The organism is Trinickia violacea, assembly GCF_005280735.1.
In the GTDB taxonomy this organism is placed as follows: Bacteria; Pseudomonadota; Gammaproteobacteria; order Burkholderiales; family Burkholderiaceae; genus Trinickia_A; species Trinickia_A violacea.
Window position 1 is genome coordinate 340,044 of record NZ_CP040078.1, and the last position, 55,266, is coordinate 395,309.

At 61.5% G+C, this 55,266-nt stretch carries 57 protein-coding genes and 2 pseudogenes (2 of these 59 running past the window's edge); 24 read left to right on the forward strand and 35 right to left on the reverse strand.

The genetic code is table 11. The features are described from left to right. The 4 genes in view from FAZ95_RS23530 to FAZ95_RS23545 are tightly spaced (at most 30 nt apart) and all read left to right on the forward strand, a layout consistent with a single transcriptional unit that may run on beyond the window. Positions 1 to 329, forward strand: partial view of an acyl-CoA dehydrogenase family protein gene (locus FAZ95_RS23530; protein ID WP_137334935.1) — the final stretch only. It extends 877 nt beyond the left edge of the window; the window shows 329 of its 1,206 coding nt (coding positions 878-1,206); its start codon lies off the left edge, out of view; its stop codon occupies positions 327 to 329. Then, positions 326 to 793, forward strand: coding sequence for an acyl-CoA thioesterase (locus tag FAZ95_RS23535; RefSeq protein ID WP_137334936.1), 468 nt, complete (start codon positions 326 to 328; stop codon positions 791 to 793). Before FAZ95_RS23530 ends, FAZ95_RS23535 begins: the two co-directional genes overlap by 4 nt. Next, the gene (locus FAZ95_RS23540) at positions 790 to 1,185 is read left to right on the forward strand and encodes a RidA family protein (RefSeq protein ID WP_137334937.1); all 396 of its coding nucleotides are present in this window, start codon (positions 790 to 792) and stop codon (positions 1,183 to 1,185) included. The genes FAZ95_RS23535 and FAZ95_RS23540 overlap by 4 nt, the downstream gene beginning before the upstream one ends. Before the next feature lie 30 nt (positions 1,186 to 1,215). Then, positions 1,216 to 2,853, forward strand: coding sequence for an AMP-binding protein (locus FAZ95_RS23545; protein WP_137334938.1), 1,638 nt, complete (start codon positions 1,216 to 1,218; stop codon positions 2,851 to 2,853). Between the two features lie 176 nt (positions 2,854 to 3,029). On the opposite strand, the gene FAZ95_RS23550 is transcribed toward FAZ95_RS23545, so the two are convergent. Further along, positions 3,030 to 3,758, reverse strand: coding sequence for a LytR/AlgR family response regulator transcription factor (locus tag FAZ95_RS23550; RefSeq protein ID WP_137334939.1), 729 nt, complete (start codon positions 3,756 to 3,758; stop codon positions 3,030 to 3,032). Between the two features lies 1 nt (position 3,759). After that, positions 3,760 to 4,950: a sensor histidine kinase gene (locus FAZ95_RS23555; RefSeq protein WP_137337567.1), complete on the reverse strand. Its 1,191-nt coding sequence runs from the start codon at positions 4,948 to 4,950 to the stop codon at positions 3,760 to 3,762. 489 nt (positions 4,951 to 5,439) lie between these two features. On the opposite strand from FAZ95_RS23555, the gene FAZ95_RS23560 reads away from it, so the two are divergent. Continuing rightward, a complete protein-coding gene (locus FAZ95_RS23560) occupies positions 5,440 to 5,952 on the forward strand; it encodes a hypothetical protein (RefSeq protein ID WP_137334940.1) in 513 nt (170 codons plus the stop codon). 65 nt (positions 5,953 to 6,017) lie between these two features. On the opposite strand, the gene FAZ95_RS23565 is transcribed toward FAZ95_RS23560, so the two are convergent. The 20 genes from FAZ95_RS23565 to FAZ95_RS23660 all read right to left on the reverse strand — a co-directional run bounded on the left by FAZ95_RS23565 (position 6,018) and on the right by FAZ95_RS23660 (position 28,461). Continuing rightward, the gene (locus FAZ95_RS23565; protein ID WP_137337568.1) at positions 6,018 to 6,638 is read right to left on the reverse strand and encodes a helix-turn-helix domain-containing protein; all 621 of its coding nucleotides are present in this window, start codon (positions 6,636 to 6,638) and stop codon (positions 6,018 to 6,020) included. A 5-nt stretch (positions 6,639 to 6,643) separates the two neighbouring features. Further along, the gene (locus FAZ95_RS23570; RefSeq protein ID WP_137334941.1) at positions 6,644 to 9,871 is read right to left on the reverse strand and encodes a multidrug efflux RND transporter permease subunit; all 3,228 of its coding nucleotides are present in this window, start codon (positions 9,869 to 9,871) and stop codon (positions 6,644 to 6,646) included. A 10-nt stretch (positions 9,872 to 9,881) separates the two neighbouring features. Further along, complete coding sequence (locus FAZ95_RS23575) at positions 9,882 to 10,454, reverse strand: GNAT family N-acetyltransferase (RefSeq protein ID WP_137334942.1); 573 nt, start codon at positions 10,452 to 10,454, stop codon at positions 9,882 to 9,884. Then, a complete protein-coding gene (locus FAZ95_RS23580) occupies positions 10,451 to 11,035 on the reverse strand; it encodes a GNAT family N-acetyltransferase (protein WP_254700270.1) in 585 nt (194 codons plus the stop codon). The genes FAZ95_RS23575 and FAZ95_RS23580 overlap by 4 nt, the downstream gene beginning before the upstream one ends. A gap of 62 nt (positions 11,036 to 11,097) precedes the next feature. Further along, on the reverse strand, positions 11,098 to 12,729 hold the full coding sequence (locus FAZ95_RS23585) for an ABC transporter ATP-binding protein (protein WP_137334943.1): 1,632 nt from the start codon (positions 12,727 to 12,729) through the stop codon (positions 11,098 to 11,100). Beyond that, positions 12,729 to 13,841 carry an ABC transporter permease gene (locus tag FAZ95_RS23590; protein ID WP_137334944.1) on the reverse strand — a complete coding sequence of 371 codons (1,113 nt, stop codon included), beginning with the start codon at positions 13,839 to 13,841 and terminating at the stop codon, positions 12,729 to 12,731. The genes FAZ95_RS23585 and FAZ95_RS23590 overlap by 1 nt, the downstream gene beginning before the upstream one ends. Further along, positions 13,795 to 14,853 (reverse strand): microcin C ABC transporter permease YejB, encoded by a 1,059-nt coding sequence (locus FAZ95_RS23595; RefSeq protein ID WP_137334945.1) that lies wholly within the window; start codon positions 14,851 to 14,853, stop codon positions 13,795 to 13,797. Before FAZ95_RS23595 ends, FAZ95_RS23590 begins: the two co-directional genes overlap by 47 nt. A gap of 8 nt (positions 14,854 to 14,861) precedes the next feature. Continuing rightward, on the reverse strand, positions 14,862 to 16,796 hold the full coding sequence (locus tag FAZ95_RS23600) for an extracellular solute-binding protein (RefSeq protein WP_137337570.1): 1,935 nt from the start codon (positions 16,794 to 16,796) through the stop codon (positions 14,862 to 14,864). Between the two features lie 97 nt (positions 16,797 to 16,893). Continuing rightward, on the reverse strand, positions 16,894 to 18,099 hold the full coding sequence (locus FAZ95_RS23605) for a tetratricopeptide repeat protein (RefSeq protein WP_137334946.1): 1,206 nt from the start codon (positions 18,097 to 18,099) through the stop codon (positions 16,894 to 16,896). Positions 18,100 to 18,109: 10 nt separating this feature from the next. Next, positions 18,110 to 18,541: an ExbD/TolR family protein gene (locus tag FAZ95_RS23610; RefSeq protein ID WP_137334947.1), complete on the reverse strand. Its 432-nt coding sequence runs from the start codon at positions 18,539 to 18,541 to the stop codon at positions 18,110 to 18,112. 2 nt (positions 18,542 to 18,543) lie between these two features. Continuing rightward, entirely contained in the window at positions 18,544 to 18,969 is a 426-nt protein-coding gene (locus FAZ95_RS23615; protein WP_137334948.1) for an ExbD/TolR family protein, read from the reverse strand. Between the two features lie 6 nt (positions 18,970 to 18,975). Beyond that, entirely contained in the window at positions 18,976 to 19,905 is a 930-nt protein-coding gene (locus FAZ95_RS23620; RefSeq protein WP_137334949.1) for a MotA/TolQ/ExbB proton channel family protein, read from the reverse strand. A gap of 68 nt (positions 19,906 to 19,973) precedes the next feature. Next, a complete protein-coding gene (locus tag FAZ95_RS23625; RefSeq protein WP_137334950.1) occupies positions 19,974 to 20,675 on the reverse strand; it encodes an energy transducer TonB in 702 nt (233 codons plus the stop codon). Positions 20,676 to 20,844: 169 nt separating this feature from the next. After that, complete coding sequence (locus FAZ95_RS23630; RefSeq protein ID WP_137334951.1) at positions 20,845 to 23,607, reverse strand: TonB-dependent receptor; 2,763 nt, start codon at positions 23,605 to 23,607, stop codon at positions 20,845 to 20,847. A gap of 383 nt (positions 23,608 to 23,990) precedes the next feature. Beyond that, on the reverse strand, positions 23,991 to 24,566 hold the full coding sequence (locus FAZ95_RS23635) for a helix-turn-helix domain-containing protein (RefSeq protein WP_137334952.1): 576 nt from the start codon (positions 24,564 to 24,566) through the stop codon (positions 23,991 to 23,993). 739 nt (positions 24,567 to 25,305) lie between these two features. Beyond that, positions 25,306 to 25,680 carry a VOC family protein gene (locus FAZ95_RS23640; protein WP_137334953.1) on the reverse strand — a complete coding sequence of 125 codons (375 nt, stop codon included), beginning with the start codon at positions 25,678 to 25,680 and terminating at the stop codon, positions 25,306 to 25,308. A 183-nt stretch (positions 25,681 to 25,863) separates the two neighbouring features. Beyond that, the gene (locus FAZ95_RS40895; RefSeq protein WP_137334954.1) at positions 25,864 to 26,163 is read right to left on the reverse strand and encodes a DUF7660 family protein; all 300 of its coding nucleotides are present in this window, start codon (positions 26,161 to 26,163) and stop codon (positions 25,864 to 25,866) included. 132 nt (positions 26,164 to 26,295) lie between these two features. Next, entirely contained in the window at positions 26,296 to 27,063 is a 768-nt protein-coding gene (locus tag FAZ95_RS23650; RefSeq protein WP_175425733.1) for an enhanced serine sensitivity protein SseB C-terminal domain-containing protein, read from the reverse strand. A 28-nt stretch (positions 27,064 to 27,091) separates the two neighbouring features. Continuing rightward, on the reverse strand, positions 27,092 to 27,631 hold the full coding sequence (locus tag FAZ95_RS23655; RefSeq protein ID WP_137334956.1) for a hypothetical protein: 540 nt from the start codon (positions 27,629 to 27,631) through the stop codon (positions 27,092 to 27,094). Next, positions 27,628 to 28,461: a hypothetical protein gene (locus tag FAZ95_RS23660; protein WP_137334957.1), complete on the reverse strand. Its 834-nt coding sequence runs from the start codon at positions 28,459 to 28,461 to the stop codon at positions 27,628 to 27,630. Before FAZ95_RS23660 ends, FAZ95_RS23655 begins: the two co-directional genes overlap by 4 nt. Before the next feature lie 497 nt (positions 28,462 to 28,958). Here FAZ95_RS23660 and FAZ95_RS23665 point away from each other — a divergent pair, with 497 nt between their 5' ends. Further along, positions 28,959 to 29,627: a hypothetical protein gene (locus FAZ95_RS23665; RefSeq protein ID WP_254700271.1), complete on the forward strand. Its 669-nt coding sequence runs from the start codon at positions 28,959 to 28,961 to the stop codon at positions 29,625 to 29,627. Positions 29,628 to 29,734: 107 nt separating this feature from the next. On the opposite strand, the gene FAZ95_RS23670 is transcribed toward FAZ95_RS23665, so the two are convergent. Then, positions 29,735 to 30,595 (reverse strand): MBL fold metallo-hydrolase, encoded by an 861-nt coding sequence (locus FAZ95_RS23670; protein ID WP_137334958.1) that lies wholly within the window; start codon positions 30,593 to 30,595, stop codon positions 29,735 to 29,737. Positions 30,596 to 30,701: 106 nt separating this feature from the next. Here FAZ95_RS23670 and FAZ95_RS23675 point away from each other — a divergent pair, with 106 nt between their 5' ends. The 3 genes and pseudogenes from FAZ95_RS23675 (at position 30,702) to FAZ95_RS40900 (ending at position 31,993) form a co-directional block, all read left to right on the forward strand. After that, positions 30,702 to 31,136 carry a YeeE/YedE family protein gene (locus FAZ95_RS23675; protein WP_137334959.1) on the forward strand — a complete coding sequence of 145 codons (435 nt, stop codon included), beginning with the start codon at positions 30,702 to 30,704 and terminating at the stop codon, positions 31,134 to 31,136. Between the two features lies 1 nt (position 31,137). After that, positions 31,138 to 31,569: a YeeE/YedE family protein gene (locus FAZ95_RS23680; RefSeq protein ID WP_137334960.1), complete on the forward strand. Its 432-nt coding sequence runs from the start codon at positions 31,138 to 31,140 to the stop codon at positions 31,567 to 31,569. A 209-nt stretch (positions 31,570 to 31,778) separates the two neighbouring features. Continuing rightward, positions 31,779 to 31,993, forward strand: a pseudogene (locus tag FAZ95_RS40900) (hypothetical protein). A 39-nt stretch (positions 31,994 to 32,032) separates the two neighbouring features. Here the strand turns inward: FAZ95_RS40900 and FAZ95_RS23690 are convergent. Next, a complete protein-coding gene (locus FAZ95_RS23690) occupies positions 32,033 to 32,878 on the reverse strand; it encodes an IclR family transcriptional regulator (protein ID WP_137334961.1) in 846 nt (281 codons plus the stop codon). Positions 32,879 to 33,477: 599 nt separating this feature from the next. Here FAZ95_RS23690 and FAZ95_RS40130 point away from each other — a divergent pair. From FAZ95_RS40130 to FAZ95_RS23720, 7 genes and pseudogenes are all read left to right on the forward strand, one after another. Continuing rightward, positions 33,478 to 33,666 (forward strand): annotated as a pseudogene (locus tag FAZ95_RS40130) (alcohol dehydrogenase catalytic domain-containing protein); the annotation flags it as partial. Further along, positions 33,652 to 33,939, forward strand: a complete 288-nt coding sequence (locus FAZ95_RS40135; protein ID WP_302674770.1) for an alpha/beta hydrolase-fold protein — start codon at positions 33,652 to 33,654, stop codon at positions 33,937 to 33,939. The pseudogene FAZ95_RS40130 and the gene FAZ95_RS40135, both read left to right, overlap by 15 nt. 74 nt (positions 33,940 to 34,013) lie before the next feature. Beyond that, complete coding sequence (locus FAZ95_RS23700; protein WP_137334963.1) at positions 34,014 to 35,189, forward strand: aminotransferase class V-fold PLP-dependent enzyme; 1,176 nt, start codon at positions 34,014 to 34,016, stop codon at positions 35,187 to 35,189. Positions 35,190 to 35,441: 252 nt separating this feature from the next. Continuing rightward, complete coding sequence (locus FAZ95_RS23705) at positions 35,442 to 36,332, forward strand: transporter substrate-binding domain-containing protein (protein ID WP_137334964.1); 891 nt, start codon at positions 35,442 to 35,444, stop codon at positions 36,330 to 36,332. Between the two features lie 49 nt (positions 36,333 to 36,381). Next, the gene (locus tag FAZ95_RS23710) at positions 36,382 to 37,116 is read left to right on the forward strand and encodes an amino acid ABC transporter permease (RefSeq protein ID WP_137334965.1); all 735 of its coding nucleotides are present in this window, start codon (positions 36,382 to 36,384) and stop codon (positions 37,114 to 37,116) included. Further along, positions 37,116 to 37,841, forward strand: a complete 726-nt coding sequence (locus FAZ95_RS23715) for an amino acid ABC transporter permease (RefSeq protein WP_137334966.1) — start codon at positions 37,116 to 37,118, stop codon at positions 37,839 to 37,841. Before FAZ95_RS23710 ends, FAZ95_RS23715 begins: the two co-directional genes overlap by 1 nt. A gap of 17 nt (positions 37,842 to 37,858) precedes the next feature. Next, on the forward strand, positions 37,859 to 38,611 hold the full coding sequence (locus FAZ95_RS23720; protein ID WP_302674755.1) for an amino acid ABC transporter ATP-binding protein: 753 nt from the start codon (positions 37,859 to 37,861) through the stop codon (positions 38,609 to 38,611). A gap of 122 nt (positions 38,612 to 38,733) precedes the next feature. On the opposite strand, the gene FAZ95_RS23725 is transcribed toward FAZ95_RS23720, so the two are convergent. After that, positions 38,734 to 39,639 (reverse strand): LysR family transcriptional regulator, encoded by a 906-nt coding sequence (locus FAZ95_RS23725; protein WP_137334967.1) that lies wholly within the window; start codon positions 39,637 to 39,639, stop codon positions 38,734 to 38,736. A 215-nt stretch (positions 39,640 to 39,854) separates the two neighbouring features. Here FAZ95_RS23725 and FAZ95_RS23730 point away from each other — a divergent pair, with 215 nt between their 5' ends. The 7 genes from FAZ95_RS23730 (at position 39,855) to FAZ95_RS23760 (ending at position 47,311) form a co-directional block, all read left to right on the forward strand. Then, complete coding sequence (locus tag FAZ95_RS23730) at positions 39,855 to 40,742, forward strand: NAD(P)-dependent oxidoreductase (protein ID WP_137334968.1); 888 nt, start codon at positions 39,855 to 39,857, stop codon at positions 40,740 to 40,742. A 26-nt stretch (positions 40,743 to 40,768) separates the two neighbouring features. Then, positions 40,769 to 42,268 (forward strand): aldehyde dehydrogenase family protein, encoded by a 1,500-nt coding sequence (locus FAZ95_RS23735; RefSeq protein ID WP_217497469.1) that lies wholly within the window; start codon positions 40,769 to 40,771, stop codon positions 42,266 to 42,268. A 71-nt stretch (positions 42,269 to 42,339) separates the two neighbouring features. Further along, positions 42,340 to 43,656 (forward strand): MFS transporter, encoded by a 1,317-nt coding sequence (locus FAZ95_RS23740; RefSeq protein ID WP_137334970.1) that lies wholly within the window; start codon positions 42,340 to 42,342, stop codon positions 43,654 to 43,656. A 15-nt stretch (positions 43,657 to 43,671) separates the two neighbouring features. Next, positions 43,672 to 44,676, forward strand: a complete 1,005-nt coding sequence (locus FAZ95_RS23745) for a glutamate cyclase domain-containing protein (RefSeq protein WP_137334971.1) — start codon at positions 43,672 to 43,674, stop codon at positions 44,674 to 44,676. 65 nt (positions 44,677 to 44,741) lie between these two features. Continuing rightward, positions 44,742 to 46,061, forward strand: coding sequence for an aminotransferase class I/II-fold pyridoxal phosphate-dependent enzyme (locus FAZ95_RS23750; RefSeq protein ID WP_137334972.1), 1,320 nt, complete (start codon positions 44,742 to 44,744; stop codon positions 46,059 to 46,061). 2 nt (positions 46,062 to 46,063) lie between these two features. Beyond that, positions 46,064 to 47,074 carry a glutamate cyclase domain-containing protein gene (locus FAZ95_RS23755; RefSeq protein WP_137334973.1) on the forward strand — a complete coding sequence of 337 codons (1,011 nt, stop codon included), beginning with the start codon at positions 46,064 to 46,066 and terminating at the stop codon, positions 47,072 to 47,074. A 39-nt stretch (positions 47,075 to 47,113) separates the two neighbouring features. Continuing rightward, positions 47,114 to 47,311, forward strand: a complete 198-nt coding sequence (locus FAZ95_RS23760; RefSeq protein WP_137334974.1) for a hypothetical protein — start codon at positions 47,114 to 47,116, stop codon at positions 47,309 to 47,311. Between the two features lie 121 nt (positions 47,312 to 47,432). On the opposite strand, the gene FAZ95_RS23765 is transcribed toward FAZ95_RS23760, so the two are convergent. The 8 genes from FAZ95_RS23765 to FAZ95_RS23800 form a co-directional block, all read right to left on the reverse strand. Next, positions 47,433 to 47,942, reverse strand: a complete 510-nt coding sequence (locus FAZ95_RS23765; protein WP_137334975.1) for a DUF1697 domain-containing protein — start codon at positions 47,940 to 47,942, stop codon at positions 47,433 to 47,435. Next, positions 47,939 to 48,091, reverse strand: coding sequence for a hypothetical protein (locus FAZ95_RS23770; protein WP_254700272.1), 153 nt, complete (start codon positions 48,089 to 48,091; stop codon positions 47,939 to 47,941). Before FAZ95_RS23770 ends, FAZ95_RS23765 begins: the two co-directional genes overlap by 4 nt. Before the next feature lie 77 nt (positions 48,092 to 48,168). Continuing rightward, entirely contained in the window at positions 48,169 to 49,611 is a 1,443-nt protein-coding gene (locus FAZ95_RS23775) for an efflux transporter outer membrane subunit (RefSeq protein ID WP_137334976.1), read from the reverse strand. A 9-nt stretch (positions 49,612 to 49,620) separates the two neighbouring features. Continuing rightward, positions 49,621 to 51,204, reverse strand: coding sequence for a DHA2 family efflux MFS transporter permease subunit (locus tag FAZ95_RS23780; protein WP_137337572.1), 1,584 nt, complete (start codon positions 51,202 to 51,204; stop codon positions 49,621 to 49,623). A 29-nt stretch (positions 51,205 to 51,233) separates the two neighbouring features. After that, a complete protein-coding gene (locus tag FAZ95_RS23785) occupies positions 51,234 to 52,337 on the reverse strand; it encodes an HlyD family secretion protein (protein ID WP_137334977.1) in 1,104 nt (367 codons plus the stop codon). Between the two features lie 87 nt (positions 52,338 to 52,424). Continuing rightward, a complete protein-coding gene (locus tag FAZ95_RS23790; protein ID WP_137334978.1) occupies positions 52,425 to 52,841 on the reverse strand; it encodes a MarR family winged helix-turn-helix transcriptional regulator in 417 nt (138 codons plus the stop codon). A 100-nt stretch (positions 52,842 to 52,941) separates the two neighbouring features. After that, positions 52,942 to 53,364 (reverse strand): MarR family winged helix-turn-helix transcriptional regulator, encoded by a 423-nt coding sequence (locus tag FAZ95_RS23795; RefSeq protein WP_137334979.1) that lies wholly within the window; start codon positions 53,362 to 53,364, stop codon positions 52,942 to 52,944. Positions 53,365 to 53,432: 68 nt separating this feature from the next. Continuing rightward, positions 53,433 to 54,170, reverse strand: coding sequence for a Crp/Fnr family transcriptional regulator (locus tag FAZ95_RS23800; RefSeq protein ID WP_137334980.1), 738 nt, complete (start codon positions 54,168 to 54,170; stop codon positions 53,433 to 53,435). 98 nt (positions 54,171 to 54,268) lie between these two features. On the opposite strand from FAZ95_RS23800, the gene FAZ95_RS23805 reads away from it, so the two are divergent. Further along, on the forward strand, positions 54,269 to 54,814 hold the full coding sequence (locus FAZ95_RS23805; protein WP_137334981.1) for an Mpo1 family 2-hydroxy fatty acid dioxygenase: 546 nt from the start codon (positions 54,269 to 54,271) through the stop codon (positions 54,812 to 54,814). A 36-nt stretch (positions 54,815 to 54,850) separates the two neighbouring features. On the opposite strand, the gene FAZ95_RS23810 is transcribed toward FAZ95_RS23805, so the two are convergent. Together FAZ95_RS23810 and feoB are read right to left on the reverse strand one after the other, a co-directional pair. Further along, positions 54,851 to 55,147 carry a DUF6587 family protein gene (locus FAZ95_RS23810; protein WP_137334982.1) on the reverse strand — a complete coding sequence of 99 codons (297 nt, stop codon included), beginning with the start codon at positions 55,145 to 55,147 and terminating at the stop codon, positions 54,851 to 54,853. Further along, positions 55,144 to 55,266: the 3' portion of a ferrous iron transporter B gene (feoB, locus tag FAZ95_RS23815; protein WP_137334983.1), read on the reverse strand. It continues 1,731 nt past the right edge of the window; only the last 123 of its 1,854 coding nucleotides appear in the window; its start codon lies beyond the right edge, outside the window; its stop codon occupies positions 55,144 to 55,146. The genes FAZ95_RS23810 and feoB overlap by 4 nt, the downstream gene beginning before the upstream one ends.

The following is a 55,266-nucleotide window of genomic DNA, read 5'->3' on the forward strand; positions in this document are numbered from 1 at the left end:
AGGCGAAGCTCGCGCAGATGGCGCTCACGATCGACAGCGCCGCACTCCTCGTCTACCGCGCCGCCTGGCTGCGCGATCAAGGCAAGAGCGTGACGCGCGAAGCCGCGATGGCGAAGTGGCACGCGAGCGAAGGCGCGCAGCAGGTGATCGATGCGGCCGTGCAGATCTGGGGCGGCAAGGGCGTGCAAAGCGGCGTGACAGTCGAGCAGTTGTATCGCGAGATTCGCGCATTGCGCATTTACGAAGGCGCGACGGAGGTGCAGCAGCTGATCGTCGGACGCGATCTGCTGAAGGCGTACCAAGCGTCCTTGCAGGAGACTTCGCAATGAGCGTCGATGGGCATCAAGCAGCCGGTTTCGAACGGCCCGTACGCATCCGCTTCGCACACTGCGATCCGGCGGGCATCGTGTTCTTTCCGCAGTACCTGACGCTGACCAACGGTCTCGTCGAAGACTGGTTCACCGACGAACTCGGCATCGACTACGCGCACATGATTAGCGAACGCCGCGTCGGCCTGCCGATCGTCAAGCTCGACTGCGAGTTTTCCAGGCCGAGCCGCATGGGCGAAACGATCACGCTCGCGCTCGCCGTGAAGACCATCGGACGGCGCTCGATCGGCATCGAAATCACCGGCAGGCTCGGCGATGAAATCCGTTTTCGCGCGACCCAGGCGCTCGTGACGACATCGCTCGAATCGGGCGTATCGATCGACATCCCCGGCGATATCCGCGCCGCGCTCACGCGCTTTGTTGCGCACGCAACGAATCTCCTGGCGGAGGAAAAGTCATCATGAAAAAACCGCTCTTACCGCAAGGCTGGATCAAGCCGCGCGGCTATGCCAACGGCGTCGCCGCGCGCGGCACGCAGGTGTTCATCGCCGGACAGATCGGCTGGGACGAAACCGAAACGTTCCAGTCGGACGAATTCGGCAGCCAAGCACGGCAGGCGCTCGCGAACATCGTCGCGGTGCTCGGCGCGGCGGGCGGCCGCCCCGAGCACATCGTCCGCATGACCTGGTACGTGACGGACAAGCGCGAATATCTCGCGGCGCTCAAAGACGTCGGCCAGGCGTTTCGCGAGCTGATCGGCGACTACGACATCGCGATGAGCGCGGTGCAAGTCGCGGCGCTCATCGAAGACAAAGCGAAAGTTGAAATCGAAGCCACTGCGGTGATCCCCGATTAGGTGATCTCGCCAACCCGGAGCCGATAAGCCATGGAACCGTCAGCCCACGTCGATACGTTTGCTCGCGACAGCCTGCCGCCGCAGGACCAATGGCCGGAATTGCTGCTCGACACGCCTGACGTCGCCTACCCTGCCCGCTTCAACTGCGCGAGCGAGCTGCTCGACCGCACGATCGAAGCAGGCCACGGCGAACGCGTTGCGATCTGGTCGGATGTAGACGAAAAACCGCATGCGACGACCTACGGTGAGCTGCTTGCGCTCGTCAACCGCACCGCACACGTGCTCATCGACGAGATGGGCCTGCAGCCGGGCAACCGCGTGCTGCTGCGCGGCCCGAACACGCTGCAGATGGCGGTGGCATTTCTCGCGAGCCTGAAAGCGGGGCTCGTCGTCGTGCCGACCATGCCGCTCTTGCGCGCGAAGGAACTCAAGCAGATCGTCGACAAAGCGAAGATCAGCGCCGCGCTGTGCGACGCGCGCTTGATCGATGAATTGGCGAAATGCCGCGAACCCGGCGGAGAATTCTTTTGCCCCGATCTCGCGCAGGTTCGCCTTTTCCACTGCAATACGCCCGATTCGCTCGACACGCTCGCCACCGGCAAATCCGACGTGTTCACGGCCTGCGACACCGCCGCCGACGATGTCTGCCTCATCGCCTTCACGAGCGGCACGACGGGTGCGCCCAAAGGCTGCATGCATTTCCATCGCGATGTGCTGGCGATGTGCGACCTGTTCCCGCGCCACGTGCTGAAGCCGACCGCCGAGGACGTGTTCTGCGGTACGCCGCCGCTCGCGTTCACGTTCGGGCTTGGCGGCCTCTTGTGCTTCCCCCTGCGCGTGGGCGCATCGACCGTGCTCATCGAAAAACTCACGCCGGAAACGCTGCTGCAGACGATCGAGCGCTATCGAGCGACGATCATGTTCACCGCGCCGACGTTCTACCGCCAGATGGCCCCGCTCGCCGCCCGTTTCGATATCTCGACGCTCAGCAAAACGGTATCGGCCGGCGAAGCGCTGCCCGATTCGACGCGCCAGCTCTGGCGCGATGCGACCGGCATCGAGATGATCGACGGCATCGGCGGCACGGAAATGATCCATATCTTCATCTCGTCGGCGGCAGCGGACGTGCGCCGCCATGCCATCGGCAAAGCCATCCCCGGCTACACGGTCCAGGCGGTCGACGACGCGATGCAGCCGGTGCCCGCCGGCACGGTCGGCAAGCTCGCAGTGCGCGGGCCGACCGGTTGCCGCTATCTCGCGGACGAGCGCCAAATGAAATTCGTGCGCGACGGCTGGAATCTTCCCGGCGACGCGGTCTATCTCGACGAAGACGGCTACGTCTTCTATCAGGCGCGCGCCGACGACATGATTGTTTCGGCGGGCTACAACATCTCGGGGCCGGAAGTCGAAGACGTGCTGATGAAGCACGAAGCGGTGGCGGAATGCGGTGTGGTCGGCGTGCCGGACGAGGAGCGCGGGCAGATCGTGAAGGCGTTTGTCGTCGTCAAGCCGGGGTATGCGGCGAGCGACGAGCTTGTCGCCGAGTTGCAGGCGTTCGTGAAAAGCACGGTCGCGCCGTACAAGTACCCGCGTGTGATCCGCTTTCTCGATGCACTGCCGCGCACGGAGACCGGGAAGTTGAAGCGGTTTGCGCTGCGCTCGATGTGATGCACGAGCGGCCGATTCGAGCGCAATGCGCCGGCCGGGCCGGCGGCTGGAGGGCGGGGCAACCTTTGTGCGCATAAAGTGTGCATACGCCCAGCCGCGCCAATCGGCACGGGCACCGTGAGCGAGCACTAACTTTCGCGCTGAATCGCTGCCCGCCTTGCGTTACCCACCGCTGCCTACATCTGCTTGAACAACCCCACATACGCCCGGCTCACCGGCAGCACGTCCGTGTGATTGCGCAAATGAATGTGCAACCGCCCGAACAGATCGCGCTCGACGCGATCGATCGCCGCGTACGAAACAATGACGCTGCGGTGCACCTGCGCGAATTTGGCGGTGTCGAGCCGCTGCAGCAACTCCTTGAGCGGCGTGCGGATGATGTGCCGGCGCTCGGCCGTGACGACTTCGGTGTATTTGTCGGTCGCCTGGAAATACAGCACGTCTTCGACCGATACCAGATGCGTCGTGTCTTTCAGGCCGACCGTCAGCCATTGGATCGGCGCGTGGTCCTTCTCCGAAGACGCGCCCACCCCCGAGACCGCCTGCGGCACGACCCCGTCACGCTGCAGCTTGGCGATACAGCGCAACAACCGCTCGTCGTTGAGCGGCTTGAGGAGATAGTCCGCCGCCGAGGTGTCGAACGCCTGCACCGCGTATTCGTCGTAGGCCGTCACGAACACCACGCGCACCGCAGGCAGCAGCCGCGCGATTTCCAAGCCGTCGACGCCCGGCATGCGAATGTCGAGAAACGCGTAGTCGGGCTGCTTGGCGTTCAATTCGGCGAGCGCCTCCACGCCGTTGCGCGGCATAGCGACGATCTCCAGCTCCGGCCAGTACTTCGCCAAGCGCGAAGCCAGTTCGGCGGCGAGATTCGGTTCGTCGTCCGCGATCAGGGCGGTCGGCATATCAGCGGATCGGAATGCGCAAAGTCGCGGTGACGCCCCGCGCGGCGTTGAACGTCCGGGTGCCGGCGGCAAGGCTCGCGGCGGCGGCCGGAGCGTCGAGCAGCGCACTGCCGCTTGGAGCGGTCGCATCGCCGGCCAGCGAACTGCCCTCCGGGCCATAGACACCGCCCACCGCACCGGTATTGTTCACGATCGTCAATCGTCCCGCCTCACCGTACAAGCTGTTGAGCCGCGCCCGAACGTTCGACAACCCGACGCCGCCGTGCAAATTCTTGTTATGGCCGAGCCCCATGCCGGTATCGATCACGCTCAGCTCCAGCATGGCTCCGTCGCGCTTGGCCGTGACCAGGATCTCGCCGCCGTCGATGGCCGGCTCGATGCCGTGCAGCAGCGCATTCTCGACGAGCGGCTGCAGCAGCAACGGCGGCAAAGTGAGCTGTCGCAGCGCGTCGGGCACCGAAATTCGATAGCGCAGCCGGTCGCCGAGCCGCATCGACGCGATATGCAGCAATGCGTCGACGAGTTCCAGTTCTTCGGCAAGCGCGGAAGCCGGCTTGCGCGTGCGTCCGAGGCTCGCGCGCAAGTATCGGTTCAGGCTGTCGAGCATCGCGGACGCGCGCGCCGGGTCGCGTTCAATCAGGCTCTGCACGTTCGCGAGCGTGTTGAACAGAAAATGCGGCTCGATTTGCGCCTGCAGCAGCGCGAGGCGCGCGGCCGTTTCCGATTGGCGCAGCTCGGCGGCTTCGCGGCGTTCGGTTTCGAGCGTCGCGCGCATTTGTGCGGACTGGTAGAACAGCGAAAACAGCGAAACGCAGGCCGCCGCCACGAGAAACGAAGGCGCGAAGTTGATCCACGTCGCGAGCTTCGCATGCTCGATGAGGCTCGGTATATGGCCGATCGTCCTTGCCGTGATTTCGACACCGATCACGACAGCCAACGGCGCGACGATCAATACCCGCGGCACGACTCCGATTGGCCGCTTCGTGATCCGGTTCAACAGCCAGCTGATGAAACAGGCCGTCAAGCCGATTGCATTGCTGATCACGAAATACGGCAGCACGGGGTCATGCTGCGACTTCGTCCAGAAGGCGATGCCGATCAGGCTGTTGGCCAACACGATCCCAACCCAGTACAGAACCTTGCTTCCGTACCGGGATTTGGCGAATCGCGTCGACGCGAGCTTGCTTTGCATGGTGTGAAGAAAAGAACTGCCGATGACGCCACTGTAAATGCAGCTTGTCGCCAGGTGGGAGCCGCGCGACGAAACGCACGGCAGGCCGATCAGCGGCGCAACGGCGCGACGGGCGGCTGACCGGCATGTCGTGCCGTCGCGGCGTCCGAGCGCGGGCACGAACCGCGAGGCGTCAAGCGCGCCGGCGAGACCCGCCGCGCACAAAACCAGCACGCCGTCCTGCCGTCATCCGCCCCTAAAAAACCGCCACGCTCCATCAGCGAACTTGACCAATTATCGGCGTCCAGCGCGCTTCGTCGCAAACCTCCACCACCCGGCCGCCCCACCGCTAGAGTCACGACTCTCGCTGTGGGCCTGAAGTAAGCGCTGAAGCGCTAACTTCAGACAACCGCAGCATGGGCCCCGAGTAAGCGCTAAAGCGCTAACTCGGGTCGACAACCAAAGTCCAGCGCCATCCCGCGCGGACGCCAACCGACCCGAGGTGTTGCCATGCGGCCCATCCCCACGTCCGCCATCGTCGCGCTAGCCATTGTGATTGTCGTCGGCGTCCAGCGCCTTTATCCGCGCACGGTGCGCCCCGAGCGCATGATCGTCTTTCCGCTTCTGTTGGTGCTGTTCGGCGCCAACAGCCTGTACGCCCTATTTCCCGGCGCCGATCCGGCCTACGCGGCGGCGGCCGTGCTCGCGTGCGGCGTGGGCATGCTGCTCGGCTGGGTACACGCCGCGCGCTGGCAAGTTCACTTCGACGCGGCGAAGCGGCTCGTGCGCGTGCCCGGCGATCCAAGCCTGCTGGCGATTCTGCTGGTGACGTACGGCGCGCATTTCTTCCTGCACTTCGCGGTCGAGTCGCATCAGCCGTGGGCAGCGAGCGGCGGGTTCGAATTCGTGTCGTTTGCCGCGTGGGGGTTGCTTGCGGGCATGCCGCTCGGCCGATCCACGAATGTGCTGCTGCGCTACATGCGGATCGAAAACGGGCGCGGCTCCGCGCCGACGCTCGAGTGATACGGCGTGAGCGCGTGCGCCCAGGGCCAAGCGAGCGCGCGCTCAGCCGCGCATAGCGCGTCCGCCTACAGCAAGCTCGGCGTCCCCACCCACATCAGCACCGCCTCCGCCTCGCCGTTGTTGTCCCAGCGATGCGGATCGGTCGACGTGTAGTGCGCGGCGTCCCCGGGACCAAATGCGAATGACTTGCCTTTGAGCGTCAGCGTCGGGTTGCCGGAAATGACATACCAGAACTGCTCGCCGGCGATCGTCGCGACTTCGGCGAATTGCCGCCCCGCCGGAATCCGCACGAGCAGCGCTTCGATGAGACCGTCGTCGACGACGCGCGTCAGCCGCGCGAACAGGTTGCCCGTGTCGGCAAAGCCGAAATAGCGCATCTCGCCGCCGCGCAGGACAAAGCGCGCGTCGCGCGGCGCGTCGAAGAAATATTGCAGCGACACGCCGAGCGCACCCGCGATGCCGAGCAGCGTCGCCACCGACGGGCGCGCGCGTCCACGCTCGACCTGCGACAGGAACGGCTTCGAGATGCCCGCGAGCGCGGCGGTTTCGTCGAGCGTCAGCAGCAGGCGCTTTCGCAGCGCGCGGATCTTGCCGCCGATCGCATCGAACAGCTGCGCGTCGTCGCGCTCGCTGCGCTCGTTGCGCTTAGCAGCCGCGTTCGGGCTATCGGCATCGGGAAACGTCATTTCATTCACGAAGGCTCCGTTTCTCGATCACGTAATGTCTGCTTGCCGCTTGCCCCATCTGCGTCCTGCGGGCCGCCGCCGTCGCCGCCGTCCCCGTCCTTGCCCGCCGGCGGTACGTGACCGGGCTTCGTGAAGCGTGCGGTCGCCCGCATCACGAGATAGAACGCGATCGGCGTGAACACGAGCCCGAGCACCGTCGCCGCGATCACGCCGCCGAACACGCCCGTGCCGATCGAATGCCGGCTCTCCGCGCCACCGCCGCTCGAAAACACGAGCGGCACCACGCCGAGCAGAAACGCCGCCGACGTCATCACGATCGGCCTGAAGCGCATCGCACACGCCGCCACGATCGCACGCGCGAGGGGCTCGCCGCGCGAGTAGAGATCGCGCGCGAACTGCACGATCAGAATGGCGTTCTTGCCCGACAGACCGATCACCGTGACCATGCCGATCTTGAAGTAGACGTCGTTCGGCAGACCGCGCACGAGCATCGCGCAGACCGCGCCGATCATGCCGAGCGGCACCACCGTCAGCACCGAAAGCGGAATCGTCCAGCTCTCGTAGAGCGCGGCAAGCGCCATGAACACGGCCAGGAGCGACAAGCCGATCAACATCGGCGTCTGCTTCGCCGCCTCGGTTTCCGCGCGCGACTGATCGGTCCAGTCGTAGGCGACGCCCGCCGGCAGTTTCGCAGCGAGCCGCTCCATCTCGGCCATCGCCGCGCCCGAGCTGTGGCCATGCGCCGCGTGGCCGCTCACGTCCAGCACCGGATAGCCGTTGTAGCGGGAGAGCATGGTCGGGCCGCGGGTCCAGTGCACGGTCGCGAATGCCGAGAACGGCACCATCGCGCCGAGCGAATTGCGCACCGACAGCTGCAGCAGATCGGCGTCGGTCATGCGCGACTGCGCGGTCCCCTCCACGAGCACGCGCTGCATCCGGCCGCCTGCCGGGAAGTCGTCGATATACGAATTGCCGAACGTGTTCGAAAGCACGTCGTCGATATCGTCGAAGGACACGGCCATCGCGTAAGCCTTCGCGCGATCGACATCGAGCACGACGCGCGGCGCGTCAGGCAGCGTTTCCGAATGGATGTCGGCGAGAATCGGGTCGTCCTTCGCCATCTCGAACAGGTGCTCGCGCGCTTTTTCGAGCGCCTCCATGCCGATGCCGCCGCGGTCCTCCAGATGGAACATGAAGCCCTCCGAGCGGCCCATTCCCGGCACCGCGGGCGGCAACTGAGCGACCACGTTGCCGTCGTCGATCTTCGCGAACGCGTCGTTCAACGTGTCGCGCAGCGTCATCGCGTCGATGTTGCGCTTGGCCCAGTCCTTGAGCTCGACGAACGCCATGCCGACGTTCTGTCCACTGCCCTCGAAGCTCCAGCCGATCACGCTCGTCACGTTTGCGATGGCCGCCTGCTTGTGCAGCACCGCTTCAACCTGCTTGACCGCCGCGAACGTGCGCTGCTGCGTCGAGCCCGCCGGCATCTGCACCATCACCTGAAGCTGGCCGCTGTCCTCGGTCGGCAAGAAGCCGCTCGGCAGCTGCAGGTAGAGCAGCACCAATGCGCCGACGAGCGCGAGGTGAACCGCGAACACGCGGCCCGAGCGGCGCAGCAAGCGAGCGATGAGGTCGCGATAGCCGCCCGACGCACGTTCGACGCCATGCGTGAAGCGCTCGCCGAGACGCACGCCGAAGCCCGCGCTTTTCAGCTCGTCGTCCGTCCGTTGCTTCGGCGCCTTCAGCAAGTTCGCGCACAGCGCGGGCGTCAGCGACAGCGCCATGAACGCCGACACGAGAATCGCCGCGATCATCGCAATCGAGAACTGCCGGTAGATCCCGCCGACGCTGCCGGTAAAGAACGCCATCGGCACGAACACGGCCGTCAGCACCGCCGTCACGCCGACGATCGCGCCGCCGATCTGCTTCATCGCCTTGCGCGTCGCGTCGCGCGGCGCGAGACCTTCCTCGTGCATGATGCGGTCGATGTTCTCGACGACCACGATCGCATCGTCGACGAGAATGCCGATCGCGAGCACGAGCCCGAACAGCGTGAACACGTTGATCGACAAGCCGGCCGCGTACATCGCGAGGAACGCGCCCATCAACGCGACCGGGATCACGACCGTCGGCACGAGCGTGTAGCGCAAATCGCGCAGGAAGAGCCAGATCACGCAGAACACGAGCACGATCGCTTCGAGGAGCGTGATGAACACTTCGGTGATCGCGATACGCACGAAGTGCGCGCCGTCGAACGGGATCGAGACGGTGATGTCGGGCGGCAACGTCTTCGACACCTCGGCAATGCGCTCGCGAATCGCCTTCGACGTTTCGAGCGCGTTGCCGTGCGGCGCGAGCTGAATGCCGACCGTCGCCGCCGATTTGCCGTTCAAGCGCGACCAGAACGAGTAGCTGTCGCTGCCCACTTCGACGCGCGCCACGTCGCGCAGCCTGACCGTCGATCCGTCGGGACGCGCCTTGAGCACGATCGCGCCGAACTCCTCTGCCGTGTGCAACTGCCCGCGCACGTTCACGGTCGCATTGAGCCCCTGCCCTTGCACGAACGGCGCGTCGCCGAGCGAGCCCGCCGTGACCGGCGAGTTCTGCGACTTGATGGCAGCGGTGACGTCAGCGGGCGCGAGGCTGTATTCGCGCAGCTTCACCGGATCGAGCCACACGCGCATCGCCGCATCGGCGTCCCACAGTTCCGCCGAACCGACGCCCGGCGCACGCTTGAGCTCGCCGAGCAGATAGCGGTTCAGGTAATCGGAAAGCTCGGTCGAATTGCGCTTGCCGTCGGTCGACGTCAGCGTGACCAGCATCAGGAACGTGTTCGCGGCCTTGAACACACTGATGCCGTTCTGCACGACCTGCTGCGGCAGACGCGATTCGATCTGCTTCAAGCGGTTCTGCACGTCGACCATCGCGATGTCCGGGTCGGTGCCCGGCGCGAACGTCACGTCGATTTCGAGCTCGCCGAGGTTGTCGCTCGTCGTTTCGTAGTACTGGAGACCGTCGGCGCCGTCGAGGCTTTCTTCGATCAGGCTCGCGACGTTGTTGTCGACTTCCTCGACGGTCGCGCCCGGATACGTCGCGCTGATGATGACGCGCGGGGGAGCTAAGCGCGGATACTGCGCGACCGGCAATTGCGGCACGGCGAGCGCGCCCGCGACGATGATGGCGAGCGCAACGATCCAGGCGAAGACGGGGCGGTCGATGAAGAAGGATGGCAAGCGCAGGCCCTCACGCTTGAGCGAACGGCGGCGCAGCGGCGAGGCGCGCCATGTGCAGCGCGTCGACGAGCTTGCCCGCGCGCATCGCGAAGCCGCGCGAGCGGCCCTCAACGACAAAGCCGAACTTGCGATAGAGCGCGATGGCCGGCGCATTGTCGGCGAACACGGTCAGCCCGATGCGGCGCAGGCCGAGCGACTGGTCCGCGCATTCGATCGCCGCCGCCACGAGCGCCGTGCCGACGCCGCGTCCGACGTAGTCGTCGTGCACCATGATGCCGAGCATCGCGCCGTGCGAACGGCGCGGCTTCTGTTGCACCATGAGGCCCAATTGGCCGACGAGGCGTCCCTCGATCGTCGCGCACATCCGGACGTCGCTATCGCTCTTCTTGCTGAAGCGCTCGGCCGTCACCGCGGGCGAGATGAATGGCGGCAGCAGCGTGCCGTGCCGCACACCGGGCAGCGTCGCCAGCTCGGCGATCGCATCCATATCCGCAGGCTCGAACGCGCGCACGACGACGCCGCGCGACGCCATCGTGGCAAGCATCACAGCGGCAGCCGACTTCGATTCGTTGTGTTGAGTCATTCGTGGTCCGCCGCTATTGGCATGGCATCGGTCAGGCGCGCCATCAGATAGGAGTCGACCAGCTCGCCCTCGCGCAGCACGTCGCCGCGAAAACGCGCTTCGATTTCGAAGCCGAACTTGCGATAGAGCGCAAGCGCGGGCCCGTTATCGGTGAACACGTTCAGTTCGAGGCGGCGCAGGCCCATCCAGTTGTCCGCGGCATCGATCAGCTCGGCCAGCAGCCGCGAGCCGATGCCGCACCCTTGCCAGTCGTCGTGCACGCCGATGCCGATCAACGCGGAATGCGCGCGACGGCCGCTGTTCGGGTAGATCTCGGCATGACCTACGAGCGTCCCGTTGAGCTCCGCGACGATCGCGACCGTCGCGGGCGTGCGCTTCGCGATCCACTCGCGCGTGCTTTCGAGCGAATCGTAGGGCACGCCCACGTTCGCTTGACGAAACACCCCGGGCAACTGCTGCATCGCGTGAAACGCCTCCGCGTCAGCGGCGCGAAGCGGCCGCAGCAGCACCTTGCCCAGATCTCCAGCTACCTCCGGCCGCGCCGATCGTTCCGGCAGCGTCGTCATTATTGTTTTTTCCATCTGCTCGTCCGGTGAATTCAAATGAACTCGCGAGCACGCCTACTCACTTGATACGCGCCCGGTCAGGCAAACTCCTCGCGGGCGTCGGGCGCCGGCGCCTGCATCGATGCCGCGAGCAGCGCCTGCGTGTACGGATGCGCGGGGGCGCGCAGCACGTCGAGCGTGTCGCCCGCTTCGACAATGCGCCCCGACTTCATGACGATCACCCGATGGGCCATCGCCCGCATCACCGCGAGGTCGTGCGTAATGAACAAGTAGCTCAGCCCGTACTTCTTCTGCAAGCGCGTCAACAAGTTCAGCACCTGCTGCTGGACAGACACGTCCAGTGCACTGGTCGGTTCGTCGAGTACGAGCAACTCCGGCTCTACCGCGAGCGCACGCGCAATCGCAATGCGTTGGCGTTGGCCGCCGGAGAATTCATGAGGGTAGCGCGCCAAGGCATCGGCCGGCAACCCGACCTCGTCCAACAGCGCCGCCGCGCGATCGCGCCGCGCTTTCGGATCGATATCGGCACGATGCACGCGCATGCCTTCGCAAACGATTTGCTCGACCGTCATGCGCGGCGACAGCGAGCCGAACGGGTCCTGAAACACCACTTGCATCTGCGCGCACAAATCGCGCCGCGCGCTCGCGGTGCGCAGGCTCGACAACGGCTTGCCGTCGATCGCGATCTCGCCTTGCGCCGCGCGCTGCAGGCCGAGCACGGTCGATGCGAGCGTCGATTTCCCCGAGCCCGATTCGCCGACGATGCCGAGCGTCTCGCCGCGCCGCAGCGTGAGATCGACGTCTTGCAGCGCGCGGAATTTCGCGCTGCCGACGAGCGATTTCAAGCCCTTCGCACGGGTCCGGTAGTCGACCGCGAGGCCCTTGATGTCGAGCACATTCGCGGAATCGGACGGCACCGCATCGACGCAGCGGCGCGGCTCGCTATCGAGCAGACGCTTCGTGTACGGGTGTTGCGGATTCGAAAACAGCTCGTCGGTCGTGTTCGTTTCGACGAGCACGCCCTTCTCCATCACGGCGACACGCTGCGCGAAACGCTTCACGAGATTCAAATCGTGCGTGATCAAGAGCACGGCCATGCCGCGGTCGGCCGCTTCCTGCTCCTGCAGGCCGATCAGCAAATCGACGATCTGCTGGCGCACGGTCACGTCGAGCGCGGTCGTCGGTTCATCCGCGAGCAGCAAACGCGGACGGCACGCGAGCGCCATCGCGATCATCGCGCGCTGACGCTGGCCGCCCGAGAGCTGGTGCGGAAAGCTGTCGATGCGGCGCTCCGGCTCGGGAATGCCCGTGCGGCGCAGCAGCTCGATGCCGCGCTCGCGCGCCGCGTTCGGGCGCAGGCCCTCGTGCAGCCGCAGGCTTTCGGCGATCTGCTTGCCGACCGTGTAGAGCGGGTTGAGCGCCGTCATCGGCTCCTGGAACACCATCGCGACATCGGCGCCGCGAATGCCGCGCATCTGCTGCTCGGTCTTGCGCAGCAAGTCTTCGCCGTCGAGCAGCATGCGTCCGGAGAGCGTCGCGTGCTCGACGAGCCGCAGGATCGACAGCGCCGTGACGCTCTTGCCCGAGCCCGATTCGCCGACGAGCGCGACACGCTCGCCGCGCGCGATCGACAGGTTCAGCTCGCGCACACACACCTTGTCGCCGAACGCGACCGAAAAATTCTGAATATCCAGCAACGGCTTCGTCATCACTTGGCCCCTCCGAATGCCGAGCCGCGCGAACGCATGTCGAGCGCGTTACGCAATGCGTCGCCCATGAACGTCAGCAACAACAGCGTCACGACGAGCGCCGCGAACGCCGCAATCGAAATCCACCAGGCGTCAAGGTTGTTCTTGCCCTCCTGCAGCAGTTCGCCGAGGCTCGGCGTCGGCGCCGGCACGCCGAGGCCGAGGAAGTCGAGACTCGTCAGCGACAGGATCGCCGCGCTCATGCGGAACGGCAGGAACGTGATCACGGGCGTCAAGCTGTTGGGCAGCACGTGGCGCCAGATGATCTCCCAGTTCGAGAGGCCCATCGTGCGCGCGGCCTTCACGTAGTCGAGCGAGCGGTTGCGCAGGAATTCGGCGCGCACGTAATCGGAGAGCACGAGCCAGCCGAACATCGACAGCAAAATGAACAAGAGCCACAGCGTCGGCTCGAAGATCGACGCGAAGATGATCAGCAGGTACAAGTCCGGCATCGAACTCCAGATCTCGATCAGGCGCTGCCCGATCAAGTCGGTGCGCCCGCCGTAGAAGCCTTGCAATGCGCCCGTGAGCACGCCGAAGAAGACGCCCGAAAACGTCAGCGCCAGCGCCATCAGCACCGACACGCGGAAGCCGTACAGCAGCCGCGACAGCACATCGCGACCGAACTGATCCGTGCCGAGCCAGTTCTGCGACGACGGCGGCGCCGGAAACGGCCGCGATGCGAAGTAGTCGATCGTGTCGTAGTAGTTGTGGTTCGGCGGATAGATCGCGAAGTTGCCGTTCGTCGTGATGCGCGAGCGGATGTAAGGATCGAGATAGTTCGCCTTCGCCGGGAAGTCGCCGCCGAAGGTCGCCTCGGGGTACTCCTTCACGATCGGGAAGTAGTAGTGGCCTTCGTAGCGCACGACGAGCGGCTTGTCGTTGCAGATCAGCTCGCCAAACAGGCTGATCACGAACAGCGTGACGAAGATCACGAGGCTCCAGTAGCCGAGCCGCTGCGCCTTGAAGCGCAGCCACGTGCGCCGCCACGGCGAGATCGACGCCATGGGCGCGGCCACAGCCGAATTAACGGCCCATGCGGTCGAATTGGATGCGGGGGTCGACGAGGACATAGCAGACGTCAGCAATGAGTTTGGTTACGAGGCCGATCAGGGTGAACAGAAACAGCGAACCGAGCACGACCGGGTAGTCGCGGCGAATCACCGAGTCGTACGAAAGCTGGCCCATCCCGTCGAGCGAAAACAGCGTTTCGATCAGCAGATTGCCGTTCAGGAACGCGCCGACGAACGCGGCAGGCAAGCCCGTGAGCAGCGGAATCGCGGCGTTGCGCAGCACGTGCTTCCAGAGCACGTCGCGCTCGGGCGCGCCCTTCGCGCGCGCGGTCAGCACGTATTGGCGGCCGATCTCTTCGAGGAACGTGTTCTTCGTGAGAATCGTGACGATCGCGAAGTTGCCGACCACCGAGGCCGTCACCGGCAGCACCATGTGCCACAGGTAGTCGAGTACTTTGCCGATCGTGGAGAGATCGTCGAAGTTGTCGGAAGTCAAGCCGCGCATCGGAAACACCTGCCAGAACGTGCCGCCGCCGAACAGCATCAGGAGCAGCACGCCGAGCACGAAGCCGGGAATCGCGTAGCCGACGAGCACGAGCACGCTCGTGGCCGTATCGAAGCGCGAGCCGTTGCGCACGGCCTTCGCGATGCCGAGCGGCACCGATATCGCGTAAGTGAGAAACACCGTCCACAGCCCGAGCGAGATCGACACCGGCAGCTTCGCCTTGATCACGCCCCACACGCTCTCGTGCTGGAAGTACGACTGCCCGAGATCGAACGTCGCGTAGCTCTTGAGCATCATGACGTAGCGCGTGAGCGGCGGCTTGTCGAAGCCGAACTGCTTCTTGATCTGCTCGATCTGCTGCGGATCGACGCCTTGGCTGCCGTGGTAACCGCCACCGCCGCCACCGCCGCCGTCCGGGCCGCCGCGCGCGCTGCCGTGGCGCAGTTGCGTCACCATCTGCTCGACCGGCCCGCCCGGTACGAATTGCGTGACGACGAAGGTCAGCGTGACGACGCCGATCAAGGTCGGCACCATCAACAGCAGACGTCTGAGAATGTAGGCAAGCATGATGGTCCTCAGTGGGCTGCGCTTTGGGCAGTGGCGGCAGTGACTGCAGGGGCGGCAAGCGATACGGACTGCACGCCCTGCGGCTTGCGATACCAGTAGTCGATGACCCAGTCCTCGTATTGATAGGAGTCCGGCACGATCTTCGGGAAGCCGAGCGTCGTCTTGTAGCCGATGCGCGCGTGCGGCATGTTGTACTGCGGCACGACGTAGTACTCGTTGATCAGCACGCGGTCGAGCGCGCGCGTCGCGGCTTCGAGGTCGTCGAGCGTGGTCGCGTTGATCGCGGCATGCACGAGCGCGTCGACAGCGGGCGATTTGATGCCGGGATAGTTTTCGGAGCCGACCTGGTCCGCCGCCTGGCTGGTGAAGCGGCGCTGGAGCTCGACGCCCGGAATCGTCACCGGCGGGTAGATGTAGGTCGTCAGATCGAACTGGAAGTTGTCGATCCGCTTCTGATAGAGCGCGCTGTCGATCTCGCGCATGTGCGCGTCGATGCCGAGCGTTTGCAGCGCCTGACAGTAAGGAATCAAGAGACGGTCGAAGCCCGGCTCGTCGTCCATGATCTCGATCGTCATCGGGTTGCCGTTCGCGTCGCGCAGCGCGCCGTCGCGATAGTGCCAGCCGGCTTCCGCGAGCAGCTCGCGCGCCTGGCGCAGATTGCCGCGCAACGAGTTCGGCGCCAGCGTGTTCGGCTGCTGCGTCATCGGCCCGAACACCTCGGGCGGCAGCGATTTCTTGAACGGCTCGAGCAGCGCCAGTTCCTTTTCGTTCGGCATGCCGGTCGCGCCGAACGGGCTGTCTTGCCAGAAGCTGTTCAACCGCTCGTACTGGCCGTAGAACATCATCCGGTTCATCCAGTCGTAATCGAACGCGAGCGCGAGCGCGTGGCGAACGCGCGGATCCTTGAACTTGTCCTTGCGCGTGTTGACCATGAAGCCCTGCATCTGCGCCGGGCCGTCGACGAACCAGCCCTTGGCCAGCATGCCGTTATCGAAGTTCTTGCCGACGTACTTGCGCGCCCATTGCGTCGCGCTGTATTCGACGTCGATGTCGTCGTTGCCCGCCTTGAACGCTTCGAGCTTCGTGTACTGGTCGAGATAGAGACGGAACGTGATGCGCTTGAAGCGGAACATGCCGCGCCGCGACGGCAGATTCGCCGCCCAGTAGTCGTCGCGGCGGCGGTACGTGATCCCTTTGTCGTTCTTGCGGGATTCGACGAGATACGGCCCGCTCGCGATCGGCGGCTGCGTCGCGATCTGGTCGAACGGTACGCGCTTGCCATCCGGCAGCAACCCCCACTTCGGCGAAAACACCGGCAGGTCGCCCGCGATCAGCGGCGAGCCGCGGCCCGGGTCGCTGAAGTCGAAGCGCACCGTCAAGCGGTCGATCACGGTCGCGTCCTTGATCACCGCGAATTGCGACGACAGCATCGGCGACGCCTTCTGGCTCTTCAGCGTGTCGAGCGAATACTTGACGTCGGCGGCCGTGACCGGATCGCCGTTCGAGAAGCGCGCGGCGGGATTGATGTGGAACGTCGCCGAGCGGCCGTCGGGGGCCACCTCGACGTCGTCCGCGATCAGCGGATATTCGGAAGCGAGCTCGTCCCAGCTGCGCTGCATCAGCGTGTCGAACATCAGGTTCTGAATGTCCGGCGCGGGGAGGCCGCGCACGATGAACGGATTCAACGAGTCGTAGCTTTGCGACTGGCTGTAGTTCTGGAAATTGAGCTCGCCGTTCGACGGCGCGTTCGGGTCCGCGTAATCGAAATGCGTGAAAGTCGACGGATATTTGGGGTCGCCGAATTGCGCGATCGCGGGCTTCGCATCGGCCGGCACAACATAGGCCGTGCCGAGCGCCGCGACCAGGATCGCGCCGAACGCAGGCCGCAACGACCCGTGCCGTCGCGCCAAACCGCGCGGCCGCCGAAACTTCACAAGTTTCATCATCTCAGTGCGAGAAAACGCGTGCCGGAGAATCACCGGCACGCTGTTCATCGGATTGACGCCAGGACGGCAGGTTGCCGTCCTTCACATCGCAGCGTTACTTCGATGCGACCAGCACCCAAAGACGCGCGAGGTCCGCCGAGCCGTCGGTCCCCTTGACGGCTTTGAACGCCTGCACGGCTTTCGCCTTTTCGCCCGCGACGTAGTACGCCACGCCCAGGTGCAGCTGCGCTTCGTCCAGATGCTCGAGACCGCCCTTCGCGATCGCGGCTTCCATCATCGCGATACCGTCCTTGGCCTTGCCCGCGTACACGAGGTTCAAGCCGGCATCGATCGGCGGCACGGCGTTGCCGTTCTGGTCGGTGGTCGACTGCGCGCGCTTCGTCGCGAGCGCTTGCAGGCGCTTCTCGCGATCGGCGCCTGCGTCGTGACCGAGCACGCCGCTCGCGAAGCCCTGGTCGATCACCTGCTTGCCTTCGGCCGTGCTGTTCGCGACGATCGCCAGCTGCGTCATTTCCATGTAGTCGTCAGGCGTCGTCAGGGCGCCCGTTGCACGGCGCAGACGGTACGTATCGATGTCCAGACGCGACGAGTAGCCCGGCTTGCTCTTGATCGCCGCGAACAGATCGTCCCAGTACGACTGCTTCGGGTGATACGCGACGAGCTTTTCGAGCGCGCCGCGATACGTGGCGTTGTCGTTCACCTTCTGCGAGCAGGTGCCGAGCAGCTGCAACTGCGACTCGTCGGGCGCACGCCCGGCTTTCACCTGGGCATCGGTGCTCGTCTTCAAGATCGAGACCACGTTGCCGCAATCGTTCGACAGGTAGTACGACTGCACGAGCAGCGTACGCATGTCGGGATCGCCGCCGCCTGCCTTCAGGTAGCGCTGCGCGACGGCGATCGCCTTCGCGTAGTTCTTTTCCTGGAAGTAGATGCCGGCGAGCGCCGCCGTCGTGCTCTGCTCGTCCGCGCCCTTCAACTGACCGGAGTTCAAGAGCGTCTCGTAGGCTTGCGCGGCCGTGCCGGCGTCGCCGGCCGCCATCGCCGCGGCGCCGCGCATTTCCTCGACCATGTAGGTCTCGTACGGCGTCTTGTTCGGCACCGCCGCGGCCTGCGCGATCTTGCCGAGCGCGTCCTTGAACTTGTGCGCGTGGTACAAGGTCTGCGCGTCGTTCAGCGGCTTGGCGACGTCCGGGCGCAGCGTGTCCGCGTACGACGTGGACGGCAGCAACGCCGCCGCCATGAGCCCCCCGAAAGCGGCCGCGATGGCGGCGCGCTTCATCCGATGCTGGATCTTTCGCATTGCGACTTCCTTATTGCATGTACTGCTCATTGCCGATCAGGCCGATCTTCGTTGCGCCTTCACGCTGTGCGGCGGCCATCACCGCGGCCACGTCCTTGTACGGCACCAGCTTGTTCGGACGCAGATGGATCTCGGCCTGATCCGGCTCGGCCGCCACCTGCGCGAACTTCGATTCGAGCATCGTCGAGCTCGTGATCGGCGTGCCGTTCCACGTCATCGTGCCGTCGAAGTCGATATCGATCTGCACCACTTCCGGCTGCACCGGAGGCGGCGGCGGATTGCCGACCGGCAGGTTCATCTTCACTGCGTGCATCTGAATCGGGATCGTGATGATCAGCATGATCAACAGCACCAGCATCACGTCGATCAGCGGCGTGGTGTTGATGTCGACCATCACGTCCGGTTCGCCGCCGCCCCCACTCGAGCCTACGTTCATTCCCATAATTAACCTCCGCGCGCGGGCGGCTCTGTGATGAACGAAACCTTCGCGATGCCGGCGCGCTCGCACGCGGTGATCACACGGCCGATGAATTCATAGCGCGTGAACTGATCGCCGCGCACGTGTACCTCCGGCTGCGGAGTCTGCACCGAAACGGTCTTCAGTTTCGTCAGCAGCGTCTGCGCATCCACGTGCGTTTCGTTCCAGAAGAAATCGCCATCTTTGTTCACGGCGATCTCGATGCTCTTGGGTGTCGTCTGCAGCGGCTGAATCGTTTCCTTCGGCAACTGCAGCGGCACCGTGTGGGTTACGACGGGAATCGTGATCAGGAAGATGATCAGCAACACCAGCATCACGTCGACGAGCGGCGTGGTGTTGATGTTGGACATGACTTCGTCTTCATCCCCGTCTTGTCCAACGCTCATTGCCATGGCCGATTACCCCGCGTGCGTGGCGGCTGCCAGCGGCTTCGCAACCGCTGCGTGGCCGTTGCGTGCCGTGCGCTTGCCGCCTGCGAGCAGCACCGTGTGCAGCTGTGCGCCGAATGCGCGGACACGTTCCATCACCGACTTGTTGCGGCGAACCAGGAAGTTGTAGCCGAGCACCGCCGGAACCGCGACCGCCAGACCGATGGCCGTCATGATCAGCGCTTCACCCACCGGGCCCGCGACCTTGTCGATCGATGCCTGGCCGGCGATGCCGATTGCCGTCAGTGCGTGATAGATGCCCCACACCGTGCCGAACAGGCCGACGAACGGCGCCGTCGAGCCGACCGTGCCGAGGAACGCGAGGCCGTCTTGCAGGCGGTTCGACACGCTGGTGATCGCGCGATCGACCGAGGCGTCGATCCAGGTGTTGCGGTCGACCGATTCGAGGAGGGCGTCGTCGTGGTGCTCGCCGGCTTCGATCGCGGTTTCGGCGATGAAGCGGAACGGCGAGTTCTCGTCGAGCTGCTTGGCGCCTTCGGAGAGCGACGGCGCGGTCCACAGTTTTGCGTCGGCGTTCTTCGCACGGGCGTTGGCGCGCATTTGCTCGAAGAACTTGGTGATCATGATGTACCAGCTGCCCATCGACATGATGACCAGCAGAATCAGCACGAAGCGAGCGACGAAGTCGCCGTTTTTCCAGAGGGCGCCGAGACCGTACGGGTTGTTGACGGTTTCCGACGTGGCGGGTGCGGGCGGCGGCGCCGGCTGGTCGGCCGACGGCGTTGCCGTTTGCGCGGTCGCGGTGGCCGGCGCCGAGGCGGCGGCTGCCGTTGCATCGCTGGCTTGTGCGTAAGCCATTTGCGGCATAGCGATGGAACCCACCGCCGATACGCCGATCACCATGCTTGCCGTCAGAGCGGCGAGAGTACGCTTATTCATGTCTGCTCCAGTTCATCCGTGAACTTGTAAAACAATCAACACATCGCTACCGGTAGTGCTCAGTACGTTCAGTTCAAGTTGAAAGAGAACGGAACCTGTACGCGGACAGCTTGCCCCTGGGAAATACAATTGAACTGCTTGACCGCATTGAACGCCGCGCGATCGAGATCGGAGTCGGCGGACTGTGCAACGCGTTCGTTCGTAATGTGGCCTTGCGGGTCGACTACGAATTCGATCAGGACATCACCCGTGATGTTGTTTTCCTGCGCTTCCTTCGGATACTTCACCGACGCGCGAACTTGATCCGAGTTCGGGCACACCACGCCGACTGCCGTGCTCACGGGCTTGGGCGCCGGCGGCGCTTGAACCGGAGGCGCGACCATGGGCGCCGACTGCACCGGCGCGGACTGGTGCGTGATGGTCTGCTGCGGCGGAGCCTGCACCTGCACTTCCGGCGGCGGCACGAACGGCGGCGGCGGCGGCGCGAACTTCGGCGGCGGCAGCTGCACAGTCGGCAGCGGCGGCGGAGGCGGCGGTTTCACCGGCTCGATGATCTTGGTTTCAATGGGGTGTTGAATGACCTGCACCACCTTGGTGGCGAGGCCGTTGAGCAGTGCGTAGACCAGCACTATGTGCAGAACGATGACGACTGCGATACCACCAAAGCGGCGTACCGGGTTTTGCTGCTTCTTCCCGAATTCGCGAGGGCGTCCTAGCGTTGCGACCCGCGAATTTGCCACCGGAAATTGTCCATCCACTTTCGTACCCAACTTTTACTCCTCCCGGCGTGAACCGCCTATTTCCTTTCTTGCGGCGCCTCTAGGACAAAGGCCGCCGCTCCCGCTTTGACTCCGACCAAGGAGTGAGAGCGGCGGACCCAACTGCTTACTGCCGTACTGCTAACTGCTTTTTTTTAACAACTCACTACCACCACCTGCTTTAGAACTTGTACGTCGCGCCGATCTGAGCGAAGCGGCCGATGTACGAGTAGAGCGATTCGTCGTAGCCAACCTGATTCAACGTGCCTTGAGCGAAGATCGGATCGTACGGAGGCGTGCGGTTGAAGATGTTGTCGATGCCGCCGTAGATGGTCCAGTGCTTGAAGCCCGTGTACGTGACCATCAGGTTGAACTGACTATACGAACCCACCTTCGAGGGAGCCGGCTGCGGCAGAAGGTTCTGCGCGTACGGACCCGTGAACTGCCACGTCAGAGCCGCATCCCACTTGTGGTAGGTCCAGTCCAGCGTGGTGTTGCCACGCCAGCGCGGGAAGCTGCCGCCGAACGGCTGCGTGATCGTGAAGTTGTTACCCGCGCCGTTCACCGGAGGCGCACCCGGCGAGCCGAGCTTGTAGTCGAGGATGTAGGCCCAGTCACCCGACAGCGTGAACGTGCCCACATTCGTCGGCAGTGCCTGGCGGAACGTGCCTTCGAAGCCGTCCGTGTCGAGATAGCCCAGGTTTTGGTAAGGAATGGTCGTGAAGGCAATCGAACCGTCCGGGTTGAACACCGTCGACGACGGTGCGCCCTGGCCGATCACGTTGTCGATCCAGATCTTGTAGTAGTCGAGACCGATATCCGTGGTACGCGTCGGCGACAGCTGGAAGCCGATGTTCAAGTTACGCGTATGCTCCGGCTGCAGGTTCCGGTTGCCCTCCGTGACCGTCTGGTAGTTCAAGCCGGTCTGCGGATTGACCTGCTGTCCGATCGCCAGCGAATTGCTGTCTTCGACGAACGTCGGTGCGCGGAAGCCGCGGTCATACGACGTGTACATCGTCAGCGCCTGGACCGGCTGGTAGCGCAACGCGAAGCGCGGCGAGAAGGCACCGCCGACGTCCGTGTAATGGTCGTAGCGGCCCGACTGGCTGAACGTCAAGTTGTGAATGATCGGAATGTCGAACTGGTAGTAGACCGCCGCGACATTACGCGAGCCGCTCACCGTCTGGATGTTCGGCGACACTATGAGACCTTCCGCAAACTCGGCGCCAGGCGTCAGCGACTCGCTCTGGTGCGTGAACTGCGCACCGAAGCCCACGCCGACGTCGCCTGCCGGCAGGTGGAACAGAGTCGGCGTCGAAATCGTCGCGTCGACGGTATCGAGCTTCGAAATACCCAGGTTGTTCGCGTTCATGTAGACGGCATTGAGCGCGCCGGGGGTGGCAGACGGGTTCGCGAAGTTCAGCGCGCCGTTGTAAGCGGCAGTCACGCCGGCAACGCTCAGCAGGTTCGACCATTCGTTCGAAACCGTGCTTTGCGAATGGCTGACCGAGGTCGCCCAATCCCAGTCACCGCCGACCGGCAATCCTACCGAGCCTTTGATACCCGACGCGACGCGATAGTAGGAAGCATCCGTCTTTTCCGACACCGTGTTCGGGAACGTGTACGTCAGCGGGGTCGCCACGCCGAACGGGTTGAACGGGTTGTTTGCCGGCACGACAAAGCTCATCGGTCCCGGCGTCTGCGTCGCCGGATTCCAGATCAGCGGCGCCGATTGCGGATTGCCGAACACGTTCACACCCTGGTTCTGGGTCGTCGTGTTATAGCTGCCGAGCACGTCCGCCCAAGCCGTCGTGTTGTCGTTGATCTTGAAGTCAGCGTGGACCTTCGCGTTCCAGCGCTCGGTGAACGGCAGGATCGACATTTGATTTGCCGTGCCCAGGCCGCAAATCGTGCCCGGCTGACCCGCCGTGATCGAGTTGGTCGCAGCGGGCTTCACAGTGCTGCCGAACGGGCAGTTGCTCAACGCCTGCGGACCGTTGGGCGTCTGCCAATACGACGGCGAGAGCAGCGAAAAGCCACCCGGCTTGGCCGTGAAGTCCTGGTTCTGCGTCGAGTCGCGGTCCGAAAGCGAGAAACCATTCGACTTGTAGTAGCTCGCCGCCGCCGTGACGTTGAAGTGATCGGAGTTCAGATCGCCGAAGCCGCCGAGCGCGCCGAACTTGACCGTGCCTTGCCCGCCGCCGCCATTGGTCGCGGTGCCGAGGCCGCCGTCGAGCTGGAGGCCCTGGAAGTCGTGCTTCGTGATGATGTTGACCACGCCGGCGATAGCATCCGAGCCGTATTGCGACACGGCGCCGGTCTTCACGATTTCGATGCGCTCGATGTCGTTGAGCGGCAGCGTGTTCAGGTCGAAGAACGAGTCGACGCTGTTCGAGAAGAACGCGAACGGCGCGACGCGCTGACCGTCGACCAGCACCAGCGTGTACTTTTCGGAAAGGCCGCGCAGGGCCATACCCGCGGCGCCCGGTGCAAAGTTGGCCGACTGGCCTTCGCCCCAGCTGTTCGCCGAGTTGGCTGCCGTGTCGCGCAGGAAGTCGGCGACCGTCGCCGAACCGCTGTTCTGGATTTCCTTGGCCGTGACGGTTTGAACTTGATTGAAGCCGACCTTGTCGGCTTGGCGGATCAGCGAACCGGTCACCTCGAAGCGCTTGAGCTGGGTGACGCCGTTGTTGGTCGTCGCTCCAGAGGACGGAGACGTCGCGTTGTTTTGTGCGGTCGTCGTCGGCGCGGCGGCCGTCGTCGAACTCGCTGCCGCGGCCGGTGCCGCGGCTGTCGGTGCGGCGGGCGTTGCCACAGCCGGCGTTGCATTATCTGCCGGAGCGGGTTGGCTCTGCGCGAACGCAGTCGTGCCGATTGCCGCCGTCAACGCAATTTCAGCCCAAAGTATTTTCCTTATGGCTGAGGTCAAGGTCCTCTGTTTCATCGTTCCCCTTCTATCTTGTCAGTAAGCCAAACCCGTTGCGCGACGAGACGTGTTGCGCCTGCGCGCTTCTTTTTTGCGACGTTAGGCGCCGCGCGATTTTTTCAATTGCCCCGCACTTGTAGTGCGACACAAAAGAAACAACAACGACTCTTATGCAACTCGCTTAGACGAAACGCTCGAACTTAAAATAGGAATACTAATAAGTTACAAAACGTTTAATTTCGCGCTAAAACCAGTTTCTAAGTGTTTTCCCTCAGTCGGCTATCGGATGGCTGAACAAGGTCCTGCGATCGACTATCCGCATTTCGGGCACTGCTGTTTCGGAATCCTTACTGCCAGGCACAGACGCGCTTCGCGAAAAACGCGCTGACTACATCTACTGCTCAAAACAACCGCGGGGTGCCGACCCAAACTACCAAGCTCTCTTCGTTCGCGGCATTCACCCAGCCATGCGGTACCGTGGACTCGTAATGCGCACTGTCACCGGCATGCAATACAAACGACGTACCTTCTAGCGTCAGGGATACTTTGCCGCGCAGCACATACAAGAACTCCTCTCCTGCATGCGTCGTCATTTCCGACGGTGGCTGCCCGACCGGCATCCTGACCAGGATCGCCTCCAGCTGCCTGTCGCCCGATAGGTTGGTCAACCGGGCAAACAGATTCGCCGAATCGGCAAATCCAAAGAACTTCAATTCGTCTCCTCGGCAAACCGACTTTGCTTCGGTTGGCGTATCGACGAAGTACTGCACCGTTACCCCCAGCGCTCTTGCAATACCCGCCAGCGATGTGATGGACGGTGTTGCGAGACCGCGTTCAACTTGAGACAGAAACGGCTTTGAGATTCCAGCGGCCGTTGCTGCCTCGTCCAGCGTGCGTTGAAGCCTCTTACGCAGCGCCCGGATTTTGCCGCCTAACACCAGTGTGGCAGTTGCCTTTTCATCAGGTTGCGGAACCATATCAGGACAGAATCCGGCAGTCAAAATTTGTTTGATATAAGTAAATTAAGTTTTCCAAGCCGATTCTTGTACACACCGAGCGGGTGCCGACCGTGAGATGTCCTCCGTTTTGAAAGCGCAACCGATGCTTAATTAATTGGTGCATTCCGCACCAAATCGGCACATCGTTTGCATTGCAGCAATACCTTCTTTATTCACCAGCGCCGCTAAAGGCTTGGTTTGGCGCTTGTGCATCAAACAAGATTTGCTGCGGGTTCGATGCACCGCACCAGTGCAACCGACGGCGCGCGCCGCTCCTGGCAAGCCCGCGAAGCGGCCTCCCCCCTGTCTCTGGGACGTGACAATAGCAGGTCAAAAATCGACGTCAAACTTTGTTTGATGGTTTTAGGGCTTTCCAGAGGGTCATCTAGTTAGAGTGATTATTCGAATTACAAATTAATATCGATGCCTTTCAATTTACATACGTTGCTAATTAGACTCAGCGATAAATGCCAATAGCGCTGCTTACCTTTTTAGGTTAAGCGAGCGCTACGGCATGATGTTAAATCGTTGCTTTGCGATGGTTTGGTTCTCTTAGCGGTGTTTGGCTTCCGGCTAAGGCAGCAAAGGTTCTCCGCTATTCACGTCAAGGCAAGCCGACGCTTGCGCGATGGCGAGCGAACCTCGTCAAGCAAGCAGGCACGCATAAAAAAAGCCCCGTCCGTTTCCGGCGGGGCTTCCAGGGAGATCGTCGCAGCGACTACGCGCCGCCGCAATACGCCTCGAGCCGATAACCGTCAGGGTCGATCACGAACGCGGCGTAGTAAGTCGCATCGTATTCCGGGCGCAAACCCGGCCCCCCGTTATCACGCCCGCCCGTGCGCAACGCCTGCGCATGGAATTCGTCGACGCTCTTGCGGCTCGTCGCGGCAAAGCAAAAATGCAGGCCCGAGCTCATGTCGGCCGGCACCGGATGCTCGGAGGGCGAGATCCAGAGCCCGACTTCGTCACGCCCGTAGCCGAGCATCCCGGGCGTGTCGCGCAGGCACCGGTAGCCGAGCGGCGCGAGCGCGGCGTCGTAGAACGACTTGGACTTCGCCAGATCGCTAACGCCAATGGAAATGTGATCGAACATGTTCGCTGACTCCTTGGGGTCGATTAAGCGGGCAGCCATCAATGCGCTGCTTAGAGCGTGCGTTCGCAAGCCGCGCGAACCGCTTCGCCGCACCGCGGTGCACGCCGGACAACGATTCGATTATCAGCGCCGTGCGGCATCGATGCTTGGGGAAAATTGCTCAGGCGAAGCTAACGCTAGCGGTTATTCGTACCACTTTCCAGCGTACAGAATCGTGGCACATCGTCTCCAGGGATTCGCATCACTGAACTCCCTGTTGCGTAGCGAGCTGGAATTCCCCCAGGCGGCCGCTGCTCCCAAAACGGCATCGACAGTTCCGTTCTCCCAGCCTAGAGCGCCCGCGCTATAAGCCCGTGATGGATTCTGTCGCTCGAGCTCTCGCTCCAGAGCAAAGTCTGAAGCGAGGGCATCAACAAACGCGATAAAGGAGGCTTCGTCGGTGACGCTCTCGAGGAGAGCATCCAAGTCTACGGCTTCCGTCATGGTCAATCTCTCATTGGGAGGTCAATGGCATATCGTCCTTGCCGCGCGCAATCCGCCCTCGATCTCGATGAGGAGCAGAACGGTCTCCAAAGAAAGACCCTCGTTCCCATCTATGTTCGGTCGACGTGAATTCTATGCTCGACCAAAACCAAATGCGCTCTTCAGCTTGCTCGCAAGCGTCCGTTCATAGAACGGTTTATCGTTTTGGTAGAAGTGGCCAGCGAGCCCCGTATCCGAATGAGCGATTCGTATGACATCAATGGGACCGTAGGTCTTAACATACTCGCCGGCAACAGCTCCCACATCTTGCAATACCTGCAAGTCTTCACCTTCAAACTCGACTGCAAGCAGAAGGTGCGGCTGCTGGTCAATGGATGTATCGTGCATGAGGGCGAGATAGGCTGCTTTTACCTCACGTCTGCCGACCAAGAGTTTAGTCACCGACTGCACCACGTCCTCTGGCCATATACGAGGCTTTCCGATGAGCACCTTAGTCTCTTGCTGAATAACGCGCGTTGTGACCTGGCTGCCGACGCCGGCATTCAGCAGAGCTTCGACCTCGCCTGGAACAAACTCCTTGCCATAGTCCAGCTGAGGATTGAGAAACAAAGAGGCTCCGCGCGTGATTTCAAAAAGGCTGCGAGCGGGTAGCCGCAGGTACTTCTCCTCCTCCCGAATAGCCAAGCGCATTGCTTCTTCTGAGGTGAAGAACGGGATGACAGGGCTGCCGTCTTCCCGATACCAGTTTTTGACGGATACCTTGGTGCCGGCCTGCAGCGTTCCTTGGACTAGCTCATTTTCCGGATGGCCCAGGATGAACACCTCAGCGTTAAGCAGCGCGCGCGAGAATTGTGGCCGATATGCAGGTTCGGTTGCAGCCAATCGGAGCAGGCGCTCCATTTCGTTTTCGTGTCGGACGTACATAGCATCAGCCCAATGGTTTGTCGCGTGAGTCCGCGGAGATGACTTTGTCAAGTGCGCGCCCGTCGAGCCCCACTCTGTCCCTGCAGAATGCAAAGTAGGCGAGGGCAAGAAAGTAGAAGAGCATCCAATGCCCGGAGAACCCACGAGTCACTCGAGCACGAAGGGAGGTAAATTCCGCTGCACTGAGGCTTCGAACCACTCGTCCGTGGTTCTCAAGTACGTACTGCCCCGCTTTGATGGCGGGATTACCGCTTATGCCTAAGAGGGAGAAGTAGAAATTGAGGACCGTGTACACGACTAGGGAAATCGTGAAAACCTGAACCCAGGTTGGAAACGCCATCCGGAAGTCAGCTAGTGTCGGCCTAGCCCCGAAGCGCTTGCGGGCCGATATGATGGCAGGGACAAACACGATGAATATGCCAACATGCAGGCCCCATACAAGGGGGAACGAGGTCGGGACATCCACCCCCAGGAGCGAAGCGCCATGCACGATGACTGATAGCGCGAGTCCGATTGCAGCGACTCCAGCGATGAAGCGGTTCATTGAAAGGGCCTTCCCTTAAACGATGTATCGGTGCTTTGCAGACGCGTGACTGACGACTCGTCTGTCGAAACGAACGCGACATACCGGCCGTCTCCGTTCGCGTCGGCGTTTTCAGGACGACGGTCACGTGCGGACATGCGAAGCCGCTCGACCCAGACTCTGAGCCGTGGTGCATAGGCTTTATCAAGATAATCGACATCGACAACAATGAAACTCCCACTTGGCATGGGAGGCCATTGTCCCTGGACGTGGGGCCTGCGCATGCTTGCAGCCCATCGCACTTCTAGCCGGTTTAGCTTGCCATCACGGACGTAGTCGACTGCTGACCGGCGCACGAACAGTAGGAGATAAGCGCGAGGTCCATTCCTATTCATGGCGACCTCGATTTCACGCGTATCCGTGATGTCATCCCATGGCACTTCGAAGAGGTCAAAGTACCGAAGACAATCATCGTCCAACTGCAACGCAGGGATAGCCCATGGCAACCCACTTCCGAAACGCAGGATGCGACGCGCATTGCGGCCAGCCACCGTGGCCCCGATGAGGGCCGCCAAAGAAAATGGGGCAAACGCCAGCGTCGCAAGCAGTGGGTGCGACGTCCAATTCACTGCGGACAAGCCGATCAGTCCGCAAGCAACGATGAACAGAAACGCCGCAAGGCACGTGACGACGGTCAATCTAGACTTTTTCGCGTAAAACGTCCGAATCGTGTCTTCGGACGCCCACGTGATTCGAGTCGCCTCTAGCTCCTCGCGCCGGCGCTTTCGAGCCGAGAAGGCCATCCAGTTGATAGCGATAACTAACGCGATGAATGCAATACCGAGCAACATAGAAGTCTTGTGGCTGTCATGTCTCGGGGTCGAACAACAGCGGTGTAACCGTTGGCATATACGCGTTGATTGCAGTCATCAGTGCCCTCGAAGCCTCGGATTATCTTTTTTCCCGTCAACGTCTGTCTAGGACGGGCATCACGGTTTAACGGCGTATGTCGACAAAGCTTTAGCCTGACGAGTGATTGGTGAGCGCATCGTCAGGGCAACGTTTGCTATCACGATGTGCTGCAGCCACACAGCAGCGAGGTCATCAGCCATAATCCGACAGTCGCGAACCGAGGCCCGATATCAATGAGCTACGACCTTTTCTTTACCTTGCCTTTTAGCACCGCTCAGGACGACTTCGAAGCGTACTTTAGGCAAGGCACTACAGGGTCGACGGCAACGCAACTTATGAAAACGCCGACACGGGCGTCTACTTCTCCTTCGCACTGGGTGAAGCAGCGCCGGATAATGAGCAAGGTGTGGGAGCGTCGCAGCGTGTCGAGTTCAACTTGAACTATTTTCGCCCCCATATCGTTGGGCTCGAAGCCGAGCCCGAGGTCTCGGCGTTCATCGACCGATTCAATCCAGTGATTGAAGACCCGCAAGTTCACGGCATGGCGACCGGCCCTTACTCGGCGGACGGGTTCTTCCGCGGCTGGAACTACGGAAACGAGGTCGCGTATCGAAGCCTTATCGAGTCGCACGGCAAGGCCAACGCTTTTCTGACGATGTCGGAAGCGACTCTCGAAGGAGCATGGCGCTGGAATCGAGTGGTCTCGCAAATGCAGTCAGCGCTCGGGCAGTCGGTCTTTGTGCCCAAAATCATGATGCTAAATATCGCCGGCGAGGTTAAGTCATCGGTGGTCTGGGGCGACGGCATACCAACGCTGCTTCCCGAGGTCGATGTTGTCTTCGTCTTTCGCGACGAGCTTGCCCCGAAGCCATTGTTTGGGCAACGTGTGAAAGACCATTGCCTCATTACACACGACAACCTCAATGGTGTGCTAGAACCGCTTGCCGACAAAGGGCATCCATTGCGAGTGCGGATACCAACATACGTCGACCCACCAAAGAATGTGCGCAACTTCGTTCGCAAGCTTCCCAAGTACTCCGGTCCGCTCGAGAGAGTTACGATGGACCGAGTGCTCAGCCGCGAGCTGTTCGAACAGAGTCGGTGATAGGCCGCCGCATGAAATGCGGGCACAGATGTACTTGGCCAAGATGACCGTCAAAGGTTTTCGAAAGATGCGCACGCTCAACATCGCGGGCGATGCTGTCCCACTCATCAAACGGCGTCGAGCGGAATTTTCAGATAGCGCACCCCATTCGCCTCGGGCGGGGGTAATTCGCCAGCCCGGATGTTGACCTGCACCGAGGGCAGAATCAGCGTCGGCATCGCCAGCGTTGCATCGCGCGCCTGCCGCATGGCGACAAACTGTTCCTCGGTTACACCGTCCTGCACATGAATGTTGCGATTCCGCTGGTCGCGCACGGTCGTTTCCCAGGCCGGACCACGCCCTTCGGGCGGATAGTCGTGACACGTGAAAAGCCGCGTCTCGCCTGGCAAGTCCAGTAGCTTGCGGATGGAGCGATACAACTCGTGCGCATCGCCACCCGGGAAGTCGCAGCGCGCGGTGCCGACCTCCGGCATGAAAAGCGTATCGCCAACAAAGACCGCATCCTCAATCTGGTAAGCCATATCCGCAGGGGTGTGGCCAGGCACATGAATCGCCTCTCCGGTCAGGCCGCCGATGGCGAACGTCTCGCCGTCTTCAAACAGGTGGTCGAACTGTGAGCCGTCCAGCCGGAACTCCGGTTCCAGATTGAAGAGCTTCGTGAACACGCCCTGCACCCGGCCGATGTTCTTGCCGATAGCGATGCGCCCACCGAGAGAGCGCTTGAGATAGGGCGCGGCCGAAATGTGGTCGGCGTGCGCATGCGTCTCGAGAATCCATTCGACGCGCAGTCCACGTTCGCGCACGAATGCGATGACTTTGTCTGCACTTGCTGTCGACGTCCGCCCCGACCTGAGGTCGTAGTCCAGCACCGAGTCGATGATGGCGCACTCTGGACGCCCCTCCTGGTGAACCACGTAGGTCACTGTCGAAGTTGCGGGGTCGAAGAACGGTTGAATGGTCGGTCGCATGCTTGCCTCACTGGATACGGATCATTCTATTCACTGATAATATATTTTTCAATATAATATCCGAATCGAACGAGCTGTTCTGTGCCAGAGCTAACCGGGAATAGACATGCAGATTGACTTCGCGAACTTCACGCCCGGCCTGTCATTGGCCGGCGGACTCGTCATCGGCGCGGCTGCCGCCGTGCTGGTGCTGTTCAACGGCCGCATCGCGGGTATTAGCGGCATCCTAGGAGGGCTGCTGGGCCTGCCACGCAACGACGTGCCCTGGCGCGTGACTTTCCTTGCGGGTCTCGTCGGCGCTCCCGTCATCGCGAGCCTGCTCGGCAAGCCGGCCGTTGCGAATATCCAGGCGAGCTGGACCGAAATCCTTATCGCCGGCTTCCTGGTGGGCCTGGGCACCCGCTATGCCGGCGGCTGCACGAGCGGCCACGGCGTGTGTGGCATCTCGCGCGGGTCCATCCGCTCGCTGGTCGCCACCCTGACGTTCATGGCGACCGGTTTCCTGACCGTCTTCGTACAACGGCACCTGATTGGAGGCTGACATGTCCGCGATTACCGCATTGCTCGCTGGCCTGTTCTTCGGGTTCGGCCTGATGGTTTCCGGCATGGCCAGCCCAGCGAAGGTACAGGGCTTTCTCGACCTGGCAGGACGGTGGGACCCGTCCCTGGCCTTCGTGATGGCCGGTGCGATTGCCATCGGTTCACTCGCGTTCCTGATTGCCAGACGCCGCAAGCGTTCGTTCTTGGGGTTGCCGGTTCAGCTTCCAGCCAGCGCAACCATCACGCCGCGGCTTGTCTTGGGCAGCGCCGCCTTTGGAGTCGGCTGGGGTCTGGCAGGCTTCTGCCCGGGGCCTGCGCTGGTGGCACTGGGGGCAGGTTATCCAAAGGCCGTCGGCTTCGTGGCGGCGATGGTCGCCGCTATGGTCATTTTCGAAGTCATCGAGCGGTACAAATCCCGCTTGCAGCGCGCGTAAGTATGCGACGCTCGGCGAGCAACACTCGGCACGACTTGCATGTCAGCCAAAACAATGTTTTCAGGATTCCATATCGACGCAGACCCTTCGCATGTCGATACTTAGCTCATGGCAAGCCGCGCTGCTGATCTCGGAAAGGGGCTGGCTACAACGTTTCCGGAAGCGCGAGTGCTTGTACAGACGCGCAAGCTGGCGCCGCGGTGCCTCCGATATGTGCGCAACACCTTTACCCGGCAAGCACCAAGGGTTATTCAATCTGGGGACGTGCTACCCGGCAGGTCCACGGATACGCTGCCAGCGGAACCATCACGCGAAACAACAAGCTCGTTGAAACATCAGGCGCGTTGGGCAGTTTTGAAAGCGAGGACGAAGCGGAACTAGTCGGGCTCCACTGGTGCAGAGCTGGGTCGACAACCACTGTTGATCGGGCATTGAGCACGATGCGTGTCGCTTGCTTGCTTCATCAGCTCCGTTTGCGTCGGCCTGGCTTTGTCTCCACTGCTTCTTCAACTTCATCTTCGCTGATGACGCCCAGAATCTTCGTGATACGAAGCGCTGCAGCTTGCATCATGGGAACGAGAAGCGTGACCTCTTCGAGCGATTTGCGCGCCTTCGGTGCCGAGATGCTCAGGCAGGCGATGATGCGGCCATTCGGGCTCGCGATTGGTACCGCTGCGCCAACGACGCCGATGGCGAATTCTGAATCGTTCGTTGCGTAACCCTGTTTGCGCACCGTTTCAATTTCCTGCCGCAGCCGGTCGGGGTCGACGATGGTGTAGGGAGTGATGGGTTCCCAAGGGCCACTGAGCATATAGGCGTCGAGCTGCTTCCTCTCCATGTTGGCGAGAAAGACCCGTCCACTCGACGTGCAGTGAACCGGCGCACGGTGGCCCTTCTGGAAGTTCAGGGTCAGTGGTGAATTTCCAATGGCGCTGTCGATATACACGACCTCGGACCCTCGCATGACCCCCAAGCTCACGGTTTCAGCGGTGCGCCTCGAAATCTCCATCAGCAATGCGTGGATGGGTCCGTGTGAGGTGGACGCAGCGAGAATGTTGGTCGCGAGTTCCAGCAGACGCGGACCGACCTGATATCGCCCCCGTTCCATGCCGTGCTCAAGGAAACCGAACTCCTCGAGGTTGCTTACGAGACGGTGAGCAGTCGTCTTCGGAATGCCGAGCGCGGTGACGATATCGGCCGTCGATACACGGCCAAGCTGAGCGGTCATTTCGATTACGTGAAACGCTCGCTCAGTAGGCGATACCTCGGGTTCCGGAGTCTCTGGGACGGGGATTTCTGCCTTGCGCATGGCTTATTCGAATTCACGCTCAATGGACAAGCGCTGGCGCCTGGTCAATTCGGCATGTGCAGTAAACGGAGGCATAAGAATACCTTAAATCGATAGTGTCCCAGTCGGATGGGCGAGCTAGCGGCAGCGCGACACCCGCTCGCGAGAGACGTTAGCGCGCTGCGGGCATCACGGCCCCCTCGCCCGGCTCCGGGCATACAGCGGCCTTGAAAGGCAGCACATCGGGCTCAATGCGGATGCCGTTAGCCCCAGTCATCCCTTCATCTCCTCCGTCAAATCTCGTCTCGCTGGAAACGCCGTCCAGTGCCCCTCGGAAGAAGTATAGACATTAAAAACCGAATATTGGAACTATCAAGAACCACATATCGGAACTTATCGTAGGTGTTTACGTGAACGCCAAATACTCCCAGCGTTGCCTCCAATTTGCCTCTCATCGTTATCCTGCCTTTATTCGCGGGATTTTTTAGTTTCGGCGTCGCGCTCTCGCGCTCTGTCCAAGCGTCTTGACTTCGGAATTTTGACTAACGAAAAATGGAACTTATTCGATCGCAGGCGAATATCGCCATCACGACGGAAGTCTGGACACAAGAGAGGATTGAATGGACGTACGAGCAGCGGTCGCCCTGGGAGCAGGCGCCCCCCTGAGTATCGAAACCGTGCAGCTTGCGGGGCCCCGTGCCGGCGAGGTACTGGTCGAAATCAAGGCAACGGGCGTTTGCCATACCGACGCTTTCACGCTCTCGGGTGACGACCCCGAGGGGCTGTTTCCCGCCATCCTTGGCAACGAGGCAGATTGGGAGCAGTACGACTCGACAAAGGTAATGCTTGAACGTGGATGGAGTGGCTCGGAGATTCTGGTTGACCAGGGCGACGCAGACGAATTTCTGCACACGCAACTGAAACCGACCCTGCTGGCGGCGGCCGCCGAAAAGGCCGGCGTTCCTCTGCACTTGTGTATGCGAGCCGGATACGACCATAGCTACTACTTCGTCTCGACATTTATCGGCGCGCATATCGAACATCACGCGCGCTACCTGTCCACCGCTGATTCGAAAGCCTAATCGCGGGAAGACCGCAGGGCCGGGCCGGCCCTTATGCGCGCCACCAACAACACATTTTCAACATGAGAGAAAAGATGAACGTATCCGACAAATTCGCCGCCGCACGTGCTCAGTTTCCCGTGACCAAGCGCCTGCTATACCTCGACTCTGCGCACCAGACGCCGCTTTCGACGAACGTTAAGGCGGCGCTCGAGGAGTTCCTTTCGGAAGGTCACGAGATGGGCGGTCCCAAGCCCGTCTGGCTGCGCCGTGCAGAAGAAACACGGGAACGTGTCGCCAAGTTCTTCAATGCTGCGCCCGCCGAAATTGCATTCACAAAGAATACGTCTGAAGGTTTGAACATCGCCGCCAATGCCGTCCCGCTAGAGGCAGGCGACAACGTGGTGCTAATCGAGGGCGACCATCCTAACAATGCGTATGCGTGGCTGAACCTTAAGCGCAAGGGGGTCGAAGTCCGCTTCGCCAAGCTGAAGGATGATGAAATTGCGACCGCTGGTACCGTCGCGCCCTATATCGACAAGCACACGAAGGTCGTCACGCTGTCCCATGTGACGTTCCACGCGGGTCAGGTACACGACATTGGCGGCATCGGGAAGCTGTGCAAGGACAAGGGCATCTATTTGGTCGTCGACGCAATGCAGTCGGTTGGTGTGATTCCTCTCGATGTGAAGGCACTGAATATCTCCGCGCTGGCTGCAGGCACTCACAAGGGCCTTCTGGTTCCTCAGGGGCTTGGGATTCTGTATGTGGCCGAAGGGCTGGATGAGTTGCAGCCAACGTTTCTGGCGATGTCGAGCATGGCGCGTCCACCGGCGGACTATATCGCTCGCCCCGAGGACCTCGAGGTTCGGAAAGACGCCGCCCGCTTCGAGTTCGGAAATGTGAACCTGCCGGACCTTCAAGCGCTGTCGTCTGCCATAGACCTTATTGAAAGCGTTGGTGTCCCCGATATCCAGAAGCATGTGGTGGCGCTTGGCGGCCGCCTCATCAAGCATCTCGACGAATTGAGCGTCCGTTTAGTCGGCCCGCGCGAGCACGGTCACCGCTCCCACATTTATGTACTCGCACTACCGGTAAGCAAGTGGGCTGACTTCTTTGCGCGAAACCTCGTCCGTGTTTCGCCCGAGCGTGGGGGCATCCGCGTTTCTTTTGGGATGTTCAACACGTTCGACGATGTGGACCGCCTCGCGGAAATCATCAGGAAGGGACTGAAAGAAGACACGCTCGTTGCTATCGAGCAGGTGGACTAGCGAAAGGGGACTGCGGTAGCGCAGCTCAGTTCGGCTTTGGCATCAGGTTGAGCCGCCATCGACAACGTGACTACCCGAAGGCAAGCATTTGATGGGAAAGGAAACCTTTCCCATCGAGAAAGAAAGAGTCGTCTTTTTTTATTCTTTTTGGGTACCTACAGTTTTTTAGCGTGTTGTCGCTGACGCGCAAGACACCAACCGAAGAGCCGGGAGACCTCCCGCCGAGTAACAGGCGATATATAGGAGTTGGAAATGTTGCACAGACTTTTTGCAAAGGCCGTTATCCTCGCAACTGCGGGCGTGCTCGCTTCGGCCCAGGCGCAAGCCGCAGATACGCTTGCGAAAATAAAGAGCACCGGAGAAATCCGTCTTGGCGTGCGTGACGCCTCGGTCCCGTTTTCATTTCTGGACCAGGACCAGAACTACGTCGGATTTTCCATCGACCTTTGTCATAAGATTGTCGATAAGCTGAAGCAAAGCATTCCGAATCTTAAAGTCACCAACGTCCCTGTTACCTCGGCAAACCGCATTGCGCTCGTCAACAACGGCAACGTCGACCTCGAATGCGCAAGCACGGCCAACAGTCTGGACCGACAGAAGCAGGTTGGCTTCTCAGTCGCGACATTCGTGAGTCACACCCGGTGGCTTGTTAAAGCCAACTCTGGCATCAAAACGGCAGCTGACCTCAAAGGGAAGACTGTCGTCTATACGCAGGGCTCGAATGCACTCGCGTTCGCCAAAGAAATCAGCGAAAAGAACAATCTCGATTTGAAGTTCATTCCTGCCCATGACCATAGCGAGTCGATGCTCGTCCTGGAAAATGGTCGTGCAGCGGCGTTCATCGAAGACGATATCCTGCTTGCCGCCAAGAAGGCCGATGCTCAAGACCCTAACGCCTTCACTTTCCTGCCCGAGTCGTACAACACGCTGTATTACGGTCTGATGATGGCGAAGGACGACCCGGCGTTTAAGAAGGTGGTCGACGATACGCTCAAGTCGCTGATGGCGTCGGGCGAATTTGACCAGATTTATCGCAAGTGGTTTGAAGACCCGATTCCGCCGCGCTCAATCAAGCTCAACTTTCCGATGAGCGCGGATTTGAAGGAGCGCGTCAAGACCCCTAGCGACAAGGTCCCGGCGTAAGCCAGCATCTATGGGCAGCTTCGCAGCTGCCCTCATTGAGCATCGAATCATGCAACTGCTTTTCGAAACGACTGTCGACGGCGACCTGTATATCAACTGGCTGCTGTCTGGACTTCTATGGACGGTGCTGTTATGGCTCGGTGCAGCTTTAATTGCTTCGGTCTTTGGGATCGTAATTGGGTCAGGTCGAACCGCACAGAGCTCAATTTTTCGCATTCTAAGCCGGACCTATGTTCAGGTGTTCCGCAACATTCCTCTACTTCTTCAAGCCTTCCTTTGGTACTTCGTATTTCCAGAGATAGTCCCATCGGCACTCGGGAGCGCAATCAAGACTATGCCTCCGCCATGGGCGAGCTTCATTCCAGCATTGATAGCAGTTGGTCTCTATACAGGTGCACGGGTTGCCGAACAGGTTCGTTCCGGAATTCAGGCTTTGCCGAAGGGACAGCGTGAGGATGCCTATGCATTAGGACTATCGAGCATCGATTTGTACATCTGCGTGCTTATTCCGCAAGCGCTCAGAACGATGGCACCGTCATTGACAAGCGAAGCATTAGCGCTGCTCAAAAATACATCGGTAGCGATGACGATTGGTCTGCTCGAACTGACCGCCCAGGCACAACAGATGAATGAATTTACGTTCCGTACGTTCGAATCATTTGGGATTGTGACTTTGGTCTACTTTGCACTGTCGTTGATTGTCTACGGTATAGCGGCCCTGGTTAGCGCCCGGTTTGCAACCATCGCCAAAGTCGCAGCCAGCCCTGCGCAAGGGAGGACGTGATGAATTACGACTTTGGAGCCATCGAGCGGGCGCTCCCCTATCTCGCCGAAGGCATGGTGTTTACGCTCAAGCTAACGGCATTCGCGTTTATGGGCGGGTTAGTTATCGGCACCGTACTGGCGGTAATACGCCATATCCGCATTCCTGTGCTTGACCGCCTTGTGTGGGCATACGTAACCGTGATGCGTTCAATCCCACTCATCATGGTGCTCTTCTGGTTTTTCTTTCTTGTGCCGCTCGTGCTGCGGCAGTTTACTCCGGGTGGGATGTCGGTTTCGATAAGCCCGCAGCTCACGGCGTTTGTCACCTACACGTTATTCGAAGCCGCTTACTTTTGCGAAATCATTCGCTCCGGTCTTCTTTCTGTGCCGGGTGGTCAGTATGAAGGCGCGAAGGCATTGGGACTTTCAACATCGCAGGCCTACTCTCTTGTGATTGTTCCGCAGGCTCTGAAAGCAGTGGTTCCGATTATGGTCACGCAGGCAATTATTCTTTTTCAGGATACGTCGCTTGTCTACGTCCTCTCGCTGACTGACTTCGTGGGCGCGGCGGCGAAGATAGCACAACGTGACGGCAAGCTTGTCGAGTTTTATACGTTTGCAGCCTTCGTCTACTTTATTGTCTGTTCAGGCTTTGCGGAACTCGCCGACCACCTTCGACATCGCAGAACGCTCAAGCACACAGTTCGGGCTCCGTCTCCGAATACGGCCGCGGTGACAAACTGAACCATTAGGAGACTATTTTGGAAACGAACCAGACACCGGTGGTTGAGCTCGTATCGCTCACCAAGCGCTTCGGGGCTCACACGGTACTTCAGGACATTAACCTGAAGGTGTACGCAGGACAGAAGGTCGTAATTTGCGGGCCATCGGGGTCAGGCAAATCGACCTTGATTCGATGCATAAACGGGCTGGACAACATTGATAGCGGCGAGGTCATTGTGAGAGACGCCCGTTCGGGGAATCGATACGAACGGCCTTCCGACGTCAGAAAGCATGTTGGCATGGTCTTTCAGAGCTTCAACCTTTTCCCCCACTACACGGTGTTGAAGAATTGCATGCTGGCACCGATGAAGGTCAGCGGCGTCGACAAGGAGCAAGCGCGTGAAATTGCGATGAAACTGCTGAACAAGGTTCGCGTCGGAAATCAAGCTGAGAAATTTCCGCCCCAGTTGTCTGGAGGGCAACAACAACGAGTGGCAATCGCCAGAGCACTGTGCCTGAACCCTACCGTTATGCTCTTCGACGAACCGACCTCTGCGCTTGACCCAGAAATGGTCAAGGAGGTTCTCGAAACGATGGTCACCTTAGCCACCGAAGGGATGACGATGCTTTGCGTGACCCACGAAATGGCATTTGCGCGTCGCGTGGCTGACCGGATTGTATTCGTGGACAGTGGAAAGATACTCGTGGATGCAACACCCGAAGAATTTTTCGGAGATGCGCCGCATCCCCGTGTCAGAGACTTCCTGGGTCAGGTGCTATCGCACGCGTAGCCTGTCTGGAATGGTGCCGCCATGTAAAGCGCAGCGCTCTCTTTGTGGCGATCCGGCGGTCGGGTGAGCACACGCCGAGGATTTGAATTGGCGGAGCGCGTCTGGGATTTGCGGTCCGACTCTCACCGATATTCGTTGGCCGCAAGCGTCAGTGCATCGAGCACTGCCGCTACCGCCGGACGTTTCGCGGTCCCTTTGGGCAGGGCAACGAACACTCGCCGATTCAAGACCGGGTCGATTGGCAAGATTGAAAAGTCCTGGTCTTTTTCTGCGTGGCGAAGTGCGAGCCGCGGCAGCACAGCCACGGCACCGCCTGTCCTGACCATTTCCAGCGTTACCGCGGTATTCCGGCTGCTCGTCGTAACCTTGGGCGTGAAGCCTCCCGCATAACAGGCGTTGAGCAGAAACGTGTGATACGTGGCCGCTGACTGGTTCAGAGCCCACCGCTCGTGAGCGAGGTCTGAAAGTTGGATTGACTTACGCCCTGCGAGTTTGTGGTTCGCCGAGACGACGGCGTCAAAGTGGTCAACGCACAAGGGGAGAAACTCAAGCACGTTTGCCAGCGCTTCGGCATTCACAAGGTCGTCGACGATTGCGATATCCGTCTGCTTCGCCGCCGCGGCGCGAAGCCCCTCTGACGGCTCCAGTTCGGTGAAGAGCACGCTCAACTGCGGATGCTCGTCAAACAGGTGCTTGATAGCGAGCGGCACCACACTGCTAGCAAGCGACCCGAACGCCGACATCCGGACTTCGCCGCTGACTTCGACATTGGCCGCTGCCACCTCGGCCTCGATTTCTTCGACCATCTGGAACAGGTCGGTGGCTCGCGCGACGAGACGTCGCCCTGCCGGGGTCAACTGGACGCCGCGGCCGGAACGCTCAATCAGGACGGTTTCCAGTTCCTCTTCCAGTTGTGCAAGCTGCTGCGAAACGGCAGGCCTCGTCAGATGCACGGCATCCGCGACTGCCGAGATCGTTCCGAGCACAGAAAGCTCGTGAAGCAGATGAAGACGGCTCAGATTGAGCATGGATGGCTCCCCCGTTGGGTATGCGCCATATAGTAAATAAAAGTTACGCATACCGTCAAAAAGTGTCGTCTTTTTTTTCTTAATTTGACTTCCTATAGTCACATCACTGGACGCGAAAACGCTGTCAGACAAGGGAAAACCCACGTCCGCCAAGGACTTGGCTGGTTCGAGCGTCGCAGGTTCAACTTACTTGAATCCGTTGGAGGGAAGTTCAAATGAAGGTTGCATTTATCGGTGTGGGACGCATGGGTGGCCGAATGGCTGCGCGCCTGATTGCAGCAGGTCATCAGGTCCGCGTATACGACCCAAGCCAGGCGGCAATGGATGCGCTCGCAGCGAAAGGGGCTACAGCAGCGAAGAGTCCCGCCGAAGCGGCCGTCGACGCAGAGCGGATTCTCCTGAGCCTGCCGAGCCCGAAGACCTTGCGTGATGCGGTAACGGGTGGCGACGGCGTCCTCAAGGCGGCTGCCGAAGGCGCAATCATCGTCGACTTCAGCACAGTCGACCCGGCGACCACCAAGGAAATCGCCGCAGCAGCTGCGGAAAAGAAAGTCTCGTTCGTCGACTCTCCCGTTAGCGGCGGCGTCGCCGGCGCAGAGAACGGCAAGCTCGTCCTGATGGTCGGTGGCAACGCGGATGTGATTGAGAAGCTCAAGCCCGTCTTTGATGTGCTCGCGGGCCGTGTTGTCCATTGCGGCGATATCGGTGCAGGTCAGCTGACCAAGTTGAGCCACAACCTCCTCACCGCAATCAATACCGTCGCCCTCGGCGAAGTTCTGACGGCGAGCGTCAAGGCAGGCGCAAAGCTTGACGTCCTGTGTGACGTGCTGACCGCAGGTCTCGCAGGCAGCAAGATGCTCGACTACCTGCCGAAGACGCTCTTCACAGCCGAGCGCCCGGCGAACTTCGCCATCGACCTCATGCACAAGGACATCAAGCTGTGTCTGGATGAGTTCTCGAATCTGCCGATGCCCCTCGGCCAGCTTGTGCTCCAGACGTACAACGCGGCACGCGCGAAGGGTCTGGGCGGCAAGGACTCGACGAGCGTCAACGAAATCTATGAAGTGCTGCTCGGCGTCCGCCTCAGCCTGCCGTCCGCGTAATAACGACTAAGCCTCAAGGAAAGACTGTGAACTCCCGCACCGACAATCTGAATACTGAAGTCGTCCTGCCGAAGGCAGGTATCACCGGCCTGCTCATCAACAATGAATGGCGCACGCCGGCTAAGGGCCAAACGCTCGACGTGGAAAATCCATCGCATCGCGAAAGACTGGCCACCATTGGCGCAAGCGACGCCGATGACGTGAATGCAGCTGTTGCAGCTGCAGCAGCTGCTTTCCCGAAGTGGCGCCGGCTGGCATCGCGCGCCCGGGGCGCGTTGCTGACCGAACTGGGCAATCGAGTCACGGCAAACGCTGAAGAGATTGCGCGTGTACTGGCCGCCGAAAGCGGCAATGCCTTGCGCACGCAAAGCCGTCCGGAAGTGCTGGGGGCGGCGGAAGTGTTGCGCTACTACGGCGGTGTGATTGCCGAGCAAAAAGGCGAGACGCTTCCGTTGGGCCCGGGCCTCTTTAGCTACTCGACGCGCGAGCCTCTCGGTGTCGTGGGCGCGATCATTCCGTGGAATTCGCCGGTCGTGCTGGCTGCTGTGAAAATCGGCATGGCATTGGGCACGGGCAACACCTTGGTCCTGAAGCCTGCGGAAGATGCTCCGTTGGCCGTCATCAAAATTGCGGAGCTTGCAACCGGACTGTTCCCGAACGGCGTATTCAACGTCGTAACGGGCACTGGCGTCGACGCCGGCGCGCCGCTGGCCGCTCATCCGAACGTCGCGAAGGTGTCCTTCACAGGCTCCCTCGAAGTCGGGAAGCTGGTGGGCCACGCGGTCGCAGACCGCATCGGTCATGCAACCCTCGAGCTCGGCGGCAAGAGTCCGTGCATCGTCTATCCCGATTCCGCTACGCCCGAATACGTTGACGCTACGGTCACGGGCATTATCAATGCGATGCGCTTTGCACGACAGGGGCAATCGTGTACGGCTGGCTCGCGCCTGTACGTTCACAAGGACGTCTGGGACGTGGTGATGACCAAACTGGTCGCCAAGGTCAAGGAGCTGAAGATTGGCGATGCGCTCGACGAATCGAACGACATTGGCGCCATCATCAACGCGGAGCGTTATTCGGAAGTCCGCGCTTTCATCAAGGAAGCGATTGATGCGGGCGCCAAGGTTCTTACCGGTTCGCTGCCCTCGACCATCGATGAAGCAAAAGGCTTCTTCCCTGAGCCGGTCATCTTTGCCGGCGTCGACAACAGCTGGCGTGTTTCGCGCGAAGAAGTGTTTGGCCCGGTACTCGTCGCGATTCCCTGGTCTGACGAAGACGAAGTCATTCGTTGGGCGAACGACACCGTGTACGGCCTCGCCGCATACGTATTTACGAACGACATCACGAAGGCCCTCAAGGCAACCGAGCAGATCGATGCCGGCTGGCTGCAAGTGAATCGAGCGGGCGGTCAGATTCCGGGCATGTCGTACGGCGGTGCAAAGCAGAGTGGTATCGGTGCGGAATACTCCATCGAAGGCGCGCTCGAAGCATACACATCTCGCAAGAGCGTGACGATTAACGTTTAACTGAAGCAGCATATGAGGTGGCCCCAAACGCAGAGGCCACCCCCAAACCGCACACGGGCTTGGAGTGAGATATGAGTGCAAACCTGGCAGCAACCACGCATGACGACGCGCACGAGTCGCACCGTTCGTCCACACGAGCGGCATTCAGCTCGTTCATCGGAACGACCGTTGAGTGGTACGACTACTTTCTTTACGGGACGGCAGCAGCACTGGTTTTCCCGAAAGTGTTCTTCAACGAACTGACGCCCGAATTGGCCACTCTGGCATCGATGGCGTCATTCGCGGTGGCGTTTGTCCTGCGGCCCTTGGGCGGCATGGTGATTGGTCACTTTGGCGACCGCATGGGCCGAAAGAAAATGCTCGTGTTCACGCTGCTCGTGATGGGCCTGTGCACAGCCGCGATTGGCTTCCTGCCCTCGTATAACGCTGTCGGCTACTGGAGTCCCGGCCTGCTGATTCTCCTGCGCGTCATCCAGGGATTTGCCCTCGGGGGTGAGTGGGGTGGCGCGGCGCTGATGACGGTCGAGCATGCGCCTGATGGCAGACGGGGTCTCTTCGGCGCAACCATGCAGATGGGCGTGCCTGCTGGCCTACTCGTTTCGACCGGCGCCTTCGCGCTTGTGTCCGCACTTCCGGACGAACAGTTCTTTGCGTGGGGCTGGCGCCTGCCGTTCATCTTCAGTCTCGCCCTCCTGTTTGTCGGCATGTACATCCGCCTCCAGGTTAGCGAGCCGCCGAGTTTCGAGAAGGTCAGGTCATCGGGTAACGTGTCGCGGGCACCGTTGCTCGAAGTCTGGCAGAACGAGAAGAAAAAGACCTTCATCATGGTCTTCTTCCAGACCGTAGCGAATGTCGGTTACTTCCTGATTACGGTCTACGCCCTCACGTACATCACGAACACTTTGCATCTGCCGCGTAGTGTCGCCTCGACGGGATTACTTGTGGCAGCCGCTGTCGACCTTTTCATGCAGCCAGTGTTCGGCTGGCTTTCCGACAAGGTTGGACGCAAGGTCGTGTACGGGTTCGGGGCAATCTTCTTCGCGGTGTATGCATTTCCGCTGTTCTGGATGCTCGACACCGCTAATCCTGTGCTCATCACGATTGCACTCTCGCTCGGTCTCGGCATCGGTCACGCGTCGACCGGTTCGTTGCACGGCGTGATTTACGCCGAGCAGTATCCGACGCGGTATCGCTTTAGTGGTTCGTCGACGGCGTATCAACTCTCGGGAATTATTTCGAGCGCGCCCACACCGTTGATTGCGGCGTGGCTCGTTGCTCGCACCGGAAATTCGATGGCTGTCTCGTGGTACGTCGCCGTCGCGGCGCTCATATCACTCGTGTGCGTGCTGCTCGTCAAAGAGACGTTCCGTGAACCCATTGACCGATAAAACGGGTACTTAGCAATGACACCAACGAACGACCAGATTACCGGTGAAAGAATCGACCGGTTGATGACAGTCGAAATCCGGCCCCTGAACGGAGGACTGCCCGCAGGGTTCGTCGTTCCGATGTATCAGGTGTGCCGTGCTCATCACGGCGAGCCCCTGAGCTCTCTCGCGGCGCGAAAGCTCTCTGACACATTGTTCAGCGGCGGTATTGTTTTCATCGCTACAGGAGCGGGAACGCCGCCCAAGCTGCCGCACGGCGAGACCGACGGGCCGGTCGGCGCAGCAGTGCTGGCCCGCGCGCTCATTTTGGCTTTTGGCGTCCGGGTCGTGCTCGTGACCGAAGACGCTCATGCCGCGCCGGTGATGGCTGTTGCGGCAGTAGTCAACGGCGAACTTGCGGAAATGGGCCGCGCGGCCTCCGTGTCGACCGTCTGTTTCCCGCTTGGGATTGAGCGGGGTCGAGAGATCGCGCAAGCCTTGATGGAAGAATACAAGCCCAACGCGGTCATCTTCGTTGAAAGAGACGGTCCGAACCAAGAAGGCTATTTCCATGGCGTCCGAGGTGACTGTCGAAACCCCGAAGACGTTGGGCACGTGTATCTGCTTGCAGAGCTGGCGCGCAAGCGCGGTGTGTTGACAATCGGCATCGGTGACGGCGGCAATGAAGTGGGATTCGGTGCCGTGCGCGATGCCATCACGGCCGTGCATCCGCTTGGCGGCAAATCCCTTGCGGGACACGCGTCTGGCGTTGTAACGGTGACGGCAACAGACATTGTCGTCAGCGCCTCGGTATCGAACTGGGGTGCTTACGCAATTGCCGCTGCGCTCGCAGCGCGCAAAGGGGACTTGAACGTGCTTCATACCCCGACGCTGGAACACACCCTCATCGATGCCACAGTGCGAGCCGGCGCCAGAGATGGGGCTACCTCGAGAGCGGAAGTCGCCGTCGACGGCATCAACTGGGAAGGACACACGTCGTTTGTCGAACTACTCAGAAGCATCGTTACGGTGTCCATCTGAAGACACGGAACATTCAGACATCTCTCTCTCGCAGCCGCGCCCTTTTGATTTGACAGGTGTAAGACATGAGTGACGTGAAAGAAATTGACAAGGCGGCATCGCCCTCTGGTACCGCTCCCGAAAAAACGGACAGTTTTGGCAATCCGATTGACCCGACGGTAGGCTTCGCGCGCGGTTCTATTATTCGTTCGAGCATTGACGAAGCACTGCGATTGCGTCACGGTCAGGCCGTTGCTGCACGGCGCGTGCAGATGCTGGGCGCGGAATCGATTGGCGTGTTCACGGGAAACCAGCGAGACTTTCCCATCCAGCCTGAAGATATCGCCACACTGTGTGAAGAATGGGTGGGTCCTGGTCTGGCCGCCGAAGAACTTCGGCAGGTTGCAATCGGACACATGGGCGGCCGAAGCGACGATGCCGTCGCCATCTTCAACCGGACCAGCGCGGGCATCATCGCAACCATTGCTGCGCTTGCTGACGGCAAACCTGTTGTCTCCGTTGTTCCGCCTGGAGGACGCTCACACGCGTCTGTTGTTCGCGGTTCGAAGGTAGCGGGCGTTCCTGTCCACGAAATGCAAGGAGACAAGGCCTGGCTGAAAGTCATCGAATCGAACCGGCCCGCGCTCGTAGTGGTCACGACTGTCACGAGCAGTCTTGAACGGCTCGAGGACCACATCACTAAGGAAGTCATTCAATACGCGCACGCACTGGGCGCCAAGGTCTTCCTCGATGAAGCCTATGGCGCTCGGCTGCGCACAGTACTTCACGGCGGCCAATTGAGCCTGCAACTCGACGCAGACATCTCCGTGACGAACTGCGACAAGGCCGGCCTGTCAGGCCCCCGCGCGGGCGTTCTGGTTGGTCGCAAGGAGCTCGTGACGGCAGCGGCTGCCAAGGGTGCGGAATTTGGAATGGAAGCCCGCGCGCCGATTGCTGCGGCTGTGCTGCGTTCTCTCCAGAAGTACGAGCCTGACGACCTTAGGCAGGAGTCTGCCGCAGGCCAGAAGCTCGCCGATGCGCTCGAGCAGAAGATGGGTAAAGCACTGGTTCAGCGTAGCGACCTCGGTCCGATGGTCGATGAAGACTCGGTGCTGCGCGTCCTGCTCAAAATGTCGGGCCGACCAGACGTCAAACCGGTCGTTGTTCCCTGCGAGGCAACATCCGCTCTGGGCATGGTCCTGCTCGAAGACCACGGCATTCTGACCGTCAATACACACGGCCAGCCTGGGGCTCGAGTATCGCTTCGACTGAAACCGACGCTTGACGCGCTTGACCGCACGGGCGGATTTGACGCGGTGGTATCCGCCGTAATGAAGTCGCTCGACAAGGTGGCGGCTCTCATTCACGACCGCAACGCGATTGCACAACTCGTGTTGGGGAAGTGACCATGACAGCATCCAGTTTTACGCCAATCGACGAACGTCTCGATTCACTTGTGTCGCTCGACCTCGGCGGCCGTGGTGTCGAGCAACTCTATGCGGCAGCCCGGGAACGCCAGGGTGGTCCGCTCGTTGGTGCTGCGGCCGACGCTCTCGAGGCGATACCCGAAAAGGCTAACGTGTTCGTCACCACGGGGTCGGTCTCGCGCGCGTGGATTTCACCCGCTATTGGCGAGAACGACGGTCCGGCGGGACTTGCTGCAGTCGTGCGGGCACTGTCTCTTGCAAAGAAGGTGCTCTGCATCACTTTCGTTGAAGAAACGCTGATTCCAACCACTTCCGCCATTCTGACGAGTGCGGGGCTTACGGTACTTCCATACGAGCAGGCAAAAATCGCTCGCGACGATGGAAGCCTGGCCGTCGTGTGCGTCGAACCATTCCCGCTCGATGAAGCGAGTGCCAAAGATGTCTCGATACCGCTCATTGAAAAATATCAGCCGGCGCTATTCTTCTCGACGGAGCGCGTGGGGCGCAATGTCGATGGTATCTATTGCAGCATGCGAGGCATCGACTACGGGATGGGGCGTGCGCGAATCGACTTTCTGTTCGATGAAGCCATTGCCCGAAAGATTCCGACGGTCGCTGTTGGTGACGGCGGCAATGAGATCGGGATGGGCGTCGTTTCGGAAGCCGTCCAGAAGTACGTGAAATTCGGCGACAAGCGTCCTGATGGAAGCGCAGGTATTGGCGCTGTCACCGGCGCAGACGTGCTGGTGACAGCCGCTTGCTCCAACTGGGGATGCTATGCGATTGCCGGGGCGTTTGCAGCGCGGGCGGGAAGGCCTACGCTCGCGCACAATCCCGTCCTCGAAGCCGCACTTCTTCGACGAGGTGTCGACGTCGGCCTCATCAACTCAGTCGCCAACGTCATCGACGGCAATGTCGACGGCATTCCCGAAGCGACTCATCTGGCTGTAGTCCAGCTCATCTCGACCATCATCGCTCCTGCCTTCAAGTAGCCCCACTGGTCTTGTAATCGTTCCGACAAGGTGAATGAAATGAACTCGCATCACGTCGTTGCAATGTCTTTTGAAACAAAGGAAGCAATTCCGACGAATATCGCACGCGTGCAGCCAGCAAAAACCAAGCAAGCATCGCTCTATGCCTCGTTGCTGCAAAACCCGTTGGCAATGCTGGCGAGTAATGTCAGTGACCGGGCCGACGTCTCGTTCGCAGCAATCCTCGGATACAACTAAGCTTCGGCAAGAGTTGTGCCTGCCGCCGTGCAAGCCGCGTTGAAGGCCGAAGGACTGCCTGCCTAAGATTCGGCCGCGCGGCCAGCCGAATGGCGAGACCGCGTATCGACGAGACGACGGACTACGCGCCCGCCCACTCCGCAAGCGTCGCCACGGTGTTGATGTTGCGCGCGGTCCCGGCCTTGGCGGCCGGGATTTTCAATTTCGACGCCCCGATTCCGTCCGGATAGTGCACATAAATCTCGTGCTCGCCGAGCGCCATTTCCTCCGCGTGCTTGCCGCTCGCACTGGCTAACGCATCGGCCGGCGGCGGTCCATCGAGGAAGATGACGACCGCCCGGTTCGGCGCCGCCGACTTGAACGGATTCGCGGCGAGAACGGCGGCCATTTCCTTTCCGGTGCGAATCAGCACGCCGACCGGCTTGCCCGCATAGTCCGCGAGACACTGCTCGAGCTTGGCCTTGACCGCCGTCTTCGACAGCGCGCTTTTGAAGACCACGTTGCCGCTGGCGATATACGTGCGCACGTCGGCGAATCCTGCCGATTCGCACAGGCTGCGCAGCTCCGACATCGGGAGCTTGCCTGTGCCGCCGACGTTCACGGCGCGCAGCAGGGCAATATAGACGCTCATGCGTTCGCGCCGGTCATCATCAGTCGAAGGACGAGATGCCGCTCGTCGGCATGATGCTCGGCATCGAGTCCCGCCGCTGCTCCCAGGATTTCCTCATGCGCCCACGCCTGATAGCGGAACATCCGGGACAGCAGTTCGTTTGCACTCATGTCGGCAATCTCCTCGTTTCAATGGATAGGTGAGCTCCTTCCACATTATTTTCAGATGCAGGCCGTGTGTCTACTCGTCAGCCTGCTGCGCTGTTATTTCGAGCCTGACCTGTCTGCCCTGCCTCCCACCCGCCGCCCAGCGAGCGGTAAAGCGCGACCGCCGCGAGCGCATGCTCGCGCTTAGCCTGGTTGAGCGACTCCGAATCGCGGAGATACGCTTCCTGCGCCGTCAGGACATCGAGAAAGTTCGCCGCGCCGCCGCGATAGAGTTCGTCGGAAAGCCGCAGCGCCTGATTCGACGCATCGAGTGCGCCGCCCAGACGAACGACTTGATCCGAGCTGCTCACGATATCGCTGCGCGTGTCCTCGACTTCCTTGAGTGCTTGCAGCATCGTCTGCCGCAACGCGAGTTGCGACTCGCGCATCTTGCTCTCGCTTTCGTCGATGTTCGCGGTGATCCTTCCGGCGTTGAAGATCGGGCTCGTTGCGTTCAGCGCCGCGCTGAACAGGTTGTCGGTCAGCGTGGGCAGGCCGAGATACGACGCCGCGAGCAAGCCATCCGCGAGATTCAACTGAAACTGCGGATAGCGCTGCGCGCGCGATACGCCCACTTCATCGGCACGCTGCTCGACGAGCGCATAGGCTTCACGCACGTCGGGGCGGCGCAGCAGCGCCTCGGAAGGCAGCACCTGCGGCACGCTTTGCGCCGGCACCGGGATCGGCTGTGCGCCGCCCTGCAGCAGACTGTCGACGCTCTCCGGCGTGCGGCCCGAATAGACCGCGATCAAGCTCAATTGATGCTCGACATTGGACCGCACGCGCGGAATCTGCGCTTGCAAATCGCTCAACTGGTTCTGCGCCCGCGCGACGTCGAGCTGCGTCGACAGACCATAGTGCAAGCGCTCCTGCGTCAGCTTGAGCGCGCGAGCGCGGATTTGCTCGTTGTCATCGAGGATCTGCAGTTCGGCCTGCGCCCAGCGCAGATCGATATACGCGGCTGCCGTATTGGCCGCGAGCGCGAGCCGCAGCGCGTTCAGCGCTTCCTCGCGGCCGCTCGTTTGCGCCTCGGCCGCCAGGACCGAGAGGCGTTGGCCGCCGAACACGTCCGGCGTCCAGCTCGCCGCGAGGCCGAAGCCCCCTTCCTTGACGTAGCCGAGCGGCGGGGGCGTGTTGATGCGCTCATACGAAGCGGTCCCCGTGGCGTCCAGTTCGGGCAGCAACACCGCATGACGCTGCGCGGTGACTTCCTGCGCCTGCTTCACGCGCTCCACGGCCGCCTGCACGTCGAGGTTCTCCTTGAGCACGGACGCGACGAGCTGATGCATGACAGGATCGCCGAACTGCTCCCACCATTGATCGGCATTCGACGCGTCCTGGGGCGCGGCGACATCCCACGCGGTCGGCGCCACCGTGTGGACGGTTTGGGAAAGCGTGTCGTGGGCCGCCGGCGGCACGGCGCAGGCGGCAAGACTCAAAGCGGCGAGCGCCGCGGCAAGCGCTTTTGCAAGGTTCGAATTCATATCGGTGACTCAATGGGCGTCAGTCGGCGGAGCGCTGTGGATGCTGAACGGGCGCATGAAAATCACGCTCACGAGCGCCACCACGAAACACAGCGCCAGCGCGAAAAACGTGTCGGAAAACGTCAGGACCAGCGCTTCGCGGACCAATAGCGCATGCAGCTCGCCGAGCCCGGCGTTCGCGGCATTGAGCGCGTCGCCGCCTACCGCGGCCAGATGCGCCGTCTGCGTTTGAAGAATCGATTCGACGACGGGCCGCCCTGCGTTCAGGTGTTCGTCGAGCCGCTCATAGTGCAGGTTCAGCCGGTCGTTGAGCATCGTGCTCGCGACCGCAATGCCGATGGCGCCGCCGAGATTGCGCATCAGATTGAACAAGCCGCTCGCCGACTTGAGCCGGGACGGCGGCAGCGAACCCAGCGCCATCGTGACGATCGGCGGAATGCAGAACTGCTGGCCGAGGCCGCGCAGCGCCTGCGGAATCAGCAATTGCTCCCAGCCCCATTGGTTCGTGAGCGGCACGTACAGATAGCAGCCGATGCCGAACAGAACGAGTCCGATCGTCAGCAGCACGCGCATGTTGAGCACGCGCGTCAGCAACGAATACGCGACGAGCCCAAGCAGTTGAAAGCAGCCGACGGACAGCAACGCCATCCCGATCTGAAACGAATCGAAGCCGCGCACGCGCGCGAGAAACTGCGGCGTGAGAAACACCGTGCAGAAAATGCCGATGCCGGTGATGAAAGAAAGCAAGCTGCCGATGCCGAAGTTGCGAAGAGCCAGTGCCTTCAGATCGACGATCGGCTCTTTGGCCGTCAGTGCGTGAACGAGGAACAGAAAGCCGCAAATCGCCGAGATCCACGCGCAGGCAAGAATCACGTCGTCGCTGAACCAGTTCTTGCGCGGCCCTTCTTCGAGCAGGTACTCGAGGCAGCCCAGAAAGCCGGACATCAGTGCGATGCCGAGGTAGTCGCCTTTCTTCAGCAGCGAGATATCGGCCCGGTCGAAGTCGACATAGCGCGGCACCATGACCGTCACCACCAGACCCGGCACGAGATTCAAATAGAACAGCCAATGCCACGACCATGCCGACGTGATCCAGCCGCCGATCACGGGCCCGATCGTGGGCGCGAGCGTCGCGAGCGCGCTGATCGTGGTCGACGCAATCAAGCGCTGCTTGGGCGGAAACAGCACGAACGCCGTTGTGAACACGGTCGGGATCATGGCCGCGCCGAGCGCGCCTTGCAGCCCGCGGAAGATGATCATCGAATTGATGTCCCAGGCGAGGCCGCACAGCATGCTCGTCACCGTAAAGCCGAATGCCGAGACGGCAAAGACCCAGCGCGTCGAGAACACGCGCGTGAGCCAGCCGGACATCGGGATCACCAGGATCTCGGCGATCAGGTACGAGGTCTGCACCCACGACAGCTCGTCCTGGCTCGCGGACAAGCCCCCGCCGATGTCGCGAAGCGAGGACGCGACGATCTGGATATCGAGCGTCGCCATGAAGAACCCGAGGCACATCAGCGTGAACGCGAAGACTTTGGTGCGCGTCGGCAGATCGGCCGGGTTCACGTGCGCCGGTTGCGTCGCGGTCATGGTCTTCATGCTGGGAAAGGCCGCTGCGCTCATGACGCACGCTCCCGCGCGCCGCCGGCATCGACGTGCACCTTCACCGTCGCCGACAGCCCAGGGCGCAGCACGCCTTGCATCGTCTTCGGCACGTCGAGTCGAATCCGCACCGGCACGCGCTGCACGATCTTCGTGAAGTTGCCGGTCGCGTTTTCGGCGGGCAGCACGCTGAAGGTGGCGCCCGTCGCCGGCGCGAGACTTTCGACGACACCGCGGATCGTGCCGCTCGACGCATCGAGCGAGACCTCGGCCTCGTCGCCCACGCGCATCTTCTTCAACTGGTCTTCCTTGAAGTTCGCATCGATCCACAAGCCATTCGACGGCACGACGGTCAAGAGCGACGCCCCCGTATTCGCGAGCAGCCCGACGCGCGCCGTGCGGTTGCCGACGTAGCCGTCGACCGGCGAGCGGATCGTCGTGTATTCGACGTTCAATTGAGCGACGCGCTCGGCGGCCTGCGCCGTGGCGACCCGCGCTTGCGCATCGTTGATCTGCGCATCGAGCACTTCGAGCTGACGCTGAGCCGCGATGAGCGCGGCGTTGCTGCCGTCGACGGAAGCGCGGGCTTTGCCGAGATCGGCGTCCGCGCGCTCGACGACCTGGTTCGACACGGCCTGATCCTTCACGAGCTCGCGATAGCGCTGCGCATCGGAGACGCTGCGCGTCAGCTCCGCCTGCGACGAACGCACGTCCGCGGCCTGCACGTTGATCGTCGCCAATTGCAGCGCCTTCTTCGCCTGCAGCTCGACGACCGCCGCTTTCGCGCCGGCCACGTCCGCTTGCGCCTGCGCGAGACGCGCGTCGTAGTCGCGCGCATCGAGCCGGATCAGCACTTGATTGGCGCTCACGTGCTGGTTGTCCTTCACGAGCACGTCGGTCACGAAGCCGCTTACGCGCGGCGCCATGACGGTGACGTCGCCGCCGACATACGCGTCGTCAGTCGATTCGATGAAGCGGCCGATCGCAAACCAATAGGACGCCGCTGCCGCCAGCACGACGACCACCGACATCACGGCAAGCAGCATCCAAGGAATACGGCGCGGTGCTTTGCTGATATGGGCCGCGCCTGCGGGCGCAATAGTGGACGGGGTTGTCGACATGATTGATGTGCGTATGCACTCCGTTTGATTGAAATAAAGCGCGATCTAGCGCGCCTATCCGTATGGCGATGCTTTCAAGCAAAAGCGCTATCCCCGCGTCAGCGCGAACAACTCCTGCCGCAACGAGGCGGCACGTTGCGTGCCGAAACGCTGCTCGAACTCTTCTTGCGCCGTTTGCCAGGGAATCACCGCGCTCGCAAGCTTTTGCGCGCCGAGTTCGGTCAACCGGATCGAATGCGCGCGCCGGTCGGACTCGGACGGTGTGCTCGTCACCAGACCATCGCGATGCAAAGGCTGAATCGCGCGCACCATCGTGGTTCGCTCCATCACCATCGCCTCGGCCAGCTGCGACGCCGTCAACGGCCCGAGGCGCTTGAGCCTTCCCAAGATCGAGAATTGCGTCGTCGTCAAACCGACGCTCGCCAGATGCTTGTCGTAGATATGGGAGACGTAGCGCGAAGCTTGCCGAATCGCGAAACAGTCGTCTTCGATAGAGTCCGCCATGTGATTGAAAGCAGTTTATTAGTGCATATGCACATCGTCAAGGAAAAAGATGGCGGCCCTGCTTCAAACTCACGGGCCGCCTCCATCCGTGCGCGGCGGGTCAAACCGTCATGCTGAACAGCTCCGCACGCAGCGCCTTCGCGCGCGCACGGCCGAACTTCTTCTCGAACTCGTCTTGCGCCGCGCGCCATGCGATCACCGCCTGATCGAAGATCCTTTCGCCGGCTGCCGACAAGCTCAGCAAGAACAAGCGGCTATCCTGCTCCGAAGGCTTCGCCACAACCAGCCCGTCGCGCTGCATCGGCTTCAATGCACGGACGAGCGTGGTGCGGTCCATCACCATCTGCTCCGACAGCTCCAGCATCGTGGATTCCGGCCGGCGCGCGAGCTTGGCCATGATCGTGAATTGCGCCGCCGTCATACCGACCTGCGCCAGATGCCGCTCGTAGATCTGCGTGACATAGCGCGCCGCTTGACGCAGCGCGAAGCAGTTGCATTCGTCGTAAGAGAGAGGTCTGTTCATGAAAGGCAGTTTATATGTGCGTACACACATAGTCAAGGACGAGCGCCAAGGCAAACGGAACGCAGTACCTACCGGTGTGGCCGCGCGACCGCGTCGGGCATCGCCAGCGCCGTCAGCAACACCGGATCGACGATCTCGATCTCCGCATAGCGCAACGTCAGCGCGCCCTGCGTTTCGAATTGCTTGAGGATTTGATTGATCGTCTGGCGCGACAGCGCGAGCATCATCGCGAGGTCTTCCTGCGGCACCTTGAGTACGCGCCGCGCGGCGCTCGCGTCGCCGTATCCGCCCGCCATCAGCAACAGCCGCCGCGCCACGCGCTGCGACGCGGGAAGCAGCGCCGTTTCCTCGATCAATTCGAACATGAGGCGCAATTTCTGCGTCAGCAGCAGGCCGAACGCGTGCCAATATTGCGGCGTGCGTTCGAGCAGCGCGGCAAGCGCCGCACGCGGCACATGAAACAGCACGGTATCGCGCTCGGCGTAGGCGTCATGCGTGCGCGGCCGGCCGTCGAACAGCCCGATCTCGCCGAACCAACTCCCCGGCTCGACGAGAACGAGGAGCGCCTCCTTGCCCGCGAAGCTCGCCGCGCCGATCCGGATGGCGCCTTCCAGCACGCAATAGAGGCCATCGTCGGCGTCGCCGCGGATGAAAAGCCGCGCGCCGCCGGCCAGCCGCTCGACGCGCCCCAGCTCGACGAGCGCCGCGCGCAAGTCCTCGGGATTCGCGCGGAACCACGCGCTCGCCGCCAGCGCGGCGGCAAGCGCTTCGCGATCGGCAGGTGCGCTGGCGGAGTGCGATGTCATAGCATGGATGGGCAAGAAAGCGCGGATTGTCGGCTAGCCGAAAGTGTCGACAGACGATTGAGCGCGATTATGAGCGCTTTCGATAAAGGGAGACATCCATGCGAACGCTGACAGACCAGCTCGCCCAATACGCGGCCTACCATCGCGACCGGCGCAATATCGCCACGCATTTCGTCGGCATTCCGATGATCGTCGCTGCGCTCGCCGTGCTGCTGAGCCGGCCGGCTTCGAACTTCGGCGTATTGCCGCTCGCGCTGTCGCCGGCCTGGGTGCTGTTCGTCGCGGCGACCGTCTACTACCTCGTGCTCGACGTGCCGCTCGGATTGATGATGGCCGTCGTTTCCGCGCTGTGCCTCTGGCTCGGCCATTGGCTCGCGCAAGCGCCGCTCGGCACCTGGCTTGGCGCGGGCATCGGGCTCTTTGTCGTCGGCTGGGTGTTTCAATTCGTCGGCCATGCGGCGTACGAGCATCGCAAGCCCGCTTTCGTCGACGATGTGGTCGGCCTCTTGATCGGTCCGCTATTCGTGCTCGCCGAAGCGCTGTTCGGATTCGGCTGGAGACCGGCGCTGCGCGAGGCAATCGAAAGCCAGGCGGGTCCGACGCGCATCAACGCGCCGCATGCGAACCCGCGTCATCAGGGCTGAACAGAAGCCCCGGACGATGCCCTTCGCACGCTCCGGCTAACGTGAGCGGAACGTGATCGGCTGCCCATCCGGATGATCGGCCGCGCGCTGCGGCGTGTCGCAACTGCCGCAGGCACCGCAGCCGTCGCCACAATTGCCGGTAGCACCGCCGGGACTCAGCCAGCGGCCCAGCGCGAGCGCCGCACGCGAGCGCCCGGGCCGCGTCAGCGCGATCGACGCCGCGGCTTGCCAACGGGCCGCCAGCTTCGGCGCCACTTTGCGAAACGTGTAAAGCACGCTCGCCACGACGAGCAGTGCGATCACCGCGTATTGCCACCACAAACTGAAACTCACGTGAGCCACCTCGCAATCTGATACGTCAGGAACGATGCCGCGTACGCCATGACGAACATGTAGCCGAACGAAATCGCTACGATGCGCGCCGAACGGGTCTCGCGGCGGATCACGGCGAG

What these genes read in the sequence shown, in the direction of transcription:
- FAZ95_RS23715 (WP_137334966.1), top strand. Translation starts at nt 37,116, where the DNA reads ATGAATTACGACTTTGGAGCCATCGAGCGGGCGCTCCCCTATCTCGCC.
- FAZ95_RS23555 (WP_137337567.1), bottom strand. Translation starts at nt 4,950, where the DNA reads ATGCAAAGCAAGCTCGCGTCGACGCGATTCGCCAAATCCCGGTACGGA.
- FAZ95_RS23660 (WP_137334957.1), bottom strand. Translation starts at nt 28,461, where the DNA reads ATGTTGCTCGGTATTGCATTCATCGCGTTAGTTATCGCTATCAACTGG.
- FAZ95_RS23535 (WP_137334936.1), top strand. Translation starts at nt 326, where the DNA reads ATGAGCGTCGATGGGCATCAAGCAGCCGGTTTCGAACGGCCCGTACGC.
- FAZ95_RS23725 (WP_137334967.1), bottom strand. Translation starts at nt 39,639, where the DNA reads ATGCTCAATCTGAGCCGTCTTCATCTGCTTCACGAGCTTTCTGTGCTC.
- FAZ95_RS23585 (WP_137334943.1), bottom strand. Translation starts at nt 12,729, where the DNA reads ATGACGAAGCCGTTGCTGGATATTCAGAATTTTTCGGTCGCGTTCGGC.
- FAZ95_RS23705 (WP_137334964.1), top strand. Translation starts at nt 35,442, where the DNA reads ATGTTGCACAGACTTTTTGCAAAGGCCGTTATCCTCGCAACTGCGGGC.
- FAZ95_RS23635 (WP_137334952.1), bottom strand. Translation starts at nt 24,566, where the DNA reads ATGGTTCCGCAACCTGATGAAAAGGCAACTGCCACACTGGTGTTAGGC.
- FAZ95_RS23540 (WP_137334937.1), top strand. Translation starts at nt 790, where the DNA reads ATGAAAAAACCGCTCTTACCGCAAGGCTGGATCAAGCCGCGCGGCTAT.
- FAZ95_RS23560 (WP_137334940.1), top strand. Translation starts at nt 5,440, where the DNA reads ATGCGGCCCATCCCCACGTCCGCCATCGTCGCGCTAGCCATTGTGATT.
- FAZ95_RS23620 (WP_137334949.1), bottom strand. Translation starts at nt 19,905, where the DNA reads ATGAATAAGCGTACTCTCGCCGCTCTGACGGCAAGCATGGTGATCGGC.
- FAZ95_RS23765 (WP_137334975.1), bottom strand. Translation starts at nt 47,942, where the DNA reads ATGAGCGTCTATATTGCCCTGCTGCGCGCCGTGAACGTCGGCGGCACA.
- FAZ95_RS23755 (WP_137334973.1), top strand. Translation starts at nt 46,064, where the DNA reads ATGACAGCATCCAGTTTTACGCCAATCGACGAACGTCTCGATTCACTT.
- FAZ95_RS23590 (WP_137334944.1), bottom strand. Translation starts at nt 13,841, where the DNA reads ATGTCCTCGTCGACCCCCGCATCCAATTCGACCGCATGGGCCGTTAAT.
- FAZ95_RS23800 (WP_137334980.1), bottom strand. Translation starts at nt 54,170, where the DNA reads ATGACATCGCACTCCGCCAGCGCACCTGCCGATCGCGAAGCGCTTGCC.
- FAZ95_RS23640 (WP_137334953.1), bottom strand. Translation starts at nt 25,680, where the DNA reads ATGTTCGATCACATTTCCATTGGCGTTAGCGATCTGGCGAAGTCCAAG.
- FAZ95_RS23595 (WP_137334945.1), bottom strand. Translation starts at nt 14,853, where the DNA reads ATGCTTGCCTACATTCTCAGACGTCTGCTGTTGATGGTGCCGACCTTG.
- FAZ95_RS23700 (WP_137334963.1), top strand. Translation starts at nt 34,014, where the DNA reads ATGAACGTATCCGACAAATTCGCCGCCGCACGTGCTCAGTTTCCCGTG.
- FAZ95_RS23780 (WP_137337572.1), bottom strand. Translation starts at nt 51,204, where the DNA reads ATGACCGCGACGCAACCGGCGCACGTGAACCCGGCCGATCTGCCGACG.
- FAZ95_RS23615 (WP_137334948.1), bottom strand. Translation starts at nt 18,969, where the DNA reads ATGGCAATGAGCGTTGGACAAGACGGGGATGAAGACGAAGTCATGTCC.
- FAZ95_RS23790 (WP_137334978.1), bottom strand. Translation starts at nt 52,841, where the DNA reads ATGGCGGACTCTATCGAAGACGACTGTTTCGCGATTCGGCAAGCTTCG.
- FAZ95_RS23785 (WP_137334977.1), bottom strand. Translation starts at nt 52,337, where the DNA reads ATGTCGACAACCCCGTCCACTATTGCGCCCGCAGGCGCGGCCCATATC.
- FAZ95_RS23730 (WP_137334968.1), top strand. Translation starts at nt 39,855, where the DNA reads ATGAAGGTTGCATTTATCGGTGTGGGACGCATGGGTGGCCGAATGGCT.
- FAZ95_RS23795 (WP_137334979.1), bottom strand. Translation starts at nt 53,364, where the DNA reads ATGAACAGACCTCTCTCTTACGACGAATGCAACTGCTTCGCGCTGCGT.
- FAZ95_RS23610 (WP_137334947.1), bottom strand. Translation starts at nt 18,541, where the DNA reads ATGGGAATGAACGTAGGCTCGAGTGGGGGCGGCGGCGAACCGGACGTG.
- FAZ95_RS23650 (WP_175425733.1), bottom strand. Translation starts at nt 27,063, where the DNA reads ATGGAGCGCCTGCTCCGATTGGCTGCAACCGAACCTGCATATCGGCCA.
- FAZ95_RS23545 (WP_137334938.1), top strand. Translation starts at nt 1,216, where the DNA reads ATGGAACCGTCAGCCCACGTCGATACGTTTGCTCGCGACAGCCTGCCG.
- FAZ95_RS23575 (WP_137334942.1), bottom strand. Translation starts at nt 10,454, where the DNA reads ATGACTCAACACAACGAATCGAAGTCGGCTGCCGCTGTGATGCTTGCC.
- FAZ95_RS23605 (WP_137334946.1), bottom strand. Translation starts at nt 18,099, where the DNA reads ATGCGAAAGATCCAGCATCGGATGAAGCGCGCCGCCATCGCGGCCGCT.
- FAZ95_RS23710 (WP_137334965.1), top strand. Translation starts at nt 36,382, where the DNA reads ATGCAACTGCTTTTCGAAACGACTGTCGACGGCGACCTGTATATCAAC.
- FAZ95_RS23565 (WP_137337568.1), bottom strand. Translation starts at nt 6,638, where the DNA reads ATGACGTTTCCCGATGCCGATAGCCCGAACGCGGCTGCTAAGCGCAAC.
- FAZ95_RS23770 (WP_254700272.1), bottom strand. Translation starts at nt 48,091, where the DNA reads ATGAGTGCAAACGAACTGCTGTCCCGGATGTTCCGCTATCAGGCGTGG.
- FAZ95_RS23630 (WP_137334951.1), bottom strand. Translation starts at nt 23,607, where the DNA reads ATGAAACAGAGGACCTTGACCTCAGCCATAAGGAAAATACTTTGGGCT.
- FAZ95_RS23775 (WP_137334976.1), bottom strand. Translation starts at nt 49,611, where the DNA reads ATGAATTCGAACCTTGCAAAAGCGCTTGCCGCGGCGCTCGCCGCTTTG.
- FAZ95_RS23750 (WP_137334972.1), top strand. Translation starts at nt 44,742, where the DNA reads ATGAGTGACGTGAAAGAAATTGACAAGGCGGCATCGCCCTCTGGTACC.
- FAZ95_RS23600 (WP_137337570.1), bottom strand. Translation starts at nt 16,796, where the DNA reads ATGAAACTTGTGAAGTTTCGGCGGCCGCGCGGTTTGGCGCGACGGCAC.
- FAZ95_RS23670 (WP_137334958.1), bottom strand. Translation starts at nt 30,595, where the DNA reads ATGCGACCGACCATTCAACCGTTCTTCGACCCCGCAACTTCGACAGTG.
- FAZ95_RS23805 (WP_137334981.1), top strand. Translation starts at nt 54,269, where the DNA reads ATGCGAACGCTGACAGACCAGCTCGCCCAATACGCGGCCTACCATCGC.
- FAZ95_RS23655 (WP_137334956.1), bottom strand. Translation starts at nt 27,631, where the DNA reads ATGAACCGCTTCATCGCTGGAGTCGCTGCAATCGGACTCGCGCTATCA.
- FAZ95_RS23675 (WP_137334959.1), top strand. Translation starts at nt 30,702, where the DNA reads ATGCAGATTGACTTCGCGAACTTCACGCCCGGCCTGTCATTGGCCGGC.
- FAZ95_RS23690 (WP_137334961.1), bottom strand. Translation starts at nt 32,878, where the DNA reads ATGCGCAAGGCAGAAATCCCCGTCCCAGAGACTCCGGAACCCGAGGTA.
- FAZ95_RS23740 (WP_137334970.1), top strand. Translation starts at nt 42,340, where the DNA reads ATGAGTGCAAACCTGGCAGCAACCACGCATGACGACGCGCACGAGTCG.
- FAZ95_RS40895 (WP_137334954.1), bottom strand. Translation starts at nt 26,163, where the DNA reads ATGACGGAAGCCGTAGACTTGGATGCTCTCCTCGAGAGCGTCACCGAC.
- FAZ95_RS23580 (WP_254700270.1), bottom strand. Translation starts at nt 11,035, where the DNA reads ATGGAAAAAACAATAATGACGACGCTGCCGGAACGATCGGCGCGGCCG.
- FAZ95_RS23680 (WP_137334960.1), top strand. Translation starts at nt 31,138, where the DNA reads ATGTCCGCGATTACCGCATTGCTCGCTGGCCTGTTCTTCGGGTTCGGC.
- FAZ95_RS23760 (WP_137334974.1), top strand. Translation starts at nt 47,114, where the DNA reads ATGAACTCGCATCACGTCGTTGCAATGTCTTTTGAAACAAAGGAAGCA.
- FAZ95_RS23550 (WP_137334939.1), bottom strand. Translation starts at nt 3,758, where the DNA reads ATGCCGACCGCCCTGATCGCGGACGACGAACCGAATCTCGCCGCCGAA.
- FAZ95_RS23745 (WP_137334971.1), top strand. Translation starts at nt 43,672, where the DNA reads ATGACACCAACGAACGACCAGATTACCGGTGAAAGAATCGACCGGTTG.